This is a genomic window from Portibacter lacus (genome assembly GCF_021533215.1).
Classification (GTDB): Bacteria; Bacteroidota; Bacteroidia; order Chitinophagales; family Saprospiraceae; genus Portibacter; species Portibacter lacus.
Genome location: NZ_JAJNKA010000011.1, coordinates 1 through 57,671 on the forward strand (window position 1 = coordinate 1; position 57,671 = coordinate 57,671).

Annotated in this window: 48 protein-coding genes and 1 tRNA gene (1 of these 49 running past the window's edge); 21 read left to right on the forward strand and 28 right to left on the reverse strand. The window is 37.4% G+C overall.

Annotated features, from left to right (window positions below; all coding sequences use genetic code 11):
- Nucleotides 1-164: 164 nt before the first annotated feature.
- From L2586_RS17200 to L2586_RS17215, 4 genes are all read right to left on the reverse strand, one after another.
- Nucleotides 165-1,127, reverse strand: a complete 963-nt coding sequence (locus tag L2586_RS17200; protein WP_235294173.1) for an acetyl-CoA carboxylase carboxyltransferase subunit alpha — start codon at nt 1,125-1,127, stop codon at nt 165-167.
- A gap of 225 nt (nt 1,128-1,352) precedes the next feature.
- Nucleotides 1,353-1,426 (reverse strand) — tRNA-Asp (locus L2586_RS17205).
- Between the two features lie 431 nt (nt 1,427-1,857).
- Nucleotides 1,858-4,230, reverse strand: a complete 2,373-nt coding sequence (locus tag L2586_RS17210; RefSeq protein WP_235294174.1) for a S9 family peptidase — start codon at nt 4,228-4,230, stop codon at nt 1,858-1,860.
- Between the two features lie 291 nt (nt 4,231-4,521).
- Entirely contained in the window at nt 4,522-5,811 is a 1,290-nt protein-coding gene (locus L2586_RS17215) for a cellulase family glycosylhydrolase (protein WP_235294175.1), read from the reverse strand.
- 142 nt (nt 5,812-5,953) lie between these two features.
- On the opposite strand from L2586_RS17215, the gene L2586_RS17220 reads away from it, so the two are divergent.
- The 4 genes from L2586_RS17220 (at nt 5,954) to L2586_RS17235 (ending at nt 10,006) form a co-directional block, all read left to right on the forward strand.
- The gene (locus L2586_RS17220; protein ID WP_235294176.1) at nt 5,954-6,376 is read left to right on the forward strand and encodes a DUF1330 domain-containing protein; all 423 of its coding nucleotides are present in this window, start codon (nt 5,954-5,956) and stop codon (nt 6,374-6,376) included.
- Nucleotides 6,377-6,436: 60 nt separating this feature from the next.
- Complete coding sequence (locus L2586_RS17225) at nt 6,437-7,003, forward strand: hypothetical protein (protein WP_235294177.1); 567 nt, start codon at nt 6,437-6,439, stop codon at nt 7,001-7,003.
- Between the two features lie 139 nt (nt 7,004-7,142).
- A complete protein-coding gene (locus L2586_RS17230) occupies nt 7,143-8,072 on the forward strand; it encodes a YHYH protein (protein WP_235294178.1) in 930 nt (309 codons plus the stop codon).
- Nucleotides 8,073-8,344: 272 nt separating this feature from the next.
- Nucleotides 8,345-10,006: a solute:sodium symporter family transporter gene (locus L2586_RS17235; protein WP_235294179.1), complete on the forward strand. Its 1,662-nt coding sequence runs from the start codon at nt 8,345-8,347 to the stop codon at nt 10,004-10,006.
- A gap of 53 nt (nt 10,007-10,059) precedes the next feature.
- On the opposite strand, the gene L2586_RS17240 is transcribed toward L2586_RS17235, so the two are convergent.
- The 6 genes from L2586_RS17240 to L2586_RS17265 are packed head-to-tail and all read right to left on the reverse strand — an operon-like array spanning nt 10,060 to nt 15,110.
- On the reverse strand, nt 10,060-10,395 hold the full coding sequence (locus L2586_RS17240; RefSeq protein ID WP_235294180.1) for an L-rhamnose mutarotase: 336 nt from the start codon (nt 10,393-10,395) through the stop codon (nt 10,060-10,062).
- Between the two features lie 22 nt (nt 10,396-10,417).
- Entirely contained in the window at nt 10,418-11,200 is a 783-nt protein-coding gene (locus L2586_RS17245) for an L-fucose dehydrogenase (RefSeq protein ID WP_235294181.1), read from the reverse strand.
- 36 nt (nt 11,201-11,236) lie between these two features.
- On the reverse strand, nt 11,237-12,061 hold the full coding sequence (locus tag L2586_RS17250; protein WP_235294182.1) for an amidohydrolase family protein: 825 nt from the start codon (nt 12,059-12,061) through the stop codon (nt 11,237-11,239).
- 6 nt (nt 12,062-12,067) lie between these two features.
- Nucleotides 12,068-12,928 carry a fumarylacetoacetate hydrolase family protein gene (locus L2586_RS17255; RefSeq protein ID WP_235294183.1) on the reverse strand — a complete coding sequence of 287 codons (861 nt, stop codon included), beginning with the start codon at nt 12,926-12,928 and terminating at the stop codon, nt 12,068-12,070.
- A gap of 55 nt (nt 12,929-12,983) precedes the next feature.
- A complete protein-coding gene (locus L2586_RS17260) occupies nt 12,984-13,763 on the reverse strand; it encodes an SDR family NAD(P)-dependent oxidoreductase (RefSeq protein ID WP_235294184.1) in 780 nt (259 codons plus the stop codon).
- A 27-nt stretch (nt 13,764-13,790) separates the two neighbouring features.
- The gene (locus tag L2586_RS17265; RefSeq protein WP_235294185.1) at nt 13,791-15,110 is read right to left on the reverse strand and encodes an L-fuconate dehydratase; all 1,320 of its coding nucleotides are present in this window, start codon (nt 15,108-15,110) and stop codon (nt 13,791-13,793) included.
- A gap of 231 nt (nt 15,111-15,341) precedes the next feature.
- Here L2586_RS17265 and L2586_RS17270 point away from each other — a divergent pair, with 231 nt between their 5' ends.
- Entirely contained in the window at nt 15,342-16,196 is an 855-nt protein-coding gene (locus L2586_RS17270) for an AraC family transcriptional regulator (protein ID WP_235294186.1), read from the forward strand.
- Between the two features lie 37 nt (nt 16,197-16,233).
- On the opposite strand, the gene L2586_RS17275 is transcribed toward L2586_RS17270, so the two are convergent.
- Nucleotides 16,234-16,584 (reverse strand): rhodanese-like domain-containing protein, encoded by a 351-nt coding sequence (locus tag L2586_RS17275; RefSeq protein WP_235294187.1) that lies wholly within the window; start codon nt 16,582-16,584, stop codon nt 16,234-16,236.
- 409 nt (nt 16,585-16,993) lie between these two features.
- Here L2586_RS17275 and tnpA point away from each other — a divergent pair, with 409 nt between their 5' ends.
- Complete coding sequence (gene tnpA, locus L2586_RS17280; RefSeq protein WP_235294188.1) at nt 16,994-17,464, forward strand: IS200/IS605 family transposase; 471 nt, start codon at nt 16,994-16,996, stop codon at nt 17,462-17,464.
- 312 nt (nt 17,465-17,776) lie between these two features.
- On the opposite strand, the gene L2586_RS17285 is transcribed toward tnpA, so the two are convergent.
- From L2586_RS17285 to L2586_RS17320, 8 genes are all read right to left on the reverse strand, one after another.
- Nucleotides 17,777-18,160 carry a hypothetical protein gene (locus L2586_RS17285; protein ID WP_235294189.1) on the reverse strand — a complete coding sequence of 128 codons (384 nt, stop codon included), beginning with the start codon at nt 18,158-18,160 and terminating at the stop codon, nt 17,777-17,779.
- 189 nt (nt 18,161-18,349) lie between these two features.
- The gene (locus tag L2586_RS17290) at nt 18,350-18,538 is read right to left on the reverse strand and encodes a hypothetical protein (protein ID WP_235294190.1); all 189 of its coding nucleotides are present in this window, start codon (nt 18,536-18,538) and stop codon (nt 18,350-18,352) included.
- A gap of 363 nt (nt 18,539-18,901) precedes the next feature.
- Nucleotides 18,902-19,267, reverse strand: coding sequence for a hypothetical protein (locus L2586_RS17295; RefSeq protein WP_235294191.1), 366 nt, complete (start codon nt 19,265-19,267; stop codon nt 18,902-18,904).
- A 152-nt stretch (nt 19,268-19,419) separates the two neighbouring features.
- Nucleotides 19,420-19,914, reverse strand: coding sequence for a TlpA family protein disulfide reductase (locus L2586_RS17300; RefSeq protein WP_235294192.1), 495 nt, complete (start codon nt 19,912-19,914; stop codon nt 19,420-19,422).
- 264 nt (nt 19,915-20,178) lie between these two features.
- Nucleotides 20,179-21,828 (reverse strand): MFS transporter, encoded by a 1,650-nt coding sequence (locus L2586_RS17305; RefSeq protein ID WP_235294193.1) that lies wholly within the window; start codon nt 21,826-21,828, stop codon nt 20,179-20,181.
- Entirely contained in the window at nt 21,813-22,199 is a 387-nt protein-coding gene (locus L2586_RS17310; protein WP_235294194.1) for a cupin domain-containing protein, read from the reverse strand. The genes L2586_RS17305 and L2586_RS17310 overlap by 16 nt, the downstream gene beginning before the upstream one ends.
- 43 nt (nt 22,200-22,242) lie before the next feature.
- Complete coding sequence (locus L2586_RS24705; protein WP_235294195.1) at nt 22,243-23,589, reverse strand: polysaccharide lyase family 7 protein; 1,347 nt, start codon at nt 23,587-23,589, stop codon at nt 22,243-22,245.
- Between the two features lie 613 nt (nt 23,590-24,202).
- Nucleotides 24,203-24,925, reverse strand: a complete 723-nt coding sequence (locus L2586_RS17320; protein WP_235294196.1) for a hypothetical protein — start codon at nt 24,923-24,925, stop codon at nt 24,203-24,205.
- A 215-nt stretch (nt 24,926-25,140) separates the two neighbouring features.
- Between L2586_RS17320 and L2586_RS17325 the strand changes: the two genes are divergently transcribed.
- The 3 genes from L2586_RS17325 to L2586_RS17335 all read left to right on the forward strand — a co-directional run bounded on the left by L2586_RS17325 (nt 25,141) and on the right by L2586_RS17335 (nt 33,573).
- The gene (locus L2586_RS17325) at nt 25,141-27,879 is read left to right on the forward strand and encodes a PSD1 and planctomycete cytochrome C domain-containing protein (protein ID WP_235294197.1); all 2,739 of its coding nucleotides are present in this window, start codon (nt 25,141-25,143) and stop codon (nt 27,877-27,879) included.
- A gap of 3 nt (nt 27,880-27,882) precedes the next feature.
- Nucleotides 27,883-29,316 (forward strand): DUF1501 domain-containing protein, encoded by a 1,434-nt coding sequence (locus L2586_RS17330; protein ID WP_235294198.1) that lies wholly within the window; start codon nt 27,883-27,885, stop codon nt 29,314-29,316.
- A 171-nt stretch (nt 29,317-29,487) separates the two neighbouring features.
- Nucleotides 29,488-33,573: a PVC-type heme-binding CxxCH protein gene (locus L2586_RS17335; protein ID WP_235294199.1), complete on the forward strand. Its 4,086-nt coding sequence runs from the start codon at nt 29,488-29,490 to the stop codon at nt 33,571-33,573.
- Nucleotides 33,574-33,979: 406 nt separating this feature from the next.
- On the opposite strand, the gene L2586_RS17340 is transcribed toward L2586_RS17335, so the two are convergent.
- From L2586_RS17340 to L2586_RS17360, 5 genes are all read right to left on the reverse strand, one after another.
- Nucleotides 33,980-35,596, reverse strand: a complete 1,617-nt coding sequence (locus L2586_RS17340; protein WP_235294200.1) for a sulfatase family protein — start codon at nt 35,594-35,596, stop codon at nt 33,980-33,982.
- A 141-nt stretch (nt 35,597-35,737) separates the two neighbouring features.
- Nucleotides 35,738-36,169: a CBS domain-containing protein gene (locus L2586_RS17345; protein ID WP_235294201.1), complete on the reverse strand. Its 432-nt coding sequence runs from the start codon at nt 36,167-36,169 to the stop codon at nt 35,738-35,740.
- Nucleotides 36,170-36,198: 29 nt separating this feature from the next.
- Nucleotides 36,199-37,284, reverse strand: coding sequence for a lectin-like domain-containing protein (locus L2586_RS17350; protein ID WP_235294202.1), 1,086 nt, complete (start codon nt 37,282-37,284; stop codon nt 36,199-36,201).
- 163 nt (nt 37,285-37,447) lie between these two features.
- On the reverse strand, nt 37,448-39,010 hold the full coding sequence (locus tag L2586_RS17355; protein WP_235294203.1) for an ArnT family glycosyltransferase: 1,563 nt from the start codon (nt 39,008-39,010) through the stop codon (nt 37,448-37,450).
- 35 nt (nt 39,011-39,045) lie between these two features.
- Nucleotides 39,046-39,684: a hypothetical protein gene (locus L2586_RS17360; RefSeq protein WP_235294204.1), complete on the reverse strand. Its 639-nt coding sequence runs from the start codon at nt 39,682-39,684 to the stop codon at nt 39,046-39,048.
- Nucleotides 39,685-40,019: 335 nt separating this feature from the next.
- On the opposite strand from L2586_RS17360, the gene L2586_RS17365 reads away from it, so the two are divergent.
- The 9 genes from L2586_RS17365 to L2586_RS17405 all read left to right on the forward strand — a co-directional run bounded on the left by L2586_RS17365 (nt 40,020) and on the right by L2586_RS17405 (nt 51,659).
- Nucleotides 40,020-41,279, forward strand: a complete 1,260-nt coding sequence (locus L2586_RS17365; RefSeq protein ID WP_235294205.1) for a hydroxymethylglutaryl-CoA reductase — start codon at nt 40,020-40,022, stop codon at nt 41,277-41,279.
- Nucleotides 41,276-42,211, forward strand: a complete 936-nt coding sequence (locus tag L2586_RS17370) for a UbiA family prenyltransferase (RefSeq protein WP_235294206.1) — start codon at nt 41,276-41,278, stop codon at nt 42,209-42,211. The genes L2586_RS17365 and L2586_RS17370 overlap by 4 nt, the downstream gene beginning before the upstream one ends.
- Nucleotides 42,208-44,709, forward strand: coding sequence for a PEP/pyruvate-binding domain-containing protein (locus tag L2586_RS17375; RefSeq protein ID WP_235294207.1), 2,502 nt, complete (start codon nt 42,208-42,210; stop codon nt 44,707-44,709). The genes L2586_RS17370 and L2586_RS17375 overlap by 4 nt, the downstream gene beginning before the upstream one ends.
- A complete protein-coding gene (locus L2586_RS17380; protein WP_235294208.1) occupies nt 44,702-45,784 on the forward strand; it encodes a DUF3419 family protein in 1,083 nt (360 codons plus the stop codon). Before L2586_RS17375 ends, L2586_RS17380 begins: the two co-directional genes overlap by 8 nt.
- A gap of 419 nt (nt 45,785-46,203) precedes the next feature.
- The gene (locus L2586_RS17385; RefSeq protein WP_235294209.1) at nt 46,204-46,878 is read left to right on the forward strand and encodes a diacylglycerol/polyprenol kinase family protein; all 675 of its coding nucleotides are present in this window, start codon (nt 46,204-46,206) and stop codon (nt 46,876-46,878) included.
- Between the two features lie 337 nt (nt 46,879-47,215).
- On the forward strand, nt 47,216-48,622 hold the full coding sequence (locus L2586_RS17390; RefSeq protein ID WP_235294210.1) for a T9SS type A sorting domain-containing protein: 1,407 nt from the start codon (nt 47,216-47,218) through the stop codon (nt 48,620-48,622).
- Nucleotides 48,623-48,680: 58 nt separating this feature from the next.
- On the forward strand, nt 48,681-49,634 hold the full coding sequence (locus L2586_RS17395; RefSeq protein WP_235294211.1) for a hypothetical protein: 954 nt from the start codon (nt 48,681-48,683) through the stop codon (nt 49,632-49,634).
- Entirely contained in the window at nt 49,619-50,194 is a 576-nt protein-coding gene (locus L2586_RS17400; RefSeq protein ID WP_235294212.1) for an SRPBCC family protein, read from the forward strand. The genes L2586_RS17395 and L2586_RS17400 overlap by 16 nt, the downstream gene beginning before the upstream one ends.
- Before the next feature lie 10 nt (nt 50,195-50,204).
- Nucleotides 50,205-51,659: an AMP-binding protein gene (locus L2586_RS17405; RefSeq protein WP_235294213.1), complete on the forward strand. Its 1,455-nt coding sequence runs from the start codon at nt 50,205-50,207 to the stop codon at nt 51,657-51,659.
- A 158-nt stretch (nt 51,660-51,817) separates the two neighbouring features.
- On the opposite strand, the gene L2586_RS17410 is transcribed toward L2586_RS17405, so the two are convergent.
- From L2586_RS17410 to L2586_RS17420, 3 genes are all read right to left on the reverse strand, one after another.
- The gene (locus L2586_RS17410; RefSeq protein WP_235294214.1) at nt 51,818-52,240 is read right to left on the reverse strand and encodes a type II toxin-antitoxin system VapC family toxin; all 423 of its coding nucleotides are present in this window, start codon (nt 52,238-52,240) and stop codon (nt 51,818-51,820) included.
- Entirely contained in the window at nt 52,241-52,480 is a 240-nt protein-coding gene (locus L2586_RS17415; RefSeq protein WP_235294215.1) for a DUF6364 family protein, read from the reverse strand.
- Between the two features lie 251 nt (nt 52,481-52,731).
- Complete coding sequence (locus tag L2586_RS17420) at nt 52,732-53,535, reverse strand: hypothetical protein (RefSeq protein ID WP_235294216.1); 804 nt, start codon at nt 53,533-53,535, stop codon at nt 52,732-52,734.
- 383 nt (nt 53,536-53,918) lie between these two features.
- Here L2586_RS17420 and L2586_RS17425 point away from each other — a divergent pair, with 383 nt between their 5' ends.
- The 3 genes from L2586_RS17425 (at nt 53,919) to L2586_RS17435 (ending at nt 57,576) form a co-directional block, all read left to right on the forward strand.
- Complete coding sequence (locus L2586_RS17425; RefSeq protein WP_235294217.1) at nt 53,919-54,674, forward strand: alpha/beta hydrolase; 756 nt, start codon at nt 53,919-53,921, stop codon at nt 54,672-54,674.
- 1 nt (nt 54,675) lies between these two features.
- On the forward strand, nt 54,676-55,989 hold the full coding sequence (gene kynU, locus L2586_RS17430; protein ID WP_235294218.1) for a kynureninase: 1,314 nt from the start codon (nt 54,676-54,678) through the stop codon (nt 55,987-55,989).
- Between the two features lie 99 nt (nt 55,990-56,088).
- Nucleotides 56,089-57,576, forward strand: a complete 1,488-nt coding sequence (locus L2586_RS17435; RefSeq protein WP_235294219.1) for a PhoPQ-activated pathogenicity-related family protein — start codon at nt 56,089-56,091, stop codon at nt 57,574-57,576.
- Between the two features lie 84 nt (nt 57,577-57,660).
- On the opposite strand, the gene L2586_RS17440 is transcribed toward L2586_RS17435, so the two are convergent.
- Nucleotides 57,661-57,671, reverse strand: the final stretch of a protein-coding gene (locus tag L2586_RS17440) for a formylglycine-generating enzyme family protein (protein ID WP_235294220.1). Its footprint extends 1,015 nt past the window's final position; only the last 11 of its 1,026 coding nucleotides appear in the window; its start codon lies beyond the right edge, outside the window; its stop codon occupies nt 57,661-57,663.

Consider the following 57,671-nt stretch of genomic DNA (forward strand, 5'->3'; position numbering starts at 1 on the left):
ATTTGAAAATAAATTATGTAACTTTAAGAAAAAACAACCTAAAACACAGGTAATATAAAGTAGTTTAAAAGTAACTATACTTTAAAGATTTTATTTAAACCCGGTCAACGTTATTCAGGCATATACACACTATCCACTATCCACTATCCACTATCCACTATCCACTAATCCTCCCCCATCACATCATATTGACCCATTTTCGAATACTTATCGATTCTAATGTCAATTCGTGTTTCAGGATCTAACTCAGATAATGATGCTACTTCCTTCTTGATATGAGCTTTAAGCATTTTGGCCATTTTCTCATGATCAGTATGAGCACCACCTGCTGGTTCTTTGACGATTTCATCAATTAAACCAAAGTTCAACATATGATCAGCTGTAAGTTTAAGTGCTTCAGCAGCTTGTTCTTTATAATCCCAACTTCTCCAAAGAATCGTTGAACAATTTTCAGGAGAAATTACTGAAAACCAAGTATTCTCAAGCATGAAAGTCTTATCTCCGAGACCAATTCCTAATGCTCCACCACTTGCTCCTTCACCGATAACATAGCAAAGAACAGGAACTTTAAGTTGGGCCATTTCCATTAAATTCTTGGCAATAGCTTCCGCTTGACCTCTTTCTTCGGCTTCTAAACCAGGATATGCACCAGGAGTATCAATCAGACAAACGATAGGAAGATTAAACCTTTCAGCCATTTTCATCAAACGGAGTGCTTTTCGATAGCCTTCAGGATTCGCCATTCCAAAATTACGGTACTGTCTCATCTTGGTGTTCACACCTTTCTGATGACCGATAATCATGACACTGGTTCCGTCTAATCGACCGATTCCGCCTACGATAGCTTTATCGTCAGCATAGTTTCTGTCACCGTGTAGCTCTACAAACTTACTACACATATGTTCTATGTAATGTAGTGTGTAGGGGCGTTCAGGATGTCGAGACAACTGCACCTTTTGCCAACCCGTAAGATTTCCGTAGATTTCTTTGGTTTTGGCTTTTATTTTATGTTCTAGCTCTTTTACCTTGTCAGATACATCAATATCTCCTTCTTCACCAACAGCTATAATCTTGTTTAGCTGTTCATACAGGCTTTCGAGCGGCTTTTCAAATTCTAAAAATACCATATTAAGAATTAAATCATTCAGTAACAATGGATGATAATTGCGGCGTAAATTTAACAATTAATAACAATTTAACGAATAAGGTTTTCAAAGTATCAGAAAAGTGGTGTAAATTAGGGGACGGATATCGTGAATGATAAGTCTTTTTCAATATTAGTTTTGCTTATGAACAAATGATTTCATTAAACACAAAAAGCTCCAATCAAATTAATGATTGAAGCTTAGTTGCGGTCTGGACGGGACTCGAACCCGCGACCCCCTGCGTGACAGGCAGGTATTCTAACCAGCTGAACTACCAGACCTTGGTTATTTTTCTTTAAATTATTTCTTTTTATAGTACTTGATTCTTTTATCGAATACCTGGCTTTCGCGCCTCCACAAGCCATTGTTTGTGGTTTACAATCTAAAAAGTGAAATCTTTCATTTTTTTCCTTCGGAACGATTGCTCATCTAACCAGCTGAACTACCAGACCTTGGTTATTTTTCTTTGTTTTGTTTTTGGGACAAACATGCCATTCATTAACAGCGACTGCAAAAGTATAAAACCAAACGATATTTCACATATTTTTCTTCATTTTTTTTAAATAAAATTTATTTTATTCTACTTCGCTCGATTATTTATTTAAAATATGAAAAAAACTGATTTATAATCATTTAATTTCTTGTTGTTTATGCCATTAACATGTTTTTCAGTTTTATAAATTAATTATATGGTGGAAGGGAATTAATTTTCTTAATTTTTCAAATTCTCCTCGAACAACTCAAATATTCTCCGATATTCATCTGCCCAACTGCTAGCATGTTGAAACCCATGCCCTTCCATTGGGAAGATCGCGACATCCCAATTTTTCTTACCCAATTCTATTAACCGTTGTGATAACCGAACCACATCTTGAAATTGTACGTTTCGATCGACCATACCATGCAACATGACCAAATTCCCCGCATTAAAATTATCTGCAAAATAAATAGGACTACTTTTTTTGTAAGCCTCAGGATCCATGACTGGTGTATTCAGAATATTAGAGGTATAGCCATGATTATAGTGCGCCCAGTCCGTTACAGATCGTAATGCCGCTCCACTATTGAAAACATCGTTGTGGTTAAACATCGCAAAGATGCTTATAAATCCTCCATAAGAACCTCCATAGATTCCTATCTTATCTTTGTCCACTCCTAGTTTCTCCACTAAATATTTCGCGCCATCCACTTGATCGGAAAGATCTTTTCCTCCCATATGTCTATAGATCGCTGTTCTCCAATCTCGCCCATATCCAGCACTTCCCCGGTAATCGATGTCTAAGACCGTATATCCATTGTCAGCTAACAGATTATGGAACATGTATTCTCGATAATAACTTGACCACCAAGAATGCACATTTTGCAAGTAACCCGCTCCGTGAACGAAAATTACTGCCGGCTTTCCATTGCTTACACCTTTAGGTTTATATAGTCTAGCAGGAACTGAAGTGCCATCTGCCGCTTTAAAAGTTACCAACTCAGGATCCCTCCATTGGTAATTATCAAATGCCTCAGAGGTAGATTTAGTAATTCTCTTGGCTTCCGCACCTGCTTGATTGGGCATGGTGTACAATTCCCATGGTTTATTTGAATAAGAATACCTCAAAACGATGTTTTTCTCATCTGGAGAAAGGGAAACGTCATTGTTGCCAGGCATAGAAGTAATCTTCGTCCTTTTTCCTCCTTCAACTTTCATTTTATAGAAATGCTGCTCAGCTGGACCTACCTCATTTGACGTAAAGTAGAAATGACGCTTGTCATTCGAAAGTGAAGCATCTAAAATTTCAAACTTACCTTTCGTTAATTGCTTTTTCTTTTTAGTCGCTGTATTGTAAGAATATAAGTGGGAATATCCAGTCTCTTCAGATTGAAACCACAAAGTGACACCATCCGCTAACCAGCCCATATTCCCTGTTGTGAAATTCCAACTTTCGATCCCAGGCCCACCGATCCACGCTTGATCTCTCTGGTGATCTATAAGAGATAATGCTGCAGATTCCAGATCAAGTGACATAATCCATCTGTCTTTATTGTCCATAGATCTCGCTACAACTACCGCTTTACTTCCATCGCTATTGTACACTGGCCCATTGATAATGACTGCTCTTGGCTTTTTAAATTGATCATTAAAAGCACTATCTTTTTCAACATAATTCTTGAGATATTCAGGCTTATCATAAATGCCAGGGAAATCTTTTGTATCTATGATGTGGAAGGTATCTTTTTCAATATTGTAAATTCCAAAATCATAAGAATTCTCAGGACTCCCAACTTTAACTCGGGATCGTAAATCTTCAACATACCCAGAGGTTGTCACGAAGTCAGGAACCTTTGTGCCAGTCGGATTTGCATTTTTAGTAAGTCTATAAGTGACGTATTTTCCATTTGGATTGACTGTGATTTGGCTTACATTCTTTCCTTCTAGATAGATCGTTTTAGGTCTATTCGGAGATTGTAATTCTCTACTTGCTTTCCTTGCATCAGAAACTTTTTCCTCATATTTTAATATCTCAAAGTGCTCTAATTGGTCATCCTCTAACCACTGCTCTTGATCGTTTAGCTTTTTGTCCTTTCTTTCGCTTCCCGTTTTGAAATCGGTTAACTGAGTGATACTTCCATTTTTACTATCCCAAGCATATGCATTGTTCTGGAAATTATAATAGATTTTGCTTCCATCCGCCGAAAACTGTGGACTACTTTCAGAATCAAGCGTATTGGTTATTTGAGTTTTTATCTTAGTTGCCAGATCATAAGTGAACAAATCACCATCTTTACTATATAAAATGGCTGTTCTATCCTTGTTGTATGAGTAATATGGAGAAATTAAATCCATTTGCTCTTCTTCAGAAACCTTGACGGTATCCCTGCCATTAATATCGGTTTTATACAAGGAGCTCATCAATTCATTGTTAGGATTCCAATAAAAGTAAATGTCTTGGCTATTAATGTCCCAGTAAGGATTACTAGGTTGTTCTCCGATAAATTCGTTCCCTTTCATTATCTCTTGAAGGTTCAGAGTGGAAAGATTCTGAGCAGAAATCGAAAGCGTTAATAAGATGGCCAATAAAGTAAATTGTAATTTCATTTCGAAGTTTTAAGATGTAGTAATGAAAGCAAGCTTAAAGTTAAAAGACTTTACTTAATGTTTGCAGTAAAATTGGCGCAGGCTTTTTAAGAATTCTAATAATTTCACATTGAACAATATTCCTTTCCTGATGTCGACTACAAAGAAAATGCGTCATTCATAAAACCAATGATTCATATTTTAGTCATAAGACCTATGAGAAAGAGAAGAACTATATTGAATAAGATTTTACTATGTTGTCTAATTTCTGATGACATAGAGAGCAGCGATAGAAGCGCTAATGATTGGCAATTAAAATTTTACAAAACGCTTTACTTCTGAACCAACTTTTAGAAAATAAATCCCACTTGGAAATCCGCTAAGATTGATACTTTTTTCCTTCTCAAAGTTATTTCCCAAACTCAAGAGTAGTGTCCCTTCAGGATTGTAAATCTGAATATCAGCGTTGAGTAATTTCCGAACTTCAGCTTTAATCTCTAATACATCTCTAACTGGATTCGGATAAATGGTGATCTCACTTTTTAAATATTGCTCAGAAACAATAGTCGAGCAACCACTATCTGTATTCAGATATGCACTTTTAGAAGGTGGATTAGTACCCAGCCCATACAGCGGATGATTGACGATACTTTCGCCAAAGACAGTCAGGTTCTCAAAGATTCCATCTTCAGTAACTTGTCTTAATCCGCAATTGTCCCGATCCCAACTCCAAGCCATCCACCCCATGTTGTACTCCGCACAAAGTTCTAGTAGATACTCATAGTCTAGCGTGTATTGACATTCGAACTGGTCATCTTGAAAATTGGCTAATTCTCCGATGACGAAAGGCAGTTTCGTAGCAGCAGCTTGTTCTATTAATGCACTCATTTCCTCGGGAGAATCCGCATAATCTTGCCAGTAGCTATGTGTAGAAAAAATGAGGTTTTTTAATGGATCTGCCATTGCCAAGTCAGGAGCCATATTCGCCAGGGACTTAAGATTGGTTCCACACTCAGATCCATCGATCATTAAAGGCACGGTGATTCCTCCATCCCTGATTTTTTGGATAACCGAAGTGTAAGTCGCTACAAATGCAGTTTCGCCACTTGCTACATCACCCGTCCAATTGATGTGCAAGGCTTCATTGAACAAATTCAAAATGATAGAATGCTTATATTCCTCAATCAATTCGACCACCCAATCTTGTAAATACCAATCCGCTAATGCAAGTAAAGCATCACCATCATTCTGGCAAGTCTGGTCATGTAATTCAATAATCGGAATCATACCATTACTAATACATGCTTCCAGTACTTCTCGCAATTTCAAAGGATCCTGATAAACCGTGTTCGGCGCTTCCGCTTGGGCATCTTCGAACCAGACGATTCGAACACAATTAGCGCCAGACTTTGCAATCTCATCGATGTGCAATTCAGCCGCACTATAACCCCAGTTAAATGGTGCGTAATTCACACCTCTTAAAATCAAAGTGTCTCCACACGGTCCGATGACGGCATCATCTGATGTATGAATCGTCTCCTGGCCGCTGATGTGGTTAAGACCGATGAAAATTAGAAATAGGAAGCAAATTCTTAGTCGCATTTTTCTCTTTTGTAATGGTTTAAAATAACGAAAATTCAATTCTGGTGCTCATCTTATCTATACCAAATGTAAAGGAATGTCTTTGCAGGTCGTCGAATTAAAGTTTTAAGGGAAATATTTATCTTGAGGGAAATTAGCATAAATGAAGAATTACATCGATGTGACTCCAGAAATGGGAAAGGCTTTCTACATGAAATACAATGATAAAGGAAAGGTGACCATGTTGAATTTATTAAGATTTAAGGAAGTAGCAGACTATGATGGGCTAGATGAGATTTCACCAGCGCAAAATATTTCGGGTAAAGAAGCCTATGATATATACATGGAAAAAACAATGCCTTTTCTGAATGCTGCAGGAAGTAAGGTGATCTATTACGGTGAAAGCCGTGATTTTATTATTGGGCCAGAAGATGAAAAATGGGATAGGGTCTTGCTCGTAGAGCACGAATCTGTTGCTAAGTTTATGGAATTTGCAAATAATAAGGCCTATCTAAAAATTGCTGGCCATCGAACGGCAGCTTTATCTGATTCCAGACTTTTGCCTTCCATACAAACAGAGAGGTAAGTTTTTTCGAAACCATAATCATTTCCTTTTGTATCTTATGAAATAAAATTGACAATAAAAATGACCACCTATCGGATACATAAGAATGATCGAAAATGGATGCTTATACTGACCAGTTTCCTATTTGTTTTTTATGTCAATGGGCAGAGAGACTTAGGGATCGAATCTATCGAAAGTCAACTTGATGAGATGAACTTAGCATTTGACATGCCAACCGAAAATGCTTTCAAATTTTCAAAACTTAGGAAGTCTGAATTTTTCGAGTACGATACCAGAATAAGAGCAAGATCTAACGAAATGGAAGTTCTGATTGCCCTTCATCCAGATGGCAAGGATTCTTTAACTACGCTTTTTCCTCACCTCGAATTTCAACGATTATTGGCCAATCTTAGTCCTAATGATGACGAGCAGAATATTATGGTTGTAGGATGGAGAGCACAAAAATTGAAAGAACGGAATGCAGATTGGGGCGCAGAAGCATACTTTAAGCCAAGAAAAGACATCTCCAATTTTCCGTATCTGAAACTCATAGGTTTTTATCGGGAAGGACAAGGCATGGTAGTGATGGCCTATTGTTTTGACAAGCCAGATATGGTCCCTCAGCTCATTAGTTTTCAAGAGGAGTAGTTCGATATTTCGAATAAAGAAACGTGGGCTTAAGTCCGAGATTAAGAAAGCTATTAATCGGAGAAGAATATAAAAAAATATTTATCGAAGCGAAGGATTTTCATTTTACCAATGTCTAATAGAAAATTAAACATAGGAAATGAAAAATAGCATAATTATTCTCTTAGCATTTGTAGTTATTGTATTCGCATCTTGCAAAACTAAAGGACATGTTCATCATTCAGAAATAGATAAGGATACTGATTTCACTAAGTCCTATACGCTTGTGGACGAGCAGTATGGAACAAAAACGAAAGTAAGTATCAAGGGAGAAAGTAGAATCATGGAAACGAATGCACTCCCGAATCACGAAACGGGTAGTTTCCCAAATTCACACAATCCAAATACAATTTCGGCACAAAAGCAGCGGTACACTTTCCCGACCAAGCCAGTATATACAGGTACACCCAAAATGGCTAAGGAGCCAGGCGTAGCATTGAATGGAGTGAAATTTGATCCAGGCACAGCTGAACGCGCTGAGTGTGAAAGTGGAGAAGTATATCGGATAGAAGCGATCCAAGATTTTGCTGATTTGGGACTAGATTTTAATAACGCTCATGTTCAGCCGACGGGAGCCTATCATTATCATGGTGTTTCTACGAATCTGGTTGACAAGTTTGACCAAGGTGGTGACTTAATTCATGTAGGATATGCGTTAGATGGATTTCGAATCATGTATTCTAAGAGTGGTGCCTATACACCTGGATATAAGCTGAGTACTGAGTTAAGACAAGGAAGTAATTGCACCTATAAAAATCCTCAAAATAGTATGGATATGGATCTAACTGGGACGAAGCCGGATGGTACGTTTACATCGGATTGGGTGTATGATAGTTCGATCGGAAACTTGGATGAATGTAATGGAATCGAAGTGGATGGAGAATATGTCTACCTGATTACTGAGTCCTATCCGTTTGTCAGCAGATGCTTAATGGGGGAGTTTGAAGAAGTAAAAAGAGGACCCGGTCCTGGCGGACAAAGACCAGGTGGGCAAGGTGGACCTCCGAGAAGGCCAGGTGGTAGAGGATGAAATTAAAAGATACTGAAAGAATTATAAGGAATAAGTTGTTTTGTCATGCTCGTACGCTTTTAATAGTGTGCGGGCTTTTTTAATTTTATGAGGGAGTATTCAGGATGATGGGAAAAGATATGTGAGAATTTTACTTCTTCTTGAATTATATTTTAATATTTTGGTTGTTTAATTGAATGCGAAAGATTAGATGGTTATAAAATAATAGAAAGTATATTATTCATATATTTTGTTTTAAAGCATTCTTTAACAAGAACAATAAACAAGAACAGATGCAATTAATTGCTTTTTTAGGATTTACGATTTTAGTAGCTGTAATAGCATATTGGTCTACACGGAACACGAACGAAAATTCTTCGGACGGTTACTTTTTAGGTGGAAGAAGTTTGACAGCAGGCGTAATTGCAGGATCTTTATTATTAACTAATCTTTCTACGGAACAGCTTATCGGCTTGAATGGTCAAGCTTATACTGAAGGTATTTTAGTAATGGCGTGGGAGACTTTAGCAGCTATTGCAATAGTCGTTACCGCCATATTTTTACTGCCGAGATATCTTAAAGGTGGACTGACGACGGTTCCACAATTTCTAGGAAATCGGTATGATAAAACAACGAAGACGATCACCTCAGCTTTGTTTCTTTCTGGTTATGTAGTGGTTTTATTGCCTATTGTTTTGTTTTCAGGTGCAGTTGCTTTTAGCTCGATGTTCGATCTACCAGCGGTATTAGGAATTACAAGAATGCAGTCTATCTGGATGTCCGTATGGGGAATAGGAATAGTAGGGTCTATCTATGCGGTATTTGGTGGGTTAAAAGCAGTAGCCGTTTCGGATACCGTTAATGCGGTAGGTCTATTGATCGGAGGAATAATGATACCATTTTTTGGACTAGCATATATAGGAGATGGGAGTGTAAGTGCTGGTTTTACAGAGTTAATGGCGGGAAATCCAGGTAAATTTAATTCCATAGGTGAAGCAACGGCTTCGGTTCCGTTCGCAACAATATTCACAGGAATGATGTTGGTTCAAGTTTTTTATTGGGGTACTAACCAAGCAATTATACAACGAGCATTAGCTGCGAAGAATTTAAAAGAAGGTCAGAAAGGATTGATTCTAGCTAGTTTTGTAAAGATTCTAGGTCCGTTAATATTGGTGATTCCAGGAATTATAGCTTTCCATATTTTTGGTGATTCTCTAGCAAAACCAGATGAAGCGTATCCGAGATTGGTAAGTCAAGTATTACCAGCATCGTTGGTTGGATTTTTTGCTGCAGTTTTATTTGGAGCGATATTGAGTTCGTTTAATAGTGCATTGAATAGTTCGGTAACGTTATTCGGTGTGGATATTTACAAGGAGTACTTTAATAAAGAAGCGACAGAGAAAACCGTTGTTAGAGCAGGGAAATTATTCGGTGTTTTCTTGGCTATTCTAGCCATGTTTATTGCACCTCTAATTGATAAAGCACCTGATGGACTTTTTGGGTATCTCCAAGAGGTTAATGGGTGTTATAGTATTCCGATCTTAACCATTATTGTGGTGGGTTACTTAACGAAAAGGGTTCCAGCAATTGCAGCTAAGATCGGACTTTTGTTAGGTGTGATTTTATATTCTATTAGTCAATTTATTTTGAATCCTTACTTTGTAGGAAAAGCAGTGGCTACAGCTGAAGCCGCTGGAATTACTGGAAGTGATCTGGACATTATTAAAGCAGATGCTTACCCTCATTTCTTACATGTAATGGCTATTTTATTTGTATTGAATGTGATCATTATGTTGATTATTGGGAAAATCAAACCTAGAACTGAAGAGTTCAAATTAGAATATACAGAGCAAGTAGATATTACGCCTTGGAAATATGTGAAGCAATTTGGGATTGCAATCTGTATTATTGTAGTGTTTATATATGTATACTTCTCACCTTTAGTGACGGGATAGAGTAAGCATAATTAATATAGAGCGGTTGATTTATCCTTCGAGTGGAATGGAGTTTATAATTGGAATATTTTATCCATGAGCAACCATTTTTCTCCTGGCTTGGCAAATGGTAGTGCTTGCTGATACTTCCACATGAGCTCTTCCCATTCAGCAACTTTAGGGTTCTCTGCATCCATCGCTGCTTTCTTTTCAAATGTAAATGTTTCATTGACCGTCATAATCATGAATAAGCGATTGCCTACGCAGTAAATTTCTAAGTCTTCTACTCCTGCTTCCGCAAAACTTCCTGTAATCTCAGGCCATACTTTTTCGTGATACTTTTTGTACTCTTGAATAAGTTTTTCATCATCCTTTAAGTCCAGTGCGTAGTAGTATTTCTTTAAGCTCATTTGCTATGTTTTATTGGTTGATTTAGGTGATAGATCTATCTAAATGAGTGTAACCACCATCTACAAAGATTAATTGGCCGGTTGTATGACTAGATTTGCTAGACAGCAAGAATGCAACCGTATCTGCAATTTCTGCTGCAGTAGTCATTCTGTTTTCAAGTGGAATGTTTCGAGTAATATCTGCAAGTTTTTCTACAGGATTGTCAAATGTTTTAATCCACCTAGAATACAACGGTGTAAAGCACTCTGCCACAATAACTGCATTAACTCTAATACTATAAGGTAGCAATTCCACAGCCCATTCTCTTGTTAAGGCATTTCTTCCACCATTAGATGCTGCGTAGCCAGATGTGCCACCTTGACCCGTAAAAGAAGTCTTAGATCCAATATTTACAATCGAACCTTTGTTTTTCTTCAAGTAAGGAAGTGAAAGTTGAGCCATTAAATAATAGTGGGCAACATTCCGCTGAATAGAGCGCATGAAGTCGTCATAATTTCCATGTTCTAGACCTACACCATCGTTAACTCCTGCATTATTGACCAAGCCATCTATTCTACCGAATGCTTTCACCACGCTTTCGATTGCCGACTTGCACTGTTCTGGATCTGTTAATTCAGCCAAAGCGAAGGAAGCTTTTCCTCCTTGATCTTTAATGGTATTCACCGCTTTGAGGACATCGACTTCTTTCCTTCCTACAATAAATGGAATTGCGCCTTCCGCTGCCAGGGATTGTGTAATTCCCCAGCCTATACCTTTTGAACCTCCTGTGACAACAATGACTTTATCTTTAAGATCTAAATCCATAATGCAATGTTTTTAATTTTTGAGAAATTCAAATTTCTATAAACGGTAGAACGCGCTAGCATTATCTCCCATAATTTTCCGCTGTTCGGTCTCTGAAAACTTAGAAATATAATCTGCTACAATATTCAGTTGCTCTCCATAATTCGCAGCTAGTAAACATACTGGCCAGTCCGAGCCATACATCACTCTCTCGACGCCAAATTCTGTCATGATGTGATCCAGAAACGGTTCAAAATCTTGTTTCGACCATATGAAACCAGAGGTTTCTGTCACCATTCCTGATATCTTACAGGACACATTCTGAAGTTCAGCTAGTTTTCGGATGTTGTTTTTCCACTCTTCGTCTATACCTTCCGAAATCTTCGGCTTAGCAATATGATCAAGTACAAATGACTGATTAGGAAATTGCATAGCCATTTCGATGGCCGCAGGAAGTTGGTGCGCAAAAACTAAGATATCATAAGTCAAACTAAACTCAGCCAATAAGCCGATGCCTCTTAATACGTCTGGTCGAATAAGAAAGTCGTCTGCTTCGCCTTGAGCAATGTGACGAATTCCTTTCAACAATGGATTTTCTGAAAAATGAGCAAGCCGGTCTCTGGTATTATCGGCACATAAGTCTATCCAACCAACAACACCTTTAATGAAGTTGTTTTCCTTAGCTAATTTAAGCAAAAAGGCAGTCTCGGTTTCGGACTGATCTGCTTGAACAGCAACACATCCATCAATCTTATTTTCTGCCAGGATGGGTTTCAAGTCACTAGGTAGAAAATCTCTTTGGATAACCTTCATCGAGTCATCAATCCAAGCATCTCGCACTGGATCGAATTTCCAAAAATGTTGATGAGCGTCTATTTTCACTTTGTATTAGCTTTTCTTAAATGGTACAACCTCTTGTCTTGAAACACCTAGACCTTCTATACCTAACTCCATTACATCTCCAGCTTTTAGATATTTAGGTGGATTGAAACCAAGTCCTACACCAGATGGTGTTCCTGTAGAAATGACATCTCCAGGTAGTAAAGTCATAAATTGACTTAGATAACTGATAACTTGGGGAATATTGAAAATAAAATCTGAAGTATTACTATCCTGTATTTTTTCTCCGTTCAATTTTAACCATAAATTTAAATTGTGCGGATCATTAATCTCTGATTTCGTCACCATATATGGTCCTAGTGGTGCAAAGGTATCACAACTTTTTCCTTTTACCCATTGACCTAAACGTTCTAACTGAAAAGCACGTTCGCTCACATCATTGTGCAACATATATCCAGCAACATAATCCATCGCTTCTTCCTCTGAAACATAAGATGTTTTTTTACTGATCACTACCGCTAATTCCACCTCCCAGTCAGATTTCAAACTGTCCTTAGGTAGCATAACAGCATCATTCGGTCCGATAATGGAAGACGTTGCTTTGAAAAAGATAACTGGTTCTGTAGGCACGTCCATACCACTTTCCGCAGCATGTTTCGCATAGTTTAACCCGATACAAACAATCTTAGAAGGTCTAGCCACAGGAGGTCCTAGTCTAACATCGCCAGAAACTACAGCGCAAGCGTCAGCATTGCTTCCTAACCATTTCTCTAGACGTTCTATTCCATTCGTTTCGAAGAACTTTTCATTGTAATCTTCACCGAAATTGGAAGTGTCTATTCGTTTGCCATCAGGTAATTCTACACCTGGTTTTTCTTGTCCTGTTTCTCCGAATCTTATTAATTTCATATTGATTATTTTAAGTACTCACGTTTATTGCTAGATCAAGCACTAACGTTATATTTTAATTGTTTAATTTGATAAATCCACCATCGATAGGGAAGTCAGTTCCTGTAACAAAAGAGGCTTCATCAGAACACAAGTAAACTGCTAAGTCAGCAATTTCTTGTGGTTTTCCCATTCTTCCGATGGGTTGAGTCTTTGATAAATTTTCAAACATTTCTTCTTCCTTTCCAGGATAATTCTTTGCGATGAAAGCATCCACAAACGGTGTATGCACTCTTGCTGGAGAAATACTATTACATCTAATATTATCACCAAGATAGTCCTTTGCGATAGAATATGTCATGGTTAGTACCGCTCCTTTTGTCATGCTATACGCGAATCGATCAGTGATACCCACAGTGGAAGCGATGGATGCCATATTGACAATAACTCCTTTCTTCTTTTCCTTGAAATAAGGGATTACAGCTTTTAGACAATTGAAAACACCTTTGATATTGACATTGTACATTCTGTCCATATCTTCTTCCGTCGTATTTTCGACGTTTCCCACGAATCCGATTCCAGCGTTATTAACTAGAATATCTATTCCGTTGTTGGCTTTGTTAATCTTTTCGAAAACTTCGTCCACATTGATTTTACTTGAAACATCACATCTGTAGAAGTATGCTGGGTTATGTTTTGCACTTAGTTCTGCGGCAACTTGTTTTCCAGCCTCTTCATTAAGATCTAGAATATTTACGATAGCACCCATTTCAGAAAATGATTCTGAGATGGCTTTTCCTATACCACTTCCGCCACCTGTAATAATTGCAACCTTGTTCTTTAAATTAAATTTCACACTTTGAATTTTATAAATGGAATAAAATTAATTTTTTAATTCTGCTTGCCAAATTTCACCTTGTGGATATTCGAATTGATCCATAGAATCTGCTTTCATTTCGATACTATATCCTGGCAAAGTAGGCATCATATAATGACCATTTTCGATCACCACTGGATCAATAAAATGTTCATGTAAGTGATCGACATACTCGATGATTCTATTTTCTAATGAACCAGTGATCACGATATAGTCGATCATCGATAAATGCTGAACATATTCACAGAGACCTACTCCACCCGCGTGAGGGCAAACAGGCACCTTGAATTTTGCTGCCATTAAAAGTATGGCTAATATTTCATTTACACCACCAACTCTGCAACTATCTATTTGACAAATTTCAATGGCGTTAGCTTGGAGTAATTGCTTAAACATCACACGGTTTTGGCAATGTTCTCCAGTAGCAACTTTTATCGGAGCAACAGCCCTTGCTATTTTAGCATGTCCGAGTATATCATCTGGGCTGGTTGGTTCCTCGATCCAGTAAGGATTGTACTTTGCTAGTGATGCCATATTTTCAATGGCTTCGTCTACATCCCACTTTTGATTAGCATCCATCATTAATCGGAGATCATCGCCGATCTCTTCTCGAATAATGCTGGCTCTTCTCATGTCATCTTCTAGATTCGAACCAACTTTCATTTTCATGTGTGTGAATCCTTCCTCTTTTGCAGCACGACACAGCTTTCTCATTTTTTCATCTGAGTACCCGAGCCAGCCTGCTGAAGTGGTGTAGGCGGGATATCCAGTAGTTTTTAATTCGTTGATTCGATCTTGCTTACTTGCCTCTTTTTCCTTTAGCATTGTCAAGGCCTCTTCTTTCGTAATCGCATCAGTGATGTAAGTGAAATCTATGCAGCTTACGAATTCTTCAGGCGTCATTTCTGATAATAATTGCCATAAAGGTTTGCCTTCTGCTTTGGCATATAAATCCCATACGGCATTGACCATCGCACCTGTCGCTAGGTGTATCACTCCTTTTTCTGGACCGAGCCAGCGTAATTGACTATCTCCAGTAATTGCTTTCCAGAAACCACCCATGTCACTTGCAATGTCATTCATTGACTTACCGACTACAAGGTGTCTCAGCGAATTTATAGCTGCTACACATAGTTCATTTCCTCTTCCGATGGTAAATGTTAAACCATGCCCTTCAAGGTTTTGAGGATGATTGGTTTTTAAAATGACGTATGCAGCAGAATAGTCAGGATCAGGATTCATGGCGTCTGATCCGTCTAATAGTTTGCTTGTAGGGAATCGAATGTCTCGTACCTCGATATCCGTTATGAGGAGATTAGATTGCATTAAAATACAGTTATTTAAGTTTAATAATCATTGTAAAAATAAATTGATTTTCACAGTCATGCTACCACTTAATTTACAATATATGATGTTTTCTTTGCCTTGTTGATTTAATTTAGCTTAGTTAATTGCATAATAATATTGGTCAATGTGTATTTTTAGGTCAATGTTTAACTCTGCTATTCAATTGAAAAAGCGGTTGATGAGCTGTTTTTTTAATTTTAAATAAGAAAGGTGAAGCCTAAATTATTAGAGCGAGGATCGGCACGAAGGGAAGCATTCGAAGTAAAAGAAAATAGTTATCCTAATTTCTTAAAGATATGGCATTACCATCCTGAGTTGGAATTAGTGGTGATTAAGAAGAGTACAGGAAATCTATTTGTTGGGGATAGTATACAGAAATTTCAACCTGGGGATGTTGTTCTTTTGGGTGAGAATTTACCGCATATGTGGTTAAATGATGAGGAATATTTTCAAGGGAGATCAGGGCTATTAGCAGAGGGTTATTCGATTCACTTTAGAGAGGATTTTTTGGGATTATCATTTTTGGAGTTGGGAAGTACTGAGCATTTTCTGACATTATTTAGAAATGCAAGAAGAGGAATTAGATTTAATGAGTTGTCGTTTCAGATTGCAGAGCGGATCAAGGAGTTGATCAATGAGAAGGAATCATTTAACAAATTGGTCAAGTGGTTAAATATTTTGCATTTGCTAGCGAAGCATCAGAATATCAGCTTGTTAACTAACGACGGTTATCAGCATTCTGCCATTTTAGAAGGAGCTGACAAAACGCATGAATTTATCTTTAAGAATTTTAATAAGTCTATACGACTGGCTGATGTTGCTAAAATTCAAGGAATGAATGAATCTGCATTTAGCAGATATTTTAAGAGGATTCATAGGAAGACATTTTCAAGGTACTTGATTGAATTAAGGGTAGGGTATGCTTGTAAATTGCTGGTGGAAAAGAAATCTAGCGTAAGTGCTATTTGTTACGAATCTGGTTTTAATAATCTGTCCAATTTCAATAAGCAATTCAAGAAAATCATGAATATGAATCCTACGGAATATGTACAGATGCATCAGTAATTTGAATATACGGAGGTAGAAGAAGATGCGAGCCTTTTTATGCTTTTTCTTGGATGTGATCTTTCACACCATCATCTAAGTGATATATTTCCTTAAAGCCCATATTTCGCATGAGTTGACATACACGAAGACTTCTTCGACTAGTTCTACAATAGATGTAGTAAGTTTTATTTTCTGGAAGCTTTTCGAGGTCGTCTGCTAAGGTTTTAGAAAGGTAGTCAAAATTGATCGCATCAGGTAGGTGCCAGAAGTCGTATTCTTGCTTCGTTCGAACATCTAAGCACAATGCATTCTCGTCTTTCTGATAACCTTGGACAAAATCTTCTAGAGAAAGATTGTTATGCATTCCTTTAATAAGTTGCCAGCGGGGAATATTACATTGCTCCATAATCGAATTTTATACCTACATCAAAAGTAATAGAAACTTATGAAATGGATCAATTTTTTTGTTTAAAGTCGTGTGAGAAGGTACAAAGCCGGTGCGCTGCACCTCAGAAAATACTTGATTTTATGTATTACAGACAAATTCGGTGCGCTGCACCTATGCTGAATAAAATTCTGGACTAAAGATTAATCAAATAATAAGGTCTGTAGGGCCGATATTGCCTGTAAGGTTGAATTTTAACAAAAGATCTGTAGGACCGGTATTGTTTGTAATATGTGTATTATGATAAAATTAAGGTGCATCGCACCTGCATTGTCTGTATGAATTAATAAAATATCCTTAGGACCGATATTGCCTTCTTTTATATATATTAGTAAAACCAAATGATAACATAGACCAAAGTATATTATTTATGGCAAATACATTCACCCAATTATATATACAACTAGTATTTTCTCCAAAAGGAAGAGAGAAATTGATTCCAAAGCTTTATAAAGAAGATGTTCATAAATATATAACCAGTATAGTTCAAGATGAAAATAGAAAACATAAACTTCTTGCTATAAATTGCATGCCTGATCACATTCATATATTTGTAGGACTTAATCCAGCACAAAGTATTTCAAACCTTGTTAGTGATATAAAAACAGCTTCTTCAAAGTTTATTAAAAAGCAACCATGGATGCATTTTAATTTTGAATGGCAGAAAGGATATGGTGCTTTTTCCTATTCTAAATCTCAGATTAGTAGTGTTGTCAAATATATAATGGATCAGGAAGAACATCACAAGCAGAAAACATTCAAGGAAGAGTACGTAGAGTTTTTGAGAAAATTTGAAATTGTTTATGATGAAAAGTACTTGTTTGAGTTTTATGAAACTTAATTCACAAGTCTAAAAATTACAAAGCCGGTGGACTGCACCTCAGAAAATACTTGATTTTATGTATTACAGACAAATTCGGTGCGCTGCACCTATGCTGAATAAAATTCTGGACTAAAGATAAATCAATTAACAAAAGGTCTGTATGACCGATATTGGCTGTAAGGTTGAAGTTTAACAAAAGGTCTGTAGAACCGGTATTGGTTGTAATAAGTGTATTATGATAAAATTAAGGTGCAGCGCACCGGCATTGTAAAATTGTGATAAGCGTAATTTACAAAAGCAGTACCGTGCACCCTAGATATGAAAGATAGATTACATCACCTTCCTAAGAAAATTCAAGTATTCTTCTTTTAGCTCATTATATAATTTCCACTGAGTTTCTATCTGATCTCTCTGTGTAGTGTGATCATCGAAATGTACATGATCAATGGCAGTTGGATTACTTTTTGCTTCAGCTACAAGATTATCTGCATGAATATTGATCCCATGCAATAATTCATCAATTTTATTGCTTTGAACCAAAAATGAATTCTGGAAGTGCTCAACCTGTTGAAGTACCTCGTCATCCGTCCATCTACTAACAATTTCTTCTAACCTGTTCTTGAAAAATGTAAGTTCTTCTTTCTGGAAATTAAGTTGATTTCTCCAAACTTTATGATCTAAATGTAGATCATTGATATAAATTTTATTTTTCATCTTTTGAATGTTTTAAACCTTGCATTAACTGTAAGGCGTGTAGTTTAATAATCAATTCAAACTTAGGTAAGATTAAATGATATTAAGTTAATATGAATCATTTCGAAAAGTGATGTGTATTACTTGTGCGATATGGATCAGGTTCAGTAATAGTAAATCTGATCTCATATCGCTTGTAAGAAACCTGTATTAGTATGATTTGTCAATTTCATTTAAATAAGGCTTCATATTTCGAAAAGTTCGTCCAACTAATAACATCACTTTACTTTGCCGCCAACCTCCTCCTAAGGAACGATAGATATCAACTTTGGCTTGGAGCTGCTGAAGATTAATTTCTACCAATTCCATTTTTGCATCTAAAACTTCTTCTTGGGTCAATAACACCTAGACATAATCCGCTTTTGCATAGGTAAATAAGGTGTTAGCGATCTTAACAGATTCGCTTAACGATCAACTTCTTTCTGCTTGGTTAAAAAACTGTTTGCGTAATTTTTTGACTTTGCAAGTTGATTTAATACCTCTGTGTAAGCCCAATGTCAAAAGACACAGCAATAAATAATTATTATTCATTTGAATTTAATTGAAATTTTATATTGAATTGTTTAGGCGTTTACCAATAATGATTATGGTCACGCAAATCATAGCTTTATAGGTAATAGAAAGTAAACCACATAGGAATCTAAAACAGTAATGATTTACTGAAAAGGCATAACAACTTTTACAGGTTGATATGAGTTAAAACTATGCTAGGCTTACTGATAAGTTAGGATGAAAAGACCTCCAGGAATGGAAAAGGATGTACAATTTTATTGGTTTCGTTTCTTCATAAAGTGAAAACCATGTTGCTTTTAGAAGAACTAGAGGTAGAGATGACTTTATTGATCTATTATTTCTAAAAAGATAATCATCATGTTCATCTATTTCTCCATTTTCTCCTAGTAATTCTAGCGTAGAAAGCAAGTCCAATGCGAGTATTTTCTCAGCATCACTATGCGCTAGATCAAGTTCAGAGTCATTGGAATGATAGGCTACAATCTTGGGTATTCCTTGGCCGAATTGACCTAAGAGAAAGATAATGATTAAAGAATATTGGACAACTCGCTTCATAGATTATAACGATGTCTAGTTCCCTCCATTTAGGCGAATTTATAAAAAGGGACGAGTGTAAGTAGTATTTCTTACATTTATTTTTTTGCTTCTTATTAACTTTTCCGAACTTTCTATACCAATATCACAAGTGATTTAATCTAAAAGGGGGCTTATTTTACACTTTCTATATCCTGCTTTATTTCCTCCAGACTTTCATACATTCCAAACTTAAATGTAGATTGATCTCCATTGATGATCTTCGTAGCAGGAAGTGCTCCATACCATGAAGAATCTATTTGATCAGTCCATTTAGAGTAATTTTCATCTGTTAAGTGAAGAACTTCAGGTTGTATATCATGCTTCACGATAAATGGAAGAACACGCTTTTCATGATCTCGAGGAAGATCTAATGAAACCAACAACACTTTCAAATCGGTAGCTTTATATTGATTTTCGAGCTCTCTGAAATGAGGCATTTCCTTTATACAAGGACCACATGTTGTCGCCCAGAAATTGACCACGATCGTTTTGTCTTTTTCGGCATCAATCCTTTCCTGCAATAGAGAAAAATCATCTAGGATTTCGATGGTCTCATTAAAATTGGTTTCTGCAGGTTTGCAACCGATGACGTAGGCAAGTATTAGACTTAGGTATATTAATTTCATTTGTATTACTTCTATGCGAAATTATGCATAATAGTGAGAATGTCACAGATTATTTAGATGGATTATTGTGTAGCGTGAAAAAGAAAATCACGATCTATAAAAAAATGCATGTTGACAAAAATGTGAACTAATTCAAATTTGCAACATGCACCCGCTTTGAAATTGCATAATCACATAGCGTTAACCAGGAACTAAAGAATTTATGACAAGAATTCTTTAGTTAGGTTAAGCTAGAAATTCTGCTCAATTAAATTTTCTAGAATATTATCTAGAAACTCTGCCACTAGCATCTCCACTCATTAACTTTTCAACTTCATCTTCTGTTGCTAAATTGGCATCACCAAAAATTGTATGCTTTAGACATGAAGCTGCAACCGCAAAATCTAAAGCTTTTTGATCGTTATTTGGATATTTATGGAAGCCATATATTAAGCCTCCCATAAAGCTATCTCCTCCACCTACTCTATCTACGATATGTGTAATTTCATAGGAAGGAGCTTGGAATAATGTCTCCCCATCATAAAGAACTCCTGACCACGTATTGTGAGATGCAGAGATAGAACCTCTTAAAGTAGTAATCACTTTTTTGGCTCTTGGAAACATATTCATCAATTGTTTTAAGACGGATAGATACGCTTCACCTTCTACATGCGCTCCACTAGTAACATCTACACCTTCTGGATGAAGTCCGAAATGTTTTTCTGCGTCTTCTTCATTACCTAATGAAAGTGTACCCACTGTTTTTTTGCTAAATAAGTCACTTGGAAGCGTCTGTACGTTACCAATCGATGTTTGAAATCCAAACAATATGACGGCCATAATTATTACAGCAGCAGATGGTGAATCCATTGTAATTCCTATTAAATTCAATATTAAATTGAAAGCTGAAGCTACAATAGTTGGATCCATTAGCAGAAAGAATGATGGTAACATTATTAAGCATCCTATTGTGATTACTCGTTTACGTGTTTTATTTACATCCCAGCCTATTTTGATTTTCCTTTGAGCCAACAGACCTCCGTACCATGCACCTAACATAGCACCAACATAAGGTACCCATCCGTAAATTCCTATGGTTTTAACGTCCATGCCATAAACACCATTCAAATAAATCGGAATCCAAACTATAAACAGCCACCATATCGGATCAATCGCGGCTGATGCGATTATAACACCCCAACTTTGTTTATGCTTTAGAAGTTGTGAGGTTGTTGGAACATATTCATCTATCTCTTCGCCATCTTCGTTTTCAGTAGCTTCTTGGCCAGTCAAAATATATTGCTTCTCTGCTTCTGAAAGATTTGGGTGGAATTTAGGAGGTGCTTTAACAATAAGAAACCAAGGTATCAACCAAAGTAATCCAATTAATCCAACCGTTATAAAGATCATTTGCCAACTCAAGAACACCGTCATAAAAGCGATCATAGGTATCGCAATAATTCCCCCGATCGCTGCTCCCGAATTAAAAATACCTTGAGCAAAAGCTCGTTCATGAGTTGGAAACCATTCTGCATTAGCTTTCGCAGCACCAGGCCAAGCACCAGCTTCCGCTAAACCCAATATGGATCTAAATACAGCGAAAGATAAGGCTCCGGTCGCAAGAGCATGAAGTGCCGTAGCTATAGACCATACTCCAATAGAAAGCGCAAACCCAAGTCTAGTACCTATCCAATCAAAGATCTTTCCAAACAATGCTTGTCCAGCTGCATAGAAAAATATGAAAGTTCCTGTTATGTAGCCGTAAATTTCCTTTCTACTGTCACTGTCTTCATCTGGATATAAATCAGCAGCAATATCTGGCCATAAAACACCAAGAGCTTGCCTATCGATATAATTGATCACTGTGGCTAATGCAATAAGCCCCACAACCCACCATCGTAGACCGCCAACCCTTCTTTTTATTTCGCTGGCCATGATTCCAAGTTTAATTGTTCATGGCCTAAAAAATCTTCTCTTGCTGGGCTAAATACATCTATTAGAATTCCTGGTGATCTGCAAATACATCCGTGTATTTCATGAGGAGGAATATAATAAGAATCTCCTTTCCGGATAATTCTAACATCATCTCCTATGGTCATTTCGAACTCACCACTTTCTACATAGGTCACTTGAGAATGATAATGTTTGTGCAGTTGACCAACTGCTCCCGTTTTGAACCTTGCTTTTACTAGCATGATTTTATCATCAAATCCCATAATCTGTCTGTCCAGGCCCTCAGCAACTGGCTCCCAAGGAGTTTCTGTATCTATCCAATACGCTTTAGTTGGTTTAATTGTATCATGCATATCCCTTTTTTTATTTTTTATTAAATTTTTTAAGCATTATAAATTACTCATTTGGCACACCCGGACCCACAGTGGTAGATCTAAACCATACCTCCGTGAAACAACCATTGTCATATTGCTTTTGAATATCACCATCATATGTTTCAGCGCCTGCACACCAGACTATATTCGTACTCGGGTCTTTGCCGTTTGTCTGATTGTAAGCTCCTTGTTTAAAATATCCATGTTCACCACTATAAGCGCTTTTGCGTTCAACACCATCCTGACCTATTGGGAAAAAGAGATTTTTTACTTGTTGAGGAATATTGTCCTTTGTAGCATATTCAGATGCAAGCAAATTTTTCGTAAATGTTTTCGTTTCATGCGCTTCACTTGTGAACGTAAGGTACATGATGCCCTGAAACACGTTTACTTCATAACTAAATTCTTCTCCGAGCATGATTCCATCGTTTGGTTCTGCTGGAAAATTATCTTTTGCACTTCCTGTAACAGACATATCATAACCCCAAACAGGAATGGAGTAATCCCATCTATCAGAATTATCACTTCCTGCGGTATTAATTTCGTAGTTCCAAAATACTGATCCTTTTTCATGGCCTGGAAATTTCTTATAGAAAATCTTAAGTGGTTCATTTTCATGTCCTTCGCCACTGTGAATCTGTCCCACTACTGTCGAATAAGATGCTGCAACTCGTCCATCACCTGAAGTGGAAACATGCATGACTTTGCAAGTACCCGTCAAATTTCCTCCTTCTTCAGGTGTCCATTCGCGCTTTTCATGGAGTTCTGTTCGAGTATTACTTGAATTCTTTGATGTAACGCCTGAATTTGGAGTTTTATAAACGACCCATCTCCTCGTCCCGTCAATTACAGAATAGAAGAAATCTTTATTTTCGAATTTTTCTAGATTTTCTACACTTTCTCCATTTCCCATCAACATTTTAAACTTAGTTATTGCAGGTATAACTTCTGAGGGAAATACCGTTTTTGCACTAAGCCCATCATTTGATTCAAAGTAACCTTGATTCGAAATTGCATTATCGCTTATTTCGATGCTTGCATCCTTAAACCAAACTTCCGCATAGGATCCATTTTTGTATTGTTTTTGTAGATCACCACCGTAAGTCTCTCCACCGGGACACCAGACGCGGTTCACGCTAGGGTCCTTCCCATTGGTTTGGTTATATGATCCCAATTTGAAAAATAAACCTTCCCCAGTGTAGGCATCACTTCTTTCCACTCCATCTTGACCAATGGGCACGAACAATGTTTTCACCTGTTCTGGGATGTCAGCTTTTTGTGTAAAATCAGACTTAATAATGTTTTTTGTAAAAGTCTTAGTTTCGTGCCCTGCACTTTCAAAAGTGAGATGCATAAGACCATCCTTCACAATCTGTTGATATACACAATATTTATATTCTTAGAAATATGATACCTAATAGTAGTATCAATTGAAAAAATTAAGAAATTGACAATCGTTAAAATTTTAAACGATTGGTCTACCAATTTATGTTATCATTCTCCAATTCCCGTAATAATTTACATTAACTAACATCTAATTGGTGCACCAATTTAAATGTAAGTATTTAAACCGCCAAATATTTGGGTTTTTTTTTCTGGGCATTGATGTAATTTTGGCATCTAGAATCTGTAAAAAATGATATTTAGTATCTATAGAGATGGCAAATTTTAATCAGGTTTCGATATTCGAAAAATGTTCCCTAACATCGAGAAACTATACATTTCTTTAGCGATATAAAAGCAGTAAAATATGCTTCCCTCTATATTGCAATTTCAGTTTTTTATGTGTAATCTATTTTAATTCTTAAAATTTTGATTATTATTCAAAAGAGTGTTTATTGTATTGAGTAAATTGAATAATTCAGTATAAAATAAAAATGACAGGATTTTTTCAACCTGTCATTTTATAAAAATTTAATTCTCTATATAGCTTATTGAAATAATTTAAATACGCTATAAAATGTTCTTAAATCACTTCATCATCACTCCTTACAAGATTGCGAAAATTCGAACACATGTTTCTCTATGTCTGACCAACTTATATCTGATTTATATTTATCGACGAATTCTGGACAAGCTGCAAATAATTCTAAAAATTGCTCATCATACTTCTTTGCAGAAACCTTAATCGCTTTTGCATCTCCCACAATGATAAAATATGATCGATCATTTCCTCCTGCGACTTTAATTCCACCTAATCTAGCGGTCGGTCCGTCTATTCCAGCTTTATTATCAAGAACTTTTATTTTATCCGAATACCCTGGGTTTAAAATTTGGCGAACAGCAACGATGTCTTTTTTCTTTTTTGCAAGAGTTGTCGTTTCGTAATAGTAATATCCCTCTTTTATGGCGTCTTTATTTAAGGTCACATCTTGATCCCATTTTGTGGCATCGTTAATGATGCTTGTAGCCTCACTCAATTTGGATAATTTTGATTCAGGAACCAACATTGATTTAATATCTGCTGCCTGTATTTTCATTCTTTTACCGTCTGTTGGTTTGAAAGTTATCCATTTCCATCCGCCATTTAACGCCTCCTGGCCACCTTTGAAAGAACCTTCCAGTTTGCTTCCATCCTTCATTGTTACATAGGTGATTTTCTTCATCGAAAATCCCGCAGCTGGTTCAATAAAATTCTGAGCCACAATGATATTCGAAAAGCAAGAAAGCATTAAACTGAAGCACACAAGTGTATACCATTTCATAATTTATTATTTTAAAGTTGATTAATATTTTTATCCCAATATGCACGATTTCTAAATACACCGCTTTAATAATTTAGAAAAAGACCCTTTTTTGATATAAGTAAGAAGAGTCAATTGAAAGAAATTTTGTAACCCCATATTTCTATTTTGTTTTATTCTGAAATATTGCGAAGCTCATTTAGGTATCGATGCATTTTTCAATTATATTTAGCATTATGAAAGGCTTTGGGTTGAAATTTTTATACTTTATTTTGTTTAGTTTTTTTCTTTTATGTCAATGTGCAGATAAGGATTCAAGCCTGCCTGAAACCGTTGATTTTAATTATCACATCAGACCTATCCTTTCCCAAAATTGCTATACTTGCCATGGTCCAGATCCTTCTAGTCGGAAAGCAAACCTAAGACTTGATACTTATGATGGCGCAACCTCGAAACTGCCAAATGGAAATTACGCCATCTTGCCTGGCAAGCCTGGAAGAAGCTCATTAATTGATAGAGTTACTTCAGATGATGAAGAGGAAATGATGCCACCACCAGAGACAAAGAAAGTTTTAACTGGACATGAAATCGCTTTAATCGAGAAATGGATCGACCAGGGTGCAAAATGGAAAAAGCACTGGGCATTTATTCCTCCTCAAGAAACAAAACTGCGATACAATAACATTGATGATTACATCCAGGAAGGATGGGAGAAGAACAATCTGGATAAAGGGGAATTAGCAGATAGGAATGTGCTAATTAGAAGGTTGTCCTATCTTCTAACTGGCCTGCCACCTTCATTAGACGAGATTAATGAATTTCAAAATTCTGATTATGAGGATATCGTTGACTATTACCTAGAATCAAAGCACTTCGGAGAACACTGGGCGCGACATTGGATGGATTTAGTGAGGTATGCTGAAAAAATGGGCCATGAATTTGATTTTACCATCGGAGGCGCACATCACTATAGAGATTATTTAATTAGAGCATTTAATAACGATGTTCCTTATGATCAATTTGTACTGGAGCAGTTAGCCGGTGACCAACTCGAGGAACCTAGATATAATGAAGAAGGAATCAATGAATCCATCATCGGGACAGCATATGCTTTTCTGGGTGAGGGCAAACACAGCCCTGTAGACATCAAGCAAGAGGAGGCAGATCGAATAGATAATATGATCGATGTTACCTCGAAAACTTTCCAAGGATTAACGGTAAGTTGTGCGAAGTGTCATGACCACAAATTTGATCCAATTCCGACCACAGATTACTACGCTATGTATGGCATGTTCGAAAGTTCTAGAATAGGTCCGATAGCTTTTAATAGAAGTCCTTCTAAGGATAATATAGCGGAAGAAATAGAACCAATTAATGCGCAGCTAAAAAATGAAGTCGCTGAATATATAGATAACATTGACCTAGAAAAAAAGTATAACCTACAGGAAGTAAAAGGAGATTTTCGTGGAGACGATTTCGATGGGTGGTACGCAGATGGCTATGCATTCGGCAAAGGACCGTTGTATGAGAAATTCGCTTCTAGCAACTATTATGGTAAAGGAATTATGGGCTCACTAAGGTCGCCTACTTTCGAAATTGCGGATAGTTTTATTTATGTCAATGCTAGAGGAAAGGCCTCAAGTATTAGGGTGATTGTCGATAATTTCCAACTCATTCAAAACCCATTATATGGGAATCTGGAAAGGCATGTGAATTCGCAATATTTTCAATTAGAGCGGATGAATGTTACTGCATTAAAAGGGCATAAGGCATACATTGAAATTTTGCCAGGATGGTATAATCGGCATCATTATACGATAGGGAAGGAGGATTATATCGAAGTGGAATACGTCTTTACGTCGGATCAGAAGTTTGATCGGGACACTACTTATCTGGATACCTTGAAAACTCCAAATAGGGAAAGGCTCTATGCAGAGAAAGCGGAAAAGAGTAAAAATCTGCAAGACTCAACCTTTGTAATGGGTTTCACTGAAGGTGATGCGGTCTTCAGTCCTGTTTTTATTCGAGGAAGTCATGTTGAACCGAGTAAAGAAAGGGTGAAGCATCAATTTCTAACAGCAATCAGTCCTGCGGAAAATGAATTCAAACAAGAAGGTAGCGGTCGAAAAGCATGGGCTGAATCAGTAGTGAATCCAGAGAATCCGCTAACGGCTCGAGTGATGGTTAACAGGATCTGGCATCACCTTTTTGGAAAGGGAATTGTAGAAACGGTAGATAATTACGGATTGCAAGGGTCGCTTCCTTCACATCCAGAATTACTAGATTACCTCGCGATTACTTTTATGGAAGAGGATTGGTCCGTAAAGAAAATGATAAAGAGCATGGTGATGACTGAGGCATTCCAGCAGTCAACTACCGTAAACCTGGATAATTCGAAAAATGATCCTCAGAATAAGTATCTGTCGTCTTTCCGGATCAGAAGATTAACTGCGGAATCTATCAGAGATGGCATTCTATCCACAACGGGTAGTCTTAATGATAGTATGTACGGTGAGCCAGTGCCAGTGCACCTTACAGAATTTATGAACGGTAGAGGAAGGCCTTCTGTTTCAGGTCCCTTGGATGGGAATGGTAGAAGAAGTATCTATATCAGTATCAATCGTAATTTTCTATCTCCGATGATGCTGACATTTGATATGCCTATTCCATTCTCGACTTTCGGAAAGAGAAATACAACGAATGTACCTGCTCAATCACTGACTCTAATGAATGACCCATTTGTTCATGAAGAAACTCAGAAATGGGCGAGTAGATTGCTTGCGGATTCAACGAAAACGACGGAGGAAAGAATTACGCAGATCTATCTGCAAGCCTACGTTAGAGCGCCTTCGCCTGAGGAAATTGAAAATGGTGTAGAGATCATTGGTGAATTTGGAGCAGAGGCGGAAGAGGCGGCCTGGAAAAATTACTGCCACATTATTATGAACACGAAAGAATTTATTCATTTATTATAAGCTATGGAAAAGGAATACTGCAAAATGAGTCGTCGAGAAATGTTGACCTTGTCCAGAAATGGGTTCGGGGCCATCGCTTTAATGGGCTTGCTCGGTCGATGCACACCATCACCGAATTTCATTTCCAGTGCTCCCGTTCTAAAAGCGACAGAAACACTTCCGCATTATTTCCCGAAAGCCAAGAGCGTTATCTTTTTATACATGGATGGCGGTGTTTCGCAAGTGGATTCATTCGACCCTAAACCAAGATTGGCGAAAGAAAATGGGCAGAATCCATATGATAAATTTAAAGTGGACGCAACGCAATTCGGGAATGTAGGTAAGATATTAAAGAGTCCTTGGGACTTTAAGCAATATGGGGAAAGTGGCATTTGGATGAGCGATTTGTTTCCGAATATTGCAACATGCGTCGATGACATTGCAGTGATTCGGTCTATGGTTTCTAATTTCCCAGAACATACGAATGCGAATTATTTCCTGCATACAGGCAGTGGGATTCAGGGTAGGCCAAGTATGGGCGCATGGGTTAATTATGGATTAGGCTCCATGAATGATAACCTTCCTGGATATGTTGTTCTTGATGGAGGATTAACGCCCCCGGGAGGATTAGATAATTTCAAGAATGGTTTCTTGCCAGCGACCTATCAAGCATCAGTACTTAAGCCTAGGCGAATTCCAGTTTCGAATATCGTGGCTTTAGAAGAATCGTCACAATTGCAGATCGACAAGTTGAAACATATCGAGAAGATGGATCAAGCCCTCTTAGGGAAAGTGATACAGTCTGATCAGATATCTTCTACGATAGATAACTATGAATTGGCATTTAACATGCAATCTTCACTGCCGGAATTAACAGATTTAGCTGGCGAAAGTGAGGTGACGAAAGAGTTGTATGGTTTGAATTCTGATGATAAACACACTAAGATTTATGGAACGCAATGCATCCTAGCTAGGCGATTAGTAGAACGAGGAGTTAGATTCATTGAACTGACTTGTCCTAATGTTGGTTTCGATCGCTGGGATCAACATTCTCGTCTTAAGAAGGGACATGAAGCTAATGCGCATGCGGTAGATCAGCCTATTGCTGGATTACTTAAAGACCTGAAATCGCGTGGATTGCTAGAAGAAACACTTGTAGTTTTTGCTGGAGAATTCGGCCGAACACCTTTTGCCCAAGGTAAAGATGGTAGAGATCATAATCCTTCAGCTTTTAGTATCTGGTTAGCAGGTGCAGGTATTAAAGGTGGAACGACTTACGGAACTACAGATGAGTATGGCTATCGAGTAGTCGACAAGCCTACAACCATCCATGACTTACATGCGACGATGCTCCATTTACTAGGAGTAGATCATGTTCAGCAAACCTACCGATTTGGTGGTAGAGACATCAGACTTACCGATGTTCACGGGCATATTATTAAAGGAATTTTGGCTTAGGTCAATGTTGGATAAAGGATGTGAGCGAATACAAATCTATATTGTATTCTTTCTTTTATTTGTCAATTTCTCAAAGAAACCAATTCAAACTAACGAGAATCTTAAAAAAACCTATATATTTCAATAGGGTTAATATCTTTCCTTTTTACAAAATCGAAAATTTTACTATTCATGCGATTTTTTTATTTATTCATTTGCCTACTCCTATTGGTGTGCTGTGATAATAGTTATGTTTCTAATGGCTCTCTGAGCAAGGCAGATGTGCAGAACATTAGTTTAGTTGGTGGTAGCTTAATATCCAACATGGATAATCATCCATATTTTGAAACCTACTTGGTGAGGTATTTCCAGACACCTGATTTTAGTTTGAGAAATATAGGTTGGCCTGCTGATGATGTATTTGGCTTAGCGAGATCTCAGTTTGGTTCAGCTCAGAACACACAATCATGGAAGCCACCTTCAGCAGAAGAAGGTTTTGGCTCTAAAGTACTGTTTGAACACATCAAAAAAACAAACCCGAAAACTTTATTAATCGGTTATGGAGCAGAAGCGGCATTTTATAGAGATGAAGAGGAAATGAAGCTGTTTCAAAGTGGATATGTAAGACTACTTGACTTTGCTGACAGTCTTGTGAATAAAGTGATATTGTTATCTCCACCTATGCATGAAAAAAAGGATCCTCTTGATGAGTCATATAGAGAAAAGAATGAGCAATTGGCTAAAGTGACTTCATTTATTAAAGGTGAGGCGGAGTCTAGAGGGTATGATTTTATCGACTTAAATAGTGCTTTAATCACAGATTCTAGCAGTAGAAAATTCACAACAAATGGTGTGCAATTGAGTGATGAAGGGTATCAGCGTATGACAGAAATCATGGTGGATCACCTAGGTCTGGAATTAGAATCTGAATTTGGATTATCACTAGACGAAAACTCAAAAGCGACCGAAAGCCAGAATGCAAGTATATCAGACTGGAAATCAACACTTCGAGGTGCAAGTTTCAAGCTTAAGCCGAATGCTGGCGTCTATAAAGGAAAAATAACTTCAGAAACACCTATAGCTATCTACGTTGATGGTGAATTATGTACAAAAAGTATGGATACTTTTTCGACATTGGTGATTCCGAACGAACTAGCACTTCACGAACGATTGGTTTCAACGATCCAAGAAAAAAATAGACTGTTTAATTATCAAATTAGACCACTGAACGAAGCGTATATCTACTTGTTTCGAAAGCATGAAATGGGACATTTAGCCTACGAAATGGATGAGTTGGCTGAGTTGGTAAAGGAGAAAGAAACAGAGATTCATGGCTTGATAAAAAGCGAAGCTCATGATATAGAAATCGAACAAATAAAGCCTTGGGTTGCACCACGTAAGTATCCTGATGATGAGGTTCCTAATTTTATTCCAGAACCGAATGTCGAGGAAGAACTTGCTGCCTTTAAGCTTTCGGATGAAATAGAAATTAGTTTATTTGCTAAAGATCCGATGATCGCAAATCCTATAAACATCAATTGGGATCTAGAAGGTAGAGCATGGATTGCGACGAGTAGTACTTATCCACACATTGTTCCGGGTCGAGAGCCAAATGATAAGATTATCATCTTAGAAGATACTGATGGAGATGGACAGGCAGATAAACATACCGTCTTCGCTGAAAATCTCCTAGTGCCTCACTCTGTGATGCCAGTAAAAGGTGGAGCGTATGTAACCTCTACTACAGAGTTTTTATTCTTAGAAGATACCGATGGAGATGATGTCGCGGATAAACGTCACGTTATTTTTAGTGGTTTTGGTAATGCAGATATTCATCATACGATTCATGGATTGCAATGGATGCCTTGGGGCGACTTGCATTTTATTCAATCGATTTACATCAACTCATTTATCGATACACCGAACGGGCCAAGAATATTAAATGGTTCTGGTGTTTGGAAGTTTAGACCAGAAACCCAAGATCTGGAAATTTACAGTCGTGGACTTGTTAATCCTTGGGGTGAAACACTGAACGAATGGGGAGAAATATTTGCAACAGATGGAGCAGGTGGAAATGGATTAGCCTATATGTTCCCAGGATCTGCGCATAGATCTGCTGTAGGTACCTCTAAAATATTAAATGAATTAAATAGTAGTAAACCGAAATATACTGCTGCCCAAATCATAAATAATGACCATTTCCCAAGTGAGTGGAAAGGAAGTTTGATTACAAGTGATTTTCGAGCGAATAGGACCGTTCGGTATGAATTAGGTCCGGATAAAAGTGGATTTAAAGCGGAAGAAGTTCAGACGATTCTATCATCTGAACACAGAGCATTTCGACCGGTAGATTCTAAAATTGGCCCAGACGGAGCCTTGTATATTGTCGATTGGTATAATCCTATCATTGACCATGGGGAAGTTGATTTTCACCACCCAGTAAGGGACAAGACGCATGGGAGAATATGGAAAGTGAAGAATAAAAAGAAAGATTTATTTCCGACGGTCAATTTTAAAAAGTTAAGTATTGATGAGTTATTTGGACATTTGAAATCGACTAAGCAATTTGATAGAGGACAAGCTATTCGTGCATTGGTAGAGAATGAGGTCGATCCTCAAGTAGTGGTGGATTGGATATCGAATCTAAGGAATGGGGAAGCTAACTATTCAAGAAATAGAGTACATGGACTTTGGTTACTTGCATCTTTAAATCATTATGATCCTAAGGTGTTGAGATCATTTTTAGATTCGAGCAATAAGAATGAAAGAGTTGTGGGTTTACGAATGTTGTCTCATTTTGGAAAAGAGAAGGATTTTGTTGAAAAGCTTAATGCCTTAATTCAAGATTCGCAACCAGCTGTAAGATTAAGTGCAATTCTAAGTATTCAGCATCTAGGCACTTATGAAAGTGTAGAAATGCTGATGAAGACCTTGGATGCGCCAATGGACGAAAATATAGATTATGCGCTTTCTATGGCTTTAGAAAACTTGAAAGATGTATGGTTAGAACAATGGAAAAGCAACGAGAATATTTTCGATGGAAATATTGAAAAGCAAATGTTTGCCTTACTAAGTGTGGAAGATCAGAGAACTGTTCCGATTCTTAGTGAATTATTAGAAAACAAAATTACAGACAAGAAACTAGAAGGGCGAGCATGGAATTTATTAGCTAAAATAGGCGATGGTCCGACAAAGGAGATGATCTTAGAGAAGGCGATTGCTGACCAAGAAAGCAAGTACTTAAGGACAATGGTTTATGCGCCTGGTTCGTATGATGCAGTACCGGAGGATCTTGGATTGTTAGAGCAAGTCATAAAGCATGATTCTCTATACATGAGGCTAGAAGGATTACGTCTGGCGAAAAGATGGAAAGCTGCGGAACTGAGTGATGAGATTAAGCGCATTGCTAATGAAACCACATTTGATAATGAACGGCTAGAATCATTTAGAACGCTTTATGCATTGGATAATGAATCTTTTGTCATCGAAAAAGCACAAGGCAGTGATACCCTTTCGATCATTGAAGCAACTACAGCTTGGATAGAACAAGATGCTGAAGCTTCGAAGAATCATGCCATTGGTTTGCTTAGTAAAATAGAAAATCAAGATGAAGCTAAAGCGATATACAATGCCTTTAGAAATCAGGATGGAGGTGCTTTAATACTTGAGGAAGCTTTGAAGGGAATTACGATTCCGGAAGGAATTGCTAGTGCTGGATTAGAGATTTTGCAGGCATCAGGTATTAATTATGGATCATTAGAAGCCCAACTTCGAGAATCTGGATTGATAAGTTCTGTTGGAATGGAATTAACCCAAGAGGAGAAAGAAGAATTGATCAAAGATGCATTAGCGTCTGGAAATTCAAATAGAGGAAGGAATATTTATCGGAGTAAAGATTTGCTTTGTGCAACTTGTCATCAGGTAAATAATGTGGGAGGATTAAGTGGTCCACCACTAGGAAGTATAGGAGCCTTTATGACACCTAATGCTATTCTGGATGCAGTTATTAATCCGAATGGTGATATCAAGCAAAACTATGAAACGATCGTCATCACGAAAACGGATGGTGAAATTGTGAGTGGGATTCTCAATCGAAAAACGAATCAGTCGGTGCTTTTGCGTCAGGCGAATAGCAAGGTCATAGAAATACCGAATGATGAAATTCAGAAAACGGATGTCAGTGAATATTCATTAATGCCTATTGGACTAACGAGAAATCTTAGTCGAGATGAGTTAAAGGATTTACTAGCGTACTTGGTGAAGCTGAAAGGTGAATGAACGATCCTGAAAGGTCGAGTACGACAGTACTCGAAGTGAATGAACCGCGAAAGCGGCTGCGGCAGCGAACGATCCTGAAAGGTCGAGTACGACCATATAGGGAAAGCGTGAAAGGATTGATAAGTTAAATACGGTTGAATAGGGTTGAGTGAAAGGAGAGTAGGTTTATCGGGTAGAATGTGTTTTTCGGTTTCGAGATGAATCATTTTCCACAAGTCATGATCATTGATCGCCTGAGCTGGAAGTTCCTGTCCGATTACCAGCGGAAGACCATCAGATCATTAACTTTTGAAATGTAAAACCGAAATGGAGCTATATATTTTATCGTGCAGATATCATTATTAATTTATAAAAGATTACGACTTGCCGCTCACAGCTCACGACCCAAGACTGACGACTCAGTAACCTACTTATCCCACCTAGTCACATCTTTATATTTCTGGATATACATGGAATCCAATTCAGGTGAATCCTTATAGTAAGCTCGCATTTCTTTCAATTTTACTTTTAAATCTTTTACAATTTCTGCATATGCTGGATCATAGTAGACATTCGTCATTTCGTTTGGGTCCTTTTTTCGATCATATAACTCCCATTCATCGATATCATAGTAGAAGTGTGCTAATTTATAATCCTCATTGACAAAACCATAGTGCCTTTTCACCATGTGTACTGAAGGGTATTCATAATAATGGTAATAAACCGCATCTCTGAATCCTTCGGTATCTCCTATAAATAATGGAATCAGACTCTCGCCTTGCATATCTGATGGAGCATGAATTCCAGCCGCCTCTAAAAAGGTCTGAGCAAAGTCAAGGTTCTGAACCATTTGGTTGTTTTTTGTTCCTGCCTTGATAACATCAGGCCATTTGACTAATAATGGTGTTTTAAAGGACTCATTATAGATGAATCGCTTGTCGAACCATCCATGCTCACCTAAATAGAAGCCCTGATCCGATGTATAGACCACTATAGTATTTTCATCTAGGCCACTCTCTTTCAGGTAGTCCAAAACATCACCGACGCCCTCATCTACTGAAGCAATCGAGCCAAGGTAATCTTGCATATATCGTTGATACCTCCACTTCATTTTTTCTTCTTCAGTCATTCCTGGATATTCCTTCTTGAACTCCTCTATCATAGGCGCATACATCTTATCCCAGTCCGCTCTCTGAACAGAATCCATCCTTCCTAAGTTATTATTGTAAGCATTTTTATCCCATTTTGCAGTTTGCGGAATACCTAATTCATCCATAACTTCAGGTGGGATCTTAGAATCTCCAGCCCAGTTCATGTGGGTTAAAAGATTCATTTCTGATTCTCTTGCAGCTCTACCTCGACCAGAATAATCATCGAATAAAGTTTCTGGTTCAGGAAATTCTCGATTTAAGAATTCTGTATAATGCCTTTTTGCTGGAAGCCACTCTCTATGAGGTGCCTTATGCAAGTACATGAGAAAAAACGGCTGTTCCTCTTTTCGCTCGTTCTTTAACCAATTAAGCGTCATTTCCGTAATAATATCAGTAACGTAGCCTTGAACTTGAACGCGACCGCTATCTTTAGTAATAAAGTGAGGGTTATAGTAGTGGCCTTGACCAGGAAGGATTTTGAATTGATCAAATCCTTTAGGATTATTTCCGAAGTGTAATTTACCAAACATGGCAGTTTGATAGCCATCAGCTTGTAACAATTGAGGAAAGGTGATTTGTGTGGTATCGAACGGAAAGATGTTGTCTATTTTACCATTAAGGTGACTATGTTTACCAGATAGAATTACGGCTCTGGATGGAGCGCAAATGGAATTTGTAACACATGCATTTGTAAAGAGCATACCTTCATCAGCAATCCGATCTATATTCGGTGTCTTGAGTAAACGATCATCGTAAGCGCTGATGGCTTGGTAGGCATGATCATCAGACATGATGAAAAGAATGTTAGGTCTGGTGGGAGTTTTTTCTTCCTTGCTTTCTTCACATGAAAAGAATGCTAGAATCAGAATCACAATGGGTATAAAGCGTAACATATCGTTGATTTATACTTTAAGATAGTCATTCTGAATTAGACCATTTTAACTAACTTGGTTTTAGATGATGATCTATATCTTAGTTATCAAATTACTTATTAAGTTTCCAAAACCAAAAACCAAACAACTCCCCTTTAACATTTACTTACTATAAGTAGAATGCGCCTCTCCATCCTTATTTAGCTGCTTAATTATATCAAAAGTTGTTATGATTCCAGCTAGTTCACCATCTTCAAGGATAGGAATCGCATGAAATAAATTTTCAGTGAATATCTGGAGTGCAACATTGATTTTGTCACTAGCATCCAACGTAGCAATTCCCTTAGTCATCACCATAGAAACATTGTAAGCCTTCATTTTTATTCTGTTCTCAGGAGTCTCTTCACGGCCATTCATGAATCCAAGAAAGTCGGACTTGCTTAACATACCTAATAATTTTCCACCTTCTACAATCGGAATATGATGTATTCTATAATTGCTAAATAACTTCTTGGCATCCTCGATTGATGCATGTTCTGATAAGGTATATACTTTCGATGTCATGATCGTAGAGATCGGATCTAGTAAATTCATATTTCTTTATTATTGGATTTTATTTCAATTTATACTTTAATAATTTTCATTCGGATTTCTGTTCTCCGATTGTTTTTCCTTCCTTCTTCCGTGTCGTTAGAATCTATAGGATTAGTCTCACCATTTCCGTAGAAATAGAGCCTGTTTTCATTAATGCCTTTCGATTTCAAATATTTAGCTACCGCTTCAGCCCTCAATTTACTTATTCGCAAATTACTACTTTCTTTTCCTGAAGAATCAGTGAAACTATCGATAATAACAGAATGATTAGGAAATCGCTTTAAAAAGTGATAAAGCTTGTCAAGTTCAGGTTTAGCAGAATCAGGAAGCTTAGTACTACCAGAAGAAAAATTTAGTTTTTTCAATGTGTATTTATCTCCTCGCAAAAGCGCCGTTTTGTCTTCAGATTTTAATGAAGGATTTTCTGTAAATTCTATCTTTTTAACCTTAATTAAATGCTTATTGTATTTTCCTCCGGTCGCCGAAGTGAAACCCCAATAAACATTTGGATTACCTTCGAAAACATCCTCAACTAAATCAATCTCTTCTTCGATTCGCATAGCCCCATCAAAACTAAATGAAAAGATACTCGACGATGGATTCCAGGCTACTTTGACTTTATGATAATCGCAATCTTCTACATTTTTCTTATTAGCATCTAGGGATACAGGTTTCGTAATTCCAAATGGATGCCTTAACATTCCATGTGCCATTAATGAAACATGATCGAAGCTGGGATCACCTAGATGGTAGTTTTCATAAGTATCCATTTCCACGCCAAATGATGGAAATAATCCTCCGAATCCCATTCCTTCTCCAGCAAACCCAGTTCTTAGTTCTGGGTGGAAAATAAAAACAATACCATCTGCTCCTTCGTCCGAACAACCAAAGTATACTTCTATTTCCATGTTGAATGGCTCGTTAAGATCTATATCATCTTTGTACCAAGCTCCTCCTCCCTGCCAATTCTTATTGTCTGTGAGCATAAATTGATCTTGCCCCACAACTTTAGTGGTACCAGAAAGAATGAAATCTTTTATAGTGAAATCTACTTTCTGAGCAGAACTACTCAAAAAACACATTATTAAAACAACAAGTGAAAAGTATCCTTTCATGAACTTAAAGATAATTGGAAAAATTGAAATGCATGATGAGCATTCAGCTTAATTTTTCTGCATTTCCTGTACACTTTGAAAAGAAGCATTTGCTCTATCAATATAATTTTAACATTGCTGCGATTATGAATATTGTTTTAGGTTAAAAGTCGATCGCCAATATTTACTCGACCAGTTTATACCTGTAATATACAGCGGCTCTTGGCCAAGGTGCAATACTTACTGCGCAACCATATGCGTCATAGTCCCCATCATTAGGCATTTCGGGAAGCGAGTGCAATTCAGTTAAGGAATTTTTAGGAACTGTAATTTCTTGCTCTAGATTGAAAGGAACGTATTTGACAACTCTTTTATCTTGAAACAAGACTAGGTAAACTTGATAAGCATCTTCTGAAAAAGTAAACGAATAATGATATGGATTTTCAATGACAACAACCGAATCTCGATCAACTTTTACTTTTAATTTGTCAAAAGATCGATAGGTGATAAATTCAGGAATCTTATATTTTTCTGGCGCATATACATAAACTTCTTGGCCATTCATTAAAGTGTCCTGCATCCATATATTGAACTGGTTTTTCCGTTTATGAGCTTGGTTAAATGTGTGCGACAAAGATCCAGAATTATACCATGAATAGCGCGATGGATCTTGGTAAGAATCAAGAAATACAACTGGTCTGTCTTTAGCTTTTTCCTTTATTTGTGCTGCGAAAACGTCGTTTCTGAATATCGTTAAATCTGAACCTAACAGATCAAAACTGATCATAACATGAAAGGCAATTATGAATGGTAGGAAGATTAAGAAGAAACGCCGGAGTAGTTTTTTGTTTGATTCTTTTATAACATTGACCAATAAAATAAGATATGGAATGTAGGCGAGAATAAGCCATTGAGGCTGAACATGATCTCTAAAAGATTGATACCCGAAAAAAATTATAAAACCAAATAATACAAAATACAATGTCTTTTCGAAATCATTCTTCCACTTAGCCTTGATGATTTTATACAAGAATACCAGGAATAATGGGTTTAAGACCAATAGAAGATTCCCTAAATATTCTAATGGGTAAAACCACTGAAATACACCGACTCTTTCGCTTAAGTGATAGCGGAAAGTCATCCAGTTATGCTCGTACTGCCAGAAAATATGGGGCGCCCAGATCAGCAACCCAAGAGCTCCAGCTACATAGGTTTTAGGATTTAGGAATAATTTGGGATTGGATATCAAAGTGAATATAATCAGAAGGGCGCCATGGTATTTGCTATAGAGCATTAAGCCCATAATAACTCCCCAAAGGATATAATCTAACCATTTATGGTCTGCTATGATTCGTTTATAAATGATGTAAAAAAGCGCTCCGAAAAATAATAAGGGCACATCTGGCGTGGTGATGAATCCGTAGACATGGAAAAGCGGTAGTATAAAAATCAGTAGCCAAAAATACATAGGACTGAGCTTTCGATCTGTTAGCAAGTAAATGAAGTAGATACTTGCGGAGGTCATGACCACACTCATAAACCGAATACCCAAACCACCATTAAAAAAGAAATCGGATATTTTGATCATAAGTGCCACCATCGGCGGGTGATCAAAAAATCCCCAATCTAAGTCTTGACTAAAACGCCAATAATACAATTCATCGATATGCGGAGGCGTCCACCACGCTTGCAGAAGAAAGATGATCATCCATGCAACTGCGAATACGATGTATTTTTGTTTTTCCAATTTGTTATTCAATTCAACTTCAAAACTATGTAAAATTATGGGATCGAGATCTTCGGTAGGTCATTAATTATGATTCCTACGTTTTCTTGATGAAAGAGATTAGCCCTTCGATCTATTTTTAAAGCGTTTCTGATGGCGATTTTGTGAATTTTAATCAGTTTCATAGTGAGTGATTTTGTTTGGCCTTTTGATTGGGCATCATATTCAAGTCCGTTTCGAGCAATAAGTATTACAGATTCTAGCATATGGAGGAGCATTGCGAAATGAACTTGGTGTTCTAGTTCCGATTCTTGCACCGTTTCATAATATGCTAACGTGATATCGTGGATATTATTTAACTCAGAAGTTAAGCTAAGTTCTGCTAAATAGGATATTACCTTTCTTTGTTCATCGGAAAGTATTTTATCAGTCAAAGCAGCTGTGTATTTTGGCATAGTGTCCATTGCTTTAACTTGCATAGGGACGAAATCATTCTTGACAATCGGAATTCCTTTTTTGTTAAATTTTAAAGCTCTCCAGTCGAAGTAGCTGGCAATAGGAATAACTAACCGTTCCATAAAAATCAATGAACTCGATAGACTAGCACTTTGACCATTCGTCATTCGGGCATAATACGGTTTTCGTTTTCGATTGAGCGCAATGGCTTCTTTGATATGTGATTTGAATCCTGACATTTAATTACAGAGATTAAACGGAGAAGTGGCTTACTTTCTTTTAATTCAAGATTTCAATGTAATGCAACACATTTAGCAAAGCAGAATAATAATTTGATAGCCTGACCTTTAGTCAGACTATCCATATTATGGATGCTTAGCATTGCATGGTATGATCTCCCAAAAAACATTCATAGGCTCACAGGAGGTGATACTATGAAGTTTTTTCTTATAAAACACACCAATTCAAACCGTTTTCACTCCTTTAAACTAGCAAACCAACACACTTTCTTTTAACTTTAAATACTAAATCTGGATGTAATTTTAGTTTAATAGAACAACGAACAAGCCTAAACATGAGTACAGACTATCGAAATCTTAAGATCCTAATGCAGGAAATTGAGGATGATAAACGAATCCAACGAATCATCCAACAGCAGAATCAAGATCATGAATTAGAGCGGATATGGAATCGTGATCACTATAACAAAGAGGGCCAGGATAAGCGACTAGATTATCTCAAAGAGAAACACAACCTCCCTTTCGAGAATCTATCTAATAATGCTGGAATAGATGATCTGAACGAGCTGAAAGGAAATATCGAAAATTTCATCGGTTTCTCTAAAGTCCCCACAGGAATTGCTGGTCCACTTCTCGTTAACGGCACTGCAGCTTCAGGTCAATTTTTTATCCCTCTTGCTACAACAGAAGGAGCGTTAGTAGCTAGTTATAATCGGGGTTGTAAAGCAGCAAGTATTTCAGGCGGTATCAGATCGATATGTATAACAGAGTCGGTGCAAAGAAGTCCTATTTTTAAGTTTGAGAACATTATTGGTGTAGGTCAATTTCTAGCCTGGGTAGTTCATCAATATGAAAAATTCGAAGAAATTACTTCGAAGTCTAGTAACTATGCGAAACTTAGAAACTTAAAAACCAACATAGAAGGGAATCAAGTCAATTTGATCTTCGAATTTAATACAGGCGATGCAGCTGGTCAAAATATGGTGACCTTTTGTACTTCGGAAATTTGTAGTTACATTATCGAAAATACGCCCATCAAACCTAAGGTCTGGTACGTAGAAAGTAACTTGTCAGGAGATAAGAAATCGAACTATCAGTCATTCCAAAATGTGCGTGGAAAGAAAGTGGTGTCCGAAGTTGAAATACCTCGAGAAGTGGTGGAAAAGACCCTGAGGTCGACACCAGAAATGATGGCTGATTACTGGCAAACTTCGACGGTAAGTTTGATACAACTCGGAAGCATCGGCGCACAAGGACACATTGCGAATGGCCTTACTGCACTCTTCATAGCTACGGGACAAGATGTCGCTTGCATCTCTGAAGTTATCGTTGCGGTGAACAGAATGGAGGTGACGGAGAATGGAAATCTATATGCCAGTTTAACGATGCCGAATCTCATCGTCGGAACAGTTGGTGGTGGAACATCACTACCGACCCAACGAGAGTGCTTAGAAATAATGGAATGTTATGGAGCGGGAAAGGCACGAAAATTTGCTGAAATTTGTTGTGCATTAGCATTGGCAGGTGAACTGTCGATATGCGCGGCAATTGCTTCGGGCCATTTTGTCTCGGCGCACCAAAAACTAGGAAGATGACAAACGAAAACGAACTTCCATTTTGGAGGAGATTTATGATATATCAGAAGGAACGATTTCCAATTTTGGGACATGGGCCACTGATTTTGATGTTTACCTTTTCAGCGATTTCGTACAGTCGAATTTGCAGAGACGTAGAAGGATTTATCGCAACGGATGATCTGATCGTAGGTTTCATCACCACGTTTTGTTTGTTTTTTCTAGTCAGGGTTTTAGATGAATTCAAAGATGCAGAAACAGACAGGAAATATAGAAGTGAGTTGCCCGTTCCTCGAGGTTTAATTTCCTTTAAAGAACTGAAATGGATGGGAGCCGTAGCGTTAGCGATACAGGTCATCGCCATTTTAATCGTCCATCCATCCATGTTTATGATCTACGTGATCGTGATGGCTTACCTGGCATTGATGACCGTGGAGTTTTTCGCGCATGATTGGTTGAACAAACACATGTGGGCGTACGCAGCGTCGCACATGATGATAATCCCATTGGTTGATATTTACGCAAGTGGATTGGATTGGTATTTAGATGGAGCGAAACCACATTTGGGCTTGTTGTTTTTCTTCGGAGTATCTTATTTCAATGGAATTGTTCTGGAAGTGGGAAGGAAATTAAAAGCGCCTGAACTTGAAAAAGAGGGCGTCGTCACTTATTCCGGATTACTGGGATATCAGAAAGGCGCTCGTTTATGGATTCTGATGTTGGTTGTGACCGCTGGAATTGCGGCGGCAGCATGCTATTATGCAGGGCTTTCGGTAATTTCTTACTACGTTTTAGGATTTGTGTTGCTAGCGTGCATATTATTGGCTGTCCAGTACATTCGCAACCCAACAAAGGCCTTATCTAAGCGACTTGAATTGATGTCAGGCGTCTGGACTTTACTGATGTATGGAACACTGGGCGGAATTCCCGGAATCATAACTTTTCTATCATGAATAAATATTTGATTTTCGAAGGTGATGATATTGGTGGAAAGGCTGAACAGCTTGTTTTCCTAAGTGAACAAGGTTTTCAGGTGCCTACTTTAAAAGTAATTCCGGCTGAGGCAAAAGATAAGGTAGATGAGCAGAAAGATTTTATTTTAGGTCAATTGGATAAAGACTGTACCTACTTCAGTGTTCGATCATCCGCAGTCGGTGAGGATGGAGCAGAGTTTAGTTTTGCAGGTCAATTTGATAGTTTTCTTTACGTGAGAAAGTCTGAAATGATCGAAAAGATTCATGCCGTATATGCATCAGCGGAGTCAGATAGAATCAAGTTTTACAGGAAGCAGAATAAGATAGAAGGTGAGATAAAAATGGGTGTAATTATCCAAGAAATGGTCAATGCAGAGGTCTCAGGAGTGATGTTTGGAGTCAATCCAGTTTCTCAGATCGAAGGAGAAATGTTGATTTCCTCAGTGTATGGATTGGGCGAGGGCCTAGTTTCTGGAGAGCTAAACGCAGATAATTATTTCATAAAAGACGGCAACATTGACAGAGAAGAAATTGCCAATAAAACACAGCAGATTGTTCTAGATGATGAAAAAGGTGGAACGATAATCCAAGCAACTGATCCAGATAAAGCGAAGAATTCAAGCTTGTCGAAAAGCCAAATTGATGAGTTGGTGAAAACATTGACAGCGCTTAATGAGCTGTACGAATTTCCTCAGGACGTGGAATGGGCATATGAGAAAGACCAACTTTATATATTGCAATCTCGTCCGATAACCAACCTTAAGGTTAAAGAAGGAACACGAATAATATGGGATAATTCTAATATCATTGAATCTTACCCAGGTGTCACCACTCCACTTACTTTTTCATTTATTAGGGAAATGTACCGAGTGGTATATGAGCAATTTAGTGGATTGCTTGGGATCGAAGAGAAAGTGCTAAAAGACAATGCAGAAGTTTATGAGAACATGCTTGGTCTACTAAGAGGCCGAGTGTACTATAACTTGCGAAGTTGGTATCGTGCCTTGGCTTTGCTTCCTGGATATCAATTGAATGCTGGATTCATGGAAACCATGATGGGCGTGAAGGAGAAATTTGAATTAGAAGATCAATATAAAGGTGGAAAGACGAGGGCGAGATTTAGAATTCTAGGAACGGTATTCAAGATGATTAAAACGTTCCGTAGACTACCGCGGCAACGAGATGAATTCCTAGCATTTCTGGACAAAACCGTAAAGGAATATCAGGCAATTGATTTTGATGAATGCGCGCCTGAGCAACTAATGAATCATTATAAGACTTTCGAAACCATTCTTACAGAAAAATGGGATCCGCCATTGGTGAATGATTTTTTCGCTATGATTTACTTCGGAGTTTTCCAGAAATTGATAGGTAAGTGGATCGGGGAAGATCATCCTCATTTACATAATGATTTATTGGCGTTTAGCAACGATATTATCTCTACCCAGCCGATGATTCAAAGTTTGTTGCTTGCAAAGAAAATACTAGGAAACGAAAAACTAAAAAAGCAGTTTGAAGGCAGTCCACAAGAGGCATGGGAGAAAATCCAAGGCAGTGAAATTCATCAGGAGATATTGGAATACCTAAAGAAATATGGAGAACGATGTCTGGGTGAATTGAAGCTGGAAACCATTTCGTATAATCAAGCTCCAGAGAAGTTTGTAAAGATTCTACAATCCTATATTAAGAATCCAAAAGCACTGGAAGCACTAGAGAATAGTCAAAGTGAAGCATTGAAAATGGAGGCCAATAAGATTGTGCAGGAAAAGCTAGGAGGTAAGTTTTTCAAGAAGCGAATCTTTAACTATTTCATGAAAAAGACAAGAGAATTGGTCAGCAATCGAGAAAATCTGAGATTCGAGCGGACGCGGGGTTTTGGGATCGTTCGACAGATCTTTTCCTCTATGGGTGTTCAGTTTGAATCAAGAGGATTAATTCATCATTATCGTGATATTTTCTATTTGACGAAGGAAGAAATATTTGATTTTATCAAAGGGACGGCTGTTTCATTGAACCTCCAGGAAAACATTGACCTAAGAAAAAAAGAATATGCCGTTTATCGAGAAGACGAATATGTGCCTGAAAGAATAGTGACTTATGGCTCGGCTAATGAGAATTTAGAATTTACAGGGAAACAACTGGAAGCTGGAGATGGCGACCTTACTGGGATTGCATGCTGCCCAGGAATCGTGAAAACCGAAGTCTGTGTAGTGCATTCACCAGAGCAGATCGATGATCTTCAAGGTAGAATTATGGTAACGAGTAGCACAGATCCAGGTTGGGTTTCTTTGTTTCCATCTGCTGCAGGAATATTAGTTGAGCGAGGAAGTTTGTTGAGTCATTCGGCCATCGTCGCTCGTGAATTAGGGATCCCGTGTATTGTTGCGATCGATGGATTGTTACAGCGGTTGAAAACGGGAGATTACGTGGAAATGGATGGATCAACGGGTGTTATTAAAATCGGAAAGAATGAGTGAGAAGCATCTAGACGAAGTGGATCATAGTTATATTCGGTATGCGAATGTGTGGGAGGATCCGAAATTGTTGCTCGAGGGTTTAGACATTTGTCATGAACATAAAGTGTTGTCTATTGCTTCTGCCGGTGATAATGCTCTGGCGTTGCTAGTTACGAATCCGAAAATCGTGGTGGCGATAGATCTTAACAAACCTCAACTTTACCTTACCGAACTGAAGAAGGTTGCAATTCAAAATTTGGATCAGGATGCTTTTGTGAAATTCGCTGGATTTCAAGATGATTCAAGACGATGGCGAACATTTATGAAGTTTCGAGACGATCTATCTGCAGAAGCGAGGACTTACTGGAATGGTAAGAAGGAAGAAATAGAAAAGGGTATCATTTATAATGGGAAGTTTGAAAAATACCTAAAAACTTTTGCGACGAAATTGTTGCCATTAATTCATTCTCGTAAGAAGGTTCAAGAATTATTCGAAGAGAAATCGGCTGCAGATCAGCGGAAGTTTTATGATCAGAAATGGAATACTTGGCGATGGAGATTATTGTTTAGAGTGTTTTTTAGCAAGCTAGTGATGGGTTGGCTTGGAAGAGATCCAGCTTTTTTGGAGCAAGTGGATGTGGATGTAAGTACGACCATATTCGAAAAAGCAGAGAACCACTTAAGTTCAATTTATGCTCAGAAGAACCCAATATTGTATTACTGTTTGAATGGAAATTTCGGAAGTTATTTGCCATTCTATGCTCGCGAAGAAAATTATGAAAATGTGCGGGGAAATCTGGATAAATTAGAAATAGAATATGGATATGCGCAAGATGCAGCGGTGAAGTATGGCCAATTTGATCGTTTCAATCTTTCAAATATTTTCGAGTACATGGATGAAGAGGTTTTCACTTCGACCGCGGAGTCATTGGTGAATATTGCAAATCCAGGTTCTAGGTTTGCGTATTGGAATTTAATGGTAGAACGTCAGATGAGTGAAGTTGTGGAAGGTTTGAGTCGGGAAGATGATCGAGCAAATTGGAAAGATCGAGATGAGGGCTTTTTCTATAAGCAGTTTGTGTTGGAAACAACCTGAACCTTTTGACGCTCCATGATCTGATAGCCTGACCTGCAGTCAACCTATCAAATGATCATGGATTACTAGGAAATTACTTAAGGCTTCAACATTTAGCTTCGAAGTCCTTTTGCCATCGCTTGGCTTTCGAGTCTAAATGCCCTGGGAAATTGATAACATCGCTAAAAAAGCGCTGTCATCAAGAGTGAGCGCGCAGTCATCAGAACAACATTTATTTAAAACCCCAGCGGGATGGCCCCTTTGTAGCAGTAAAATAGGAAATCCAATAAGCTCCGTAGGTGCGACACCTTTTCCAGATTGGTGATATCGCTAAAAAAGCACAGTCAACAAAAATAAGCGCGGTGACTTCGAAAAGCGCTATAGATCTTAATGTTCTGAAAAAATAGTATTTTCGATATGCAAAAGCTAATACTTAAGTAATGAGTCTGTCCTCTATTGATTTTAAAACCATAATAATCTTCTCAGCCATATTCTTCGTATTATTTGTTATCGCTGAGATCGGATACCGAGTTTTAAAACTAAATGTTGGTTATACAAGGAAGTTCGTCCATGTATGCACAGGGATCATTGTGATGTCCTTTCCATTCTATTTCAAGACTCCTCTAGATCTTATCTTAATTTGTACGAGTTTTTTCATTGTGCTTACCGTAAGCAAAAGGGTGGGACTGATGCCATCGATTAATGCCATCAATCGAAAATCTAGGGGAAGTACGCTTTATCCTGTTGTTGTAGTGATTTGCTACTTGATTCAATATTGGTTAGGCAAGTATATTTATTTCTTTGTTCCGATTCTTATCCTTGCTCTCGCCGATCCGATGGCAGAATTTGCAGGCAGAAAATGGAAGTACAAACCCTACAGTATTTTTAATAATTCGAAAACGATATCTGGGTCCATAGGCTTTTTCATTATTGCTCTTATCATATCGGCAATTGGAATGTTTTACTTTGGCAATGTGAATCCCGCGATCATGATTTTATGTGCTATCGTTATTGGGATATTAACCACGATTGGTGAAGCTGTGAGCTTTAAAGGTTATGATAATTTAGTGATTCCGCTTTGTGCCGTATTAGGTCTATATCTTTTCGGTGTATAAAATTCAGAATGCTCTAAATATTGCCTTTAATGATGAGTTGAGGTTGTCGCCATCAGCATCATAAAGCGTTACTTTTTTTTGTGAATCAACTAAAAAGTCAAGCATTAGACTTAGAAGTTCTATATCTTTATGGTGAAGTGATTTAAAAACATATTGTTGATTCCTTTGCATGCCATTGATTATCAATACTTCAGTACTTTCTAGATCATAACTAAGGCTATGAATCTCGATAGTTGTTTCGTTATGATAAACAAGTAGCTACAAAGTATTTTAACATCATTTTTTAAACCACTTCAATCCCCTGGGTTAAATATTCTATCGTAAATAATGAGACAAAATGATTAGACAAACAGTTCTTGTATTAGCCATGCTTTCGGGTTTTTTCTGCAATTCCCAGGAGAGTTATCCATTCTATGTTGGACATAGTTTAGTTAATTTTGATATGCCAGCGATGGTTCAAGGTCTTGCCGAAGATGCAGGAAAAACCACAAGTTATGATAGCCAGATAGGAATTGGAGCGCCATTACAATGGAATTATAATAACCACGAGACATCTCAAGGAACACCCTACGTAGATGCTTTTCCTGCGGGAAATCACAACACATTAATTATTACGGAAGCGGTTCCATTGCAGAATCATTTAAGTTATAGCGATACATATGATTATGCGAATAACTTTTATAGTTATGCTAAAAGTAACAATAATAGCAACCCAGTGAAGTTCTATCTTTACGAAACATGGCATTGCATCAACTCTGGAATTCCATCTGAAGAACCGAATGCTGAAAATGGTTGTGCATGGGACAACTCTGCGAATAGCACCACTTTATGGCATCCAAGATTATTAGCAGACTTTCCACTGTGGTCAGGAATTGTTACAAGTGTTCGCGATGATAACCCAACGGACACGGAGATTTGGATGGTGCCAGCTGGGCAGGCATTTTACAATTTGACGACTGAAATTAATGATGGAAATGTACCTGGCATCGCAGCTGTTACAGAATTATTTGCGGATGATATCCATTTAACGAACGCAGGGAATTATTTTGTCGCTTGTGTTATGTATGCAACTGTTTACGGTGAATCGCCTGTTGGTCTCACGCAAAGTATTAACAACCAATGGGGCTCAGCTTTTACAGATATGCCCACAACTGCACAGGCTTTAGTGATGCAAGAAATAGCGTGGGAAACAGTAACTGATTTAACGCCTTGGACTGGAGTTTCGGTTACCGTTCCAGTAGAATGGGCTCAGAATACTGAGGCTGAAGTGCTGAATAATAAGGTGAAAATTTCCTTCGCTGCAGCTCATCAAATCAATAATGCTCACTTTGAAATAGAGCATAGTTTAGATGGAAGAACATTCAAGCCAATCGGCAAAATTTTAGGAGAGGAAGATTTAATATCAGAAAGGTGGTATGAATTTATCCATCGCAATCCGACACCTGGAAGAAATTTCTATCGCGTAAAACAAGTCGATGATGACGGAAAATATACTTACGGAAATATTACCTCTGTGGTTTACGATGCTCGACAAACGATGATTTATCCTAATCCAGTTAATGGGGAATTAACGGTAGATTCTCCTTCTGAAGATATGATGTTTTTATATAACCAATTGGGTCAAGAATTATTAAGGAAGTCGCTTGTGAAAGGAATTAATAAAGTGGATATGGCGGGTTTAAACAGTGGTGTGTATTTTGCAAGATTTGGAAATGGAACTGTAGAAAGAATGGTGAAGGAGTAAAAGCTTTTTAACAAAAGATGATTTTAAGCGTGGAATAATTTTACTCGACCAGTTATATATGATAAAAGTACTTAAGAAAGCGACATGTCCTAGTTCAGAAACAGAGTTCTTTCATTGCTGTTTCGAAGTGTATAATGAAAAAGAAATCCTAGCTAAAATTTCATTGTATATAAATCCCTACCACACCATAGAGCTTGAGCAAGCTTTAACCATAGGGAATTTCGAATGTGTAAATGATCAGGGAGTTTTCAACATTTTAATGGATGCGGTTGTAAAAGAAGCAAAGGAAGTCAATCTAAGTAATATTATAGGTCCTATTAATGGAAATACGTGGAATGAATACCGCTTAGTATCCACTTCTAATGCTCAACCGTTCTTGCTTGATGTCGATACACCACAATATTACATTGACCTATATAAGGGTTATGGCTTCGAAACGCTGGCTCAATATTATTCAGAACAAGCGGAAAATCTGACAGATAATTGGGAGAAAAACAAGCCGAAATATGAAGCTTTTATTGAACAAGGAGTTTCTTTTCATGAGTTCGATATGGAAAATGCGACGCGGGAATTAGAGGGTTTGGCAGAATTATGCAATGCATCCTTTTCGAACAATTTCTTATTCAGCCCGATTACGAAAGAAGCATTTGTAATGAAAATGATGCCTAGTTTATCCATCATGAATCCTCGATATACTTTAGTAGCGAAGGTGGATAATAGGCCAGTTGGATTTATTTTTTGCTACCAAAACCTGCACGATAAAGTGGATAAAACCATTGTTGTTAAAACATTGGCAAGGGATTTGGATGATCAGTATAAAGGCATGGGAAATGTACTTTCTTCGCTAGTGATGAAGAATGTAATTGAAGATGATTTTACAAAAGGAATCCATGCATTAATGTTAATTTCCAATTCTTCTACGTATATTTCGAGTAGCTTCGCAGGCAATTTCCTCCGAAGTTATGAGTTATTGCAACTTAAACTGAACAATAAATCATGGATACAAAAGTAACATCAACACTCAGAAAAGTCTTCCTGGCTGTGCTTTTGCTATTCCTAATTGTATCTTTTGCGGCCTACAAATTTTCTCCCTACGATCAAAAAATATTATCAGCTGTAGACATCGAAATGCCGTGTGAAATTGCTTTTGACTATTTAGGTGATTCTGAAAATGCTAAAGACTGGTCTGTTTTCGTGGCATTTATCGAGACTATAAATTCTGCAGTGATCCCAGATGGAGAAGTTGGTTCTAAGCGAATTTGCTATACAAAGGAAGATCATACTGGATTTAATTGGGAAGAGGAAGTGCTAGAAGTAAAACCGAATGAATATCGTAAGATTAGTTGCTACAATTTCGAGAACTTAGGAATCAATACCCCGAATCTTGCCACAGAGCAGATATATCGTACAACAGATGAAGGTTGCAAAGTAATGTTTACACTTGATTTTATAAAAACCCCAGGTTTTATAGATCTCGTTAAAATGAAATTTGCCGCCTATCGAATCAAGTCGATTTTCGATAAGAATCTAGCCAATATCAAAGGGGAAGTACTTAAGAAGAGAAGGCCTTAAGATGTCCAACTTGGTTAGTATCTTTTTCCAAGCGGCGGAATCGCACCCGGATCACATTGCTATTTCACATAAAGAAGAAGTAATTACTTACGATGATTTAAGTATTAATGTACAGACGATTGCGAACTATCTTTCTCAAAAAGGAATCAGAAAAGGAACGAAAGTTCTGGTATTTATCCCAATGTCTATTAAGCTTTACGAAACAGTCCTTGCCTTATTTAGCTTGGGTGCAATAGTAGTTTTTGTAGATGAGTGGGCGGATCGAGCAAGAATGAAGAAAGCTTTAGAAGTTGTGCCAGTCGATGTGGTGATTGCTCCACGAAAATTCCTTTGGTTAGCTTACCTTATTTCACCATATCGAAGTATAAATAGAAAATTATCTATCCCAAAAAAACTTAGGCCTATTTCATTTGCTGCGGAAAAAGTTAATATAAATGATACGGCATTAATTACGTTTACGACAGGGAGTACTGGACTACCTAAAGCGGCGAATCGGACGCATCATTTTTTAGCAGAGCAATTTAGGATTTTGAAGTTTGAAATTGGCGCAAGGCCTGAAGATGTAGCTTTGGTTACTTTACCTATTGTTTTATTGTCAATTTTAGGAACTGGTGCAACAGGAGTTATTCCAGTGTTTAATCAGAAGAAGCCAGAGGAAATGGATGTGGAGGGTTTAGTCCGATCACTGACCAAAGATCGGGTGACTATGATTATTGGTTCACCTTATTTTGTAGAGCGCTTAGCCGATGGGAAGAAAGAAAAAACGGATATTCGAAAGGTATTAACGGGCGGCGCACCAGTGTTTCCAGATGTAGCAGTGAAAATCCAGACAGCTTTCCAAGAAGCCGAATGCATGGTTGCTTATGGAAGTACAGAAGCAGAACCTATTTCTACCATAGCCATGAAGGATATTGTGGTCAATGTTAACGGACTTGGAGTAGGAAACCCTCATCCAGAAATTCAACTCAAGATCATTCGGATGACAGATGACGAAATCAAATTAGATGCGGAAGGTTGGGGAAAGTGGGAGGAAGCGTTTGGTGAAATCATTGTGAAAGGTCCCCATGTCCTGGTTAGTTATTACAATAGTGATGAAGCATTTCGACTGAATAAGATAAAGGATGGCGACCGGATATGGCATAGGACTGGAGATAGCGGAAGATTAGTCGATGGAGCACTATATTTAAATGGTCGCTGCAGCCAGTTGATCAAATCCGATGAAGGTTATCAGTCCTTGTTTATTATTGAATACCAACTGAGTAAGGTTGCTGGGGTCGCAATAGGTACGTTTATGAATGGTGTGATTGTTCTAGAACTTAGGGATGAAGCTATAGAATCTGAAGTGAGGGCTGCTGTTTCAGGCTTCCACTTAGGTGAGCAATCGATTAGAATTGTTGACCGTATTCCACGTGATCCACGACACTTTAGTAAGATCGATTACGCAAGAGTCCTTGCAATAATGTGATGATTTACACAAAAGTCCTTGCAGAAATGTGATTTTAAAGATAGAGGTTCTTAGTATCAAAAAAATGATCAATATAGGAACGATGCTCTTCTTCATTTATCGAGGTTACCGTTATAGCCAAAAGAAGAGATGGATTATTGGAGGTTCTTTATGGAATGTTAGTAGTCCGCTGTTGAATCGAAGTATAGCTCTTCTGGACTTAATACCTCAATTATACTATTTTTAAAATCCTTCTTGTTTCGAGTGATTATAAAATCGACACTTTTACATAATTTCGCACATTCGTGTTGAACTGAGTCTTCGTAATCTTTAAATTTTGTTGTCAATCCAGTTAGCAATTCCCTCTTTGAAATATCTTGAACTTCTAGTCTATTGAGTAAAATTTTTAGAAACCTCTTTGCTTTAGTCGATCCAATTTGTTTTTCAATTATATAGTATGTTGTTAATATGGAAATTGAAGAAGTCATTAATCTCCATCTACCTTTCTTTGAATCTTTGAATATTTTAATTGCCCACTTTGAAAAAGGTTCTCGATTGGCAGTAATATCTATTAGTATATTCGTATCTAGAAACAGATCCATTTACAGGTGTTTTTCTGATAAAATTCTCCTAATTTCTTTCTTTTCATCAAAATCTTGAGGTAACTCAATTACTCCAATTAACTTAGAAAGTTCATTGTCTACATCTTCTAATTCCTTATCTGTAATCTTCTCTAAATAAGTTTCTATTATATCTGAAAGGCTTCTATTTGATCTACTCGCAAATTCTTTTGCCTTCTCTATTACCTTCTTGTCGATTGACAATGTTAATTTAGTCTGCATACGTATGATTTTTATAAAAATACGTATTTTTTCTTAACTTGACAAGAAAAATAAAATTCGCAATATTAATTGGAAACAAATATTGGTAAATTCTATAGATCCAGGATTTCAAAAAAAGAACTTTTGTTTGGATTACTTTTCATTTTACCCAACTTCGAAGTTTCATGTTTGGCTTTATGATCAAGAAACCGGTTTCGCAGCAAGCGTCGTTCCGAGGAACGAGGAATGATCGTCTTCGCTGCCTGTTGTGATTAGTTTTTGTATTTGATTTTTCTTTTCATTTTGGATTTTATAGTTTTTGATCCATTAATCTCAATATATCTTTTTCTAATTATCCAATTACCATTTTGATCATATTTGTATTCTAGTGTATGAAATACATTTTTTTTAGGATCCGAAGTTGGCCACTTGACTTTTGTTAAATCTCCAAATTCATTTTTTTCATTTTCTCGCTTAGAAATATTGGCGAAATTGATTTGGTTGAGTATTTGACTGTTGGAATTATCAAAAACTTGGTAGACATATGTTTGGTTAGAATGATCATATTTGGCAGTTTCATATGCTTCATTTATTGACAGTTTGATCAAGTAATTTGAACTATCATAAATGTATTTTGCTTCTCGAATCAATTGGTCTTGACTATTAAGATGCCTTTCTGCTATGCGTCTTCCATTTAAGTATTCAAACTCTTTTTTTTCTACTTGCCAACCACCAAAAACTAATTTTTCTTTCGTGCTTATCTTAACTTTCTGATTATTGCTATTTAGCGTGTATGTAAAATATGTTTGTAAGTCACCATTATTATAATATTCGCCTTTGCATAAGTTTGGATTCAAAAAGTTAAAAATCCATTTAGATTTATATGATTTTCCTGAACTATAAAACTCTTTCGAAGTCACAACTATTTGATCTATTTCACCATTATGAATTTCGTATAGATTATCAAGTTGATAATAATTCATCCAATAGGACGGAATTGATTGGCTTTGTAATTCTGTTTTACAAATGTTAATAAACAGAATGCTTACAATCAGTAATTTTTGAAGTATTTTCATTTCGGTGCTTTCTTCAAATTTAATTAATCACAACTATCTTTTATGCAGACTATTTTGCTAAATTTATAGAAAGAATTTGAAAAACTTAATGATGACCTATACGCTGGTTTTTTGAGCAAATTGCTTATTCAATAAGAAATCATCAACTTCACGAAAACGTTAGAATAGAGCAAAACTGTAAAATTGGCGAAGCCTAATATCGGAATCAAAAATAAAACCATCAAATGACCCTAACGCATTGAGTCCAAGATAATAAATATCAGACTTGGGGAATTGGTAAAAAACTAGATGTATTTGATATCTTAAAGGCTATTTTACATTTACCATAAAAGATGATTAATATGAGAGTTTGCATTTTATTTTTTTTGTTAATAAGTATATCTATGCAAGGGCAGAAAATTGTTGGTTTGTATTCACCAACTGACATAGAATATTCACCAACTGGGGAAACGAAAGATGGAGTAACAAGGCTAACATCAGTTAAACACCCAAGATTGCATATTTACGAACCTGACCAAGGGAAGTGGAATGGTCATCACATTATTGTCTGTCCTGGTGGAGGTTATAAAATTCTTGCAATCGATAAGGAAGGAACTGAGATTGCGGAATGGCTTACTTCATTAGGTTACAAGGCTTACGTCCTAGAATATACTGTCCCTGATAACAAATCAAAAGCTTTCGAAGACCTAGCACATACTATACATAAGATTAGAACGCTTAGTGACTTTGGTAAGGACTCGAAGCTGGGTGTAATAGGGTTCTCAGCAGGAGGTCACCTGGCCACTACTGTATCGACAAAACCAGATATTAGCCTTTACGAGCCAACTGACGGTATCTCCGAAAAGCCTGACTTTGCAGTATTAATATATCCTGCTTATTTAGATAAAGGAGAAAATCAAAGTTTGTCCCCAGAAGTTCCATTGACAGAAATGACCATTCCTATGTTCATATTTGCCACAGCAGATGATCCCTATGCCTATAGTTCTGTCGTTCTGGCAGAGGCGCTTCAAATAAATAAAACATCTGTAGAGTTTCATTTGTTACCTGAAGGAGGGCATGGATATGGACTACGTTCTGGCCGTGCAGCTACCACGTGGCCGATCTTGTGTGCGGAATGGCTTAAAATTCAAAATCCATAAAATGGCAAACCCATTAATTAGAAATTTAGACCTTTTAAATATTTCACAACATCTCTATAAAAGTGACCTTGCATTTGCTCAGAAAATGGATGCAGAAGATCCATTAGCCCATTACAAGGATGATTTTTACTTCCCGAAGAATGAAAATGGAGAGGACTTAATCTATCTGTGTGGGAATTCGCTTGGCTTACAATCAAGACATGCAGAGGAAATTACACTTGAAATTTTAGATCAGTGGAAAAATCTTGGTGTAAAAGGACATTTTAATGGTAAGCGTCCTTGGGTTCCATTTCATCTTTCGCTTAAGGAATCTATGGCCAATGTCGTCGGTGCGAAGCCAGAAGAAGTTACGCTGATGAATACATTAAGCGTGAATCTTCACTTAATGCTGACCAGTTTTTACCGCCCATCGGGAAAGCGAACTAAGATATTAATAGAACAAGATGTCTTTCCATCTGATCGATATGCAGTGGAATCTCACATAGAATGGCATGGGCTGAATATTGACGACAACTTAATTTTTATTCCTCGAGATCAGCATTCGGATACGGTTAAAGAATCGAAAATTAAAGAGATTATAAATGAGCAAGGTGAGGAGATTGCCTTGATTATGATTGGCGGTGTTAATTACTATACAGGTCAATTTTTTAATCTTCTTCAAATCACAAAGTGGGGACACGAGAAAGGATGCATAGTGGGTTTTGACCTCGCACATGCTGCGGGAAATGTGCCTCTAGCTCTTCACAATTCTGGAGTTGATTTTGCAGTATGGTGTACTTATAAGTACCTCAATGCTGGACCAGGGAGTATTGCTGGAGCTTTTGTTCATGAGAAGCATCACACAGACCAAGGCATACCAAAATTAAAAGGTTGGTGGGGACATAATCCTGAAATCAGGTTTGCAATGCGTGATGACTTTGATCCAGCACCGGGAGTAGAATCATGGCAGATTAGTTGCCAACCAATTCTAAGCTTAGCTCCGGTCAAAGCCTCACTAGATATGTTCGAGAAGGCTGGGATGAAGGCACTTAGAAACAAGTCTGTATTACTTACTGGTTACCTAGCGTATTTATTGAATGAATTGAAAAATGACGCCATCGAAATCATAACGCCAAATCTACAATCTGCTCGTGGATGTCAACTTTCTATTTTGTTGAAAAAGGGAGACAAGCGAATTCATGATCAACTAGTCGAAAGAGGAATCGTTGCAGACTGGAGAAATCCGAATGTCATTAGAATTGCACCCACACCGCTGTATAATGGATATGAAGATGTTTGGAGATTCGTAGATCATCTAAGTAATGTTCTAGAATAAGTCTGATTCTCAGGTGTAGCAATTAAATATAGATCTATGGTGTGAAATTGAGGTGGATACAGAAATTCCATTTAACTTAGTCTGAAATACCTCCAATCAATGAAAACTTTTAGAACCCGAGGAAATTTCGCTTTTCTATCTATTGCTTTTTTTTTAACTGTAACACTTTCCTGTAAGAGGAGTGCGCAATCAACATTAAAGGCGACAGCTTCAGATCCTGTGACTCAACAAGATCATAGTCGTAGCGAAAATCCACTTTCTAACTATGTGTTCACCCCCGATGAGGCTTTCGATTATAAGATCGTACGGCAAGAAAAAGAGGAAGATTACACCCATTACGTGGTGCGAATGGTCTCTCAAGAATGGTTAACTACAAAAGAAGTTGTAGATCCTGTATGGTGGCATTGGTTAGATATAGTAGTACCAGATGCTGAGACTCCTGAAATTGGATTTTTATTCGTCGGAAGTGGAAACCGAGAAAGAGAAATGCCAAGCAAGCCGGATGGCAAAATTCTAGAAATTGCCAAACAAACGAATAGTGTAGTTGCACAAATTCATAATATTCCGAATCAACCAATGGTTTTCAAAAATGATGATTATGGACCAAGAAGTGAAGATGAGTTGATAGCTTACGGCTGGCGCCAGTTTTTAGAAGCAGGTGGAGAGGCAGAAAATGCAGAATGGCTGGCGCGATTTCCGATGACAAAGGCTGTATCTCGTGCAATGGATGTCATAACTGATTTGACACATAATGACGAAAATGTTAATACAGTGGATAAGTTTGTTGTTGCTGGAGCGTCTAAGAGAGGTTGGACAACATGGACAGCTGGAGCAATCGATGAGCGGGTTGTGGCCATCGTTCCTATTGTAATCGATATACTTAATATGATACCATCATTCAAGCATCATTGGCGAGCTTATGGTCGGTGGGCGGATGCAGTTCATAATTATAAGGTAGAAGGAATTATGGAGTGGCAAGATTCTAAAGAATATGAAAGTCTTGTTATGATGACGGAGCCTTATAGTTTTCTAGATGATCTCACCATACCTAAACTTATTCTAAATGCAGCAGGAGATCAATTTTTCTTACCAGACTCATGGCAGTTTTACTGGAATGACCTGAAAGGGGAAAAACATATTCGCTACATTCCGAATACTGATCACGGGATGAGAGATACCGATGTGTTAGAAAGTGTAATTTCATTTTATCAAATGATTATTGAAGATCATGAGCGCCCTAATTTTGTTTGGAGTGTTCAGGATGGTGTTACGATAATACAAACGGACAAAAAAGAGGCTCCTGTATCTATTAAACTGTGGGAAGCTCATAATTCGGAGGCAAGAAATTTTCAATTGAAAGAGATCGGTGAGGCGTTTGAAAGTAAGGATATTCCATTATCTAGTGACGGAAAATATGCAATTAAAATAGAGAAGCCATCTAAAGGTTATGCTGCCTATTTTGTAGAACTTACTTATGAAGGAATTGGAAAGATACCTTTAAAATTAACTACTGGAACAGTTGTAATTCCAGACGTCTATCCTTTTGATTCATTTGTAAGTAAGGCTCCGAAAGGTGACCAGAAATAAAGATTTTTGTTATTGTCAGTTGGCTTCGATATTCCTATATCCACTCAACTCCATGCTTGTTAAAGCCCTAAAAACAAAAAACACTTACAGATCTT

What these genes read in the sequence shown, in the direction of transcription:
- L2586_RS17200 (WP_235294173.1), bottom strand. Translation starts at nt 1,127, where the DNA reads ATGGTATTTTTAGAATTTGAAAAGCCGCTCGAAAGCCTGTATGAACAG.
- L2586_RS17210 (WP_235294174.1), bottom strand. Translation starts at nt 4,230, where the DNA reads ATGAAATTACAATTTACTTTATTGGCCATCTTATTAACGCTTTCGATT.
- L2586_RS17215 (WP_235294175.1), bottom strand. Translation starts at nt 5,811, where the DNA reads ATGCGACTAAGAATTTGCTTCCTATTTCTAATTTTCATCGGTCTTAAC.
- L2586_RS17220 (WP_235294176.1), top strand. Translation starts at nt 5,954, where the DNA reads ATGAAGAATTACATCGATGTGACTCCAGAAATGGGAAAGGCTTTCTAC.
- L2586_RS17225 (WP_235294177.1), top strand. Translation starts at nt 6,437, where the DNA reads ATGACCACCTATCGGATACATAAGAATGATCGAAAATGGATGCTTATA.
- L2586_RS17230 (WP_235294178.1), top strand. Translation starts at nt 7,143, where the DNA reads ATGAAAAATAGCATAATTATTCTCTTAGCATTTGTAGTTATTGTATTC.
- L2586_RS17235 (WP_235294179.1), top strand. Translation starts at nt 8,345, where the DNA reads ATGCAATTAATTGCTTTTTTAGGATTTACGATTTTAGTAGCTGTAATA.
- L2586_RS17240 (WP_235294180.1), bottom strand. Translation starts at nt 10,395, where the DNA reads ATGAGCTTAAAGAAATACTACTACGCACTGGACTTAAAGGATGATGAA.
- L2586_RS17245 (WP_235294181.1), bottom strand. Translation starts at nt 11,200, where the DNA reads ATGGATTTAGATCTTAAAGATAAAGTCATTGTTGTCACAGGAGGTTCA.
- L2586_RS17255 (WP_235294183.1), bottom strand. Translation starts at nt 12,928, where the DNA reads ATGAAATTAATAAGATTCGGAGAAACAGGACAAGAAAAACCAGGTGTA.
- L2586_RS17265 (WP_235294185.1), bottom strand. Translation starts at nt 15,110, where the DNA reads ATGCAATCTAATCTCCTCATAACGGATATCGAGGTACGAGACATTCGA.
- L2586_RS17275 (WP_235294187.1), bottom strand. Translation starts at nt 16,584, where the DNA reads ATGGAGCAATGTAATATTCCCCGCTGGCAACTTATTAAAGGAATGCAT.
- tnpA (WP_235294188.1), top strand. Translation starts at nt 16,994, where the DNA reads ATGGCAAATACATTCACCCAATTATATATACAACTAGTATTTTCTCCA.
- L2586_RS17285 (WP_235294189.1), bottom strand. Translation starts at nt 18,160, where the DNA reads ATGAAAAATAAAATTTATATCAATGATCTACATTTAGATCATAAAGTT.
- L2586_RS17295 (WP_235294191.1), bottom strand. Translation starts at nt 19,267, where the DNA reads ATGAAGCGAGTTGTCCAATATTCTTTAATCATTATCTTTCTCTTAGGT.
- L2586_RS17300 (WP_235294192.1), bottom strand. Translation starts at nt 19,914, where the DNA reads ATGAAATTAATATACCTAAGTCTAATACTTGCCTACGTCATCGGTTGC.
- L2586_RS17305 (WP_235294193.1), bottom strand. Translation starts at nt 21,828, where the DNA reads ATGGCCAGCGAAATAAAAAGAAGGGTTGGCGGTCTACGATGGTGGGTT.
- L2586_RS17310 (WP_235294194.1), bottom strand. Translation starts at nt 22,199, where the DNA reads ATGCATGATACAATTAAACCAACTAAAGCGTATTGGATAGATACAGAA.
- L2586_RS17320 (WP_235294196.1), bottom strand. Translation starts at nt 24,925, where the DNA reads ATGAAATGGTATACACTTGTGTGCTTCAGTTTAATGCTTTCTTGCTTT.
- L2586_RS17325 (WP_235294197.1), top strand. Translation starts at nt 25,141, where the DNA reads ATGAAAGGCTTTGGGTTGAAATTTTTATACTTTATTTTGTTTAGTTTT.
- L2586_RS17330 (WP_235294198.1), top strand. Translation starts at nt 27,883, where the DNA reads ATGGAAAAGGAATACTGCAAAATGAGTCGTCGAGAAATGTTGACCTTG.
- L2586_RS17335 (WP_235294199.1), top strand. Translation starts at nt 29,488, where the DNA reads ATGCGATTTTTTTATTTATTCATTTGCCTACTCCTATTGGTGTGCTGT.
- L2586_RS17340 (WP_235294200.1), bottom strand. Translation starts at nt 35,596, where the DNA reads ATGTTACGCTTTATACCCATTGTGATTCTGATTCTAGCATTCTTTTCA.
- L2586_RS17345 (WP_235294201.1), bottom strand. Translation starts at nt 36,169, where the DNA reads ATGAATTTACTAGATCCGATCTCTACGATCATGACATCGAAAGTATAT.
- L2586_RS17350 (WP_235294202.1), bottom strand. Translation starts at nt 37,284, where the DNA reads ATGAAAGGATACTTTTCACTTGTTGTTTTAATAATGTGTTTTTTGAGT.
- L2586_RS17360 (WP_235294204.1), bottom strand. Translation starts at nt 39,684, where the DNA reads ATGTCAGGATTCAAATCACATATCAAAGAAGCCATTGCGCTCAATCGA.
- L2586_RS17365 (WP_235294205.1), top strand. Translation starts at nt 40,020, where the DNA reads ATGAGTACAGACTATCGAAATCTTAAGATCCTAATGCAGGAAATTGAG.
- L2586_RS17370 (WP_235294206.1), top strand. Translation starts at nt 41,276, where the DNA reads ATGACAAACGAAAACGAACTTCCATTTTGGAGGAGATTTATGATATAT.
- L2586_RS17375 (WP_235294207.1), top strand. Translation starts at nt 42,208, where the DNA reads ATGAATAAATATTTGATTTTCGAAGGTGATGATATTGGTGGAAAGGCT.
- L2586_RS17380 (WP_235294208.1), top strand. Translation starts at nt 44,702, where the DNA reads ATGAGTGAGAAGCATCTAGACGAAGTGGATCATAGTTATATTCGGTAT.
- L2586_RS17385 (WP_235294209.1), top strand. Translation starts at nt 46,204, where the DNA reads ATGAGTCTGTCCTCTATTGATTTTAAAACCATAATAATCTTCTCAGCC.
- L2586_RS17390 (WP_235294210.1), top strand. Translation starts at nt 47,216, where the DNA reads ATGATTAGACAAACAGTTCTTGTATTAGCCATGCTTTCGGGTTTTTTC.
- L2586_RS17395 (WP_235294211.1), top strand. Translation starts at nt 48,681, where the DNA reads ATGATAAAAGTACTTAAGAAAGCGACATGTCCTAGTTCAGAAACAGAG.
- L2586_RS17400 (WP_235294212.1), top strand. Translation starts at nt 49,619, where the DNA reads ATGGATACAAAAGTAACATCAACACTCAGAAAAGTCTTCCTGGCTGTG.
- L2586_RS17410 (WP_235294214.1), bottom strand. Translation starts at nt 52,240, where the DNA reads ATGGATCTGTTTCTAGATACGAATATACTAATAGATATTACTGCCAAT.
- L2586_RS17415 (WP_235294215.1), bottom strand. Translation starts at nt 52,480, where the DNA reads ATGCAGACTAAATTAACATTGTCAATCGACAAGAAGGTAATAGAGAAG.
- L2586_RS17420 (WP_235294216.1), bottom strand. Translation starts at nt 53,535, where the DNA reads ATGAAAATACTTCAAAAATTACTGATTGTAAGCATTCTGTTTATTAAC.
- L2586_RS17425 (WP_235294217.1), top strand. Translation starts at nt 53,919, where the DNA reads ATGCAAGGGCAGAAAATTGTTGGTTTGTATTCACCAACTGACATAGAA.
- kynU (WP_235294218.1), top strand. Translation starts at nt 54,676, where the DNA reads ATGGCAAACCCATTAATTAGAAATTTAGACCTTTTAAATATTTCACAA.
- L2586_RS17435 (WP_235294219.1), top strand. Translation starts at nt 56,089, where the DNA reads ATGAAAACTTTTAGAACCCGAGGAAATTTCGCTTTTCTATCTATTGCT.